Consider the following 55,921-nt stretch of genomic DNA (forward strand, 5'->3'; position numbering starts at 1 on the left):
CTCGGCGAACTTCTCTCTGCTTATGTCGCTTGGGTAGGGCTTTCTTTTCACCAAGCAATTGTCGGCTCTAAAAAGATCGTAAACAGGCTCTTACAGCTACTGGGGCGGTAACGTGGATGCACGCGTGCAGCCGCCGCGGCCGGACCTGGTCGCGAAGGCCGTCGCGCCGGACTACGCCCTGGGCAACCACGTGGCACCGTTGGGCATGGCGTTCGCCGGGGCCGGCGGCCCGGCCGCGCAACCCGTGGCTCCGCAACTCGCGCAAGGTGCCTTCGTCGGCCTGCACGGTTCGTGGAACCGCAAGCCGCGCAGCGGTTACAAGGTGGTATTCGTGCCGTTCACGAACGGCAAGCCCGACGGCATGCCCCTGGACGTCCTGACCGGCTTCGTGAGCGCCGACGGCGACGCCTGGGGCCGGCCCGTAGGCGTGGCACTCGATGCCCGGGGCGGCCTGCTCGTGGCCGACGACGTCGGCAATACCGTGTGGCGCGTGGCGGCCAGGCGGCCGTGACGGTCCTGAAGCGCTCTAGCTCCGCACCCGCAACGGCGGCAGCACCTGCGAGCGTTTCTTCTTGAAACGCCGCCCTTCCTCCATGAGCCAGTCCCGCACGCGCAGCATGACAGGCCCCGCCTGGGGTGAACTCACGAAGGAATAGCGTGCACGGGAAAGCATGCTCCACGAGCACAGCGGCAACAGCCTGCCTGCCGCCACGTCTTCGAGCACGAGCGCGGCACGGCCCATGGCGATGCCCTGGCCGGCAATGGCCGCTCCCACCGCCAGTTGGGAAAGGTTGAACTGGGGACCACCTCCCCAGTCCGGGCATGGCGCCCCCTGCGCTGCGAACCAGTGCTGCCACTCCTCGAAAGTCTCGGCCCCTTCCCAGGCACTTCCATCGTGCAACAGCCATTCCGGCCGCAGCCGGTTCGGCGCATCCCGCAGATCCGGGTGGGCCGCCACGAAGGCCGGACTGGCCACGGGGACCAGCCATTCATCGAGAAACCCGGTGGCCTCCAGGTCGGTGTACTCCCCCGGGTCGAAGCGGACCGCGGCCTCGACCCCATCGCGCACCATGCGGGTGCGGTCGAGGCGATGGAATTCGCCGAATACGCGCAGCCCCGCATCGGGATGCTGCCGGAAGAACCCGCCCAGGCGGGGCGTGAGCCACTGCATGGCGAAGGAGGGCGAACAACTCAGCGTGGCTGCCGCATGGACCGGGGCCGGGCGGCGCATCTGGGCCAGCGTGTTTTCGATGGCCTCGAAACTTTCGCGCAGCACCACGGCCAGCCATTTGCCTTCAGGAGTGGGCACCAGTAACCGCGGGGTGCGCAGGAACAACGGGCGGCCCAGCCAGTTCTCCAGTTGCTTCACCTGCTGGCTCACTGCGCCCTGGGTGATGCACAGCTCTGCGGCGGCTCGGGTGAAGCTGCCCTGCCGCGCGGCCGCATCGAAACAGCGCAACCAGGCCAGTACCGAATTGGAAAGGCGTGATTCCATTAATGAAACTAATGCTTCCGTCAATATAAATGCATTGCACAGCCTCGGATGCCCGCACAAGAATGCGTGCAACGCTTTCTTGACTCCTGCATGACCGAAACCCACCGTTCCGCACTGCCCGCCGCCACCGAAGCACGGGAAGCTGCCCTGCAGGCGCTGCGCCGGGCCGATCCCTGCATCTGGTTCAATCCGCAGCGCAGCGCGGACATTCCGGGCGCCATGCAGGCAGAGGATCGCCACATTAGTCTGCATGATACGCAGGCCGCGGCGGACCGGTTCCGGCGCTTCGCGGGCCTGCTGGCCCGCCTGTTTCCCGAACTGGAGGCGTCGGGCGGGGCCATCGAATCACCCGTGATCGAGGCCGGGGCCCTCGCGGATGCCATCCGATTGGAGCCCGGATGCGGCCGTTTGCGGATCAAGGCGGACCACGGCCTTCCCGTGGCAGGCTCGATCAAGGCGCGCGGCGGCATCCACGAGGTGCTGGAATTCGCGGAAAACCTGGCCCTGCGCGAAGGGCTGTTGACGCCCGGCCAGGACTGCCGGATGCTGGCCGGGCCCGCCGCCCGCGCAGTGTTCGGCCGCCACCAGGTGGCTGTGGGCTCCACTGGCAACCTGGGCCTGAGCATCGGCGTGGCGGCTTCTGCGCTGGGTTTCCGGGCGGCCGTGCACATGTCCGCCGACGCGAAGGAGTGGAAGAAGGAGCGCCTGCGCCGCCGGGGCGTCGAAGTGGTGGAGCACGCGGGCGACTACGAGCGCGCCGTGGCCGCGGGGCGCAGCCAGGCCCAGACCGACCCGTTCAGCCATTTCGTGGACGACGAGCGGTCGCTGTCGCTGCTGCTGGGGTACAGCGCCGCCGCGCTGCACCTGCGCGGCCAATTGGCGGAGCAGGGTATTGCGGTGGATGCAGGCCACCCGCTGTTCGTCTACCTGCCGTGCGGAGTGGGTGGGGCGCCGGCAGGCATCACCTTCGGGCTCCGCCAGTTGCTCGGGCCGCACGTGCACTGTTTTTTTGCCGAGCCGGTGCAGTCGCCGTGCTTTCTCGTGCAGATGGTCGCACCGCCCGGCGCCCACCCGTCGGTGTACGACCTGGGCCTCACCAACCGCACCGAGGCCGATGGCCTTGCGGTGCCGAGGGCGTCGTTGCTGGCAGCCGGGCTCATGCAGCCGCTCCTGTCGGGCATCTTCACCGTCCGCGACGACACCCTGTTCGAGCACCTGGTGCGGGTGCTGGATGCCACGGGCGAGCGCATCGAGCCCTCTGCCGCGGCGGGCTTCAGCGGACCGGGCTGGCTCGCGGGCTCGGATGCCGGGCGCCGCTGGCTGAGGGAACAGGGCCTGGACCGGCACCTGCCGCAGGCCACGCACCTCGTGTGGACCACGGGTGGGCTGTTCGTGCCCGAATCCGAGCACCGGCGCTTCGAAGCCCGCGGCCGGCTCCTGCTGAAGGCCACCGCCTGAGCCGCGCCGCCGCCGTCCCATCGATCTTCCATCCACTACCCGGAAAGACCACCATGAACCGCGCCAAAAGGATGCTGCTCTCCGCCATCGCCTGCTGCCTGGGCAGCGCCGCGCTGGCTCCCGCCTTCGCACAGGAGCCTTATCCGGCCAGGCCCGTCACCCTGGTGATCCCGTTCCCGCCCGGGGGCGCCACGGATGTGCTGGGCCGTGTCATCGGCAAGAAGCTGGGCGATGTGCTCGGCCAGAGCGTGGTGATCGACAACCGTGCGGGCGCCGGCACCGTGATCGGGGCGTCCTATGTCGCCAAGGCCGCACCGGACGGCTACACGCTGCTGATGAGTTCGGGCACCACCTTCACCGTCAATCCGGCCGTGCGCGCCAGGCTGCCCTACGATCCCGTGAAGAGCTTCGAGCCGATCGGCATCACCGGACGCACCGGGCTCATCCTGCTGGCCGGCAAGAGCGTGCCGGCCAACGACGTCAAGCAATTCGTGTCCCTGGTCAAGGCCGCGCCGGACAAATATTCCTATGGCTCTTTCGGCTCGGGCACCACATCGCAGTTCGCCGGCGAGGCCTTCTTCCATCTGGCGGGCTTGAAGATCCAGCACGTGCCGTACAAGGGCAGCGCGCCGGCCATGGTGGACCTCATGGGCGGCCAGATTCCCTTCACGGTCGATACGGTCTCGGCCGCGATCCCCCAGCTGAAGGAGGGAAAGATCAAGGCCATTGCCGTCACCTCGGCCAGGCGTTCCTCGCTGCTGCAGGATGTGCCCACGCTCACCGAGAGCGGCTACGCGATCGACATGGATACCTGGCTGGCGATGGTGGCGCCAGCAGGACTGCCGCCGGCCGTGAAGGCCCGGCTGGAGCGTGCGCTGGCCCAGGTGATGGAAGACCGCGAAACGCGTGAGAAACTGCTGGCCAACGGCTTCGAGCCATCCTATGGTTCGGCCAAGGCGCTGTCCTCGCTCATCGAGAAGGAACTACCCTTGATGCGTGCCGTGGCCCAGCGTGCCGGCATCACCGCCGACTGACCGGTTTCCTTCCGGTATCCCCGCTTCCAGGAGACAACGCCGCCCCGCCAGGACGGCGCACCACATGACACAGACCACCTCTTCCTCCGCTTCCCTGGTCGAGCTGACCGCCCCCGAACTGCGCCACCGGATCGCCCGCCGCGAGATATCGCCCGTGGAACTGCTCGAGGCCTGCATCGCGCGCATCGAGGCCATCAACCCCTATGTGAACGCCATCACCGCCACCTGCTACGACCGCGCCCGTGGCGAAGCGCGCGAGGCGGAGCGGGCCGTGCTGCGCGGCGATGCCCTCGGGCTGCTGCACGGCCTGCCGCTGGGCGTGAAGGATCTGGAGGCCACGCAGGGCCTGCTCACCACTTACGGCTCCCAGATCTACCGCGAGCACATCCCCGCGGAAGACAACGTGCTGGTCGCGCGCCTGCGCCGCGCAGGTGCGATCGTCACGGGCAAGACCAACATTCCCGAGATGGGTGCCGGTGCCAACTCCCGCAACACGGTGTGGGGCGCCACGGGCAATCCGTTCGATCCCCGCCTGAACGCGGGAGGCTCATCCGGCGGCTCGGCTGCGGCCCTGGCGTGCGACATGCTGCCGGTCTGCACCGGCTCCGACACCGGTGGCTCGCTGCGGATTCCCGCAGCCAAGTGCGGCGTGGTGGGATTCCGGCCTTCGCCCGGCGTGGTGCCGAGCTCCCGCAAGCTGCTGGGCTGGACGCCCATCTCCGTCGTGGGGCCCATGGGCCGCACGGTGGAAGAGGCCTGCCTTCAGCTCGCGGCCACGGCGGGCATGTCGGCGGGCGATCCGCTCAGCTACCCGCTGGATCCTGCCGCATTCCTGTCCCTGCCCGAGGTGGACCTGTCCACGCTGCGCGTCGGATACACGGAGGATTTCGGTACCTGCGCCGTGGACGATGGCATCCGCGCGACGTTCCGCGGCAAGATCGCCGCCATGCGGCACCTGTTCCGCAGCTGCGATCCCATCGCGCTGGACCTGGGGGATGTGCACCGCTGCTTCGACGTGCTGCGCGCCGAGGCGTTCGTGGCGGGCACGCGGGAAGCCTACGAGCGCGATCCCTCCAGCCTGGGGCCGAACACCCGTGCGAACTACGAGATGGGTGCGGCCATGACGCTCATCGACAGCGCCTGGGCACAGGCGGAGCAGACACGCATCCTCGCGCGGTTCCAGCAGGCGTTCGAATCGTTCGACGTGATCCTGGCCCCGACCACGCCGGTATCGCCGTTCCCCTGGACCGAGCTGTACGCCAGCCACATCAACGGCGAGCCGCAGGCCAACTACTACCGCTGGCTGGCCCTGACCTATGTCACCACGCTGACCACCCATCCCGCCCTCAGCCTGCCCTGCGGGCGGGACGGCCGCGACATGCCGTTCGGCCTGCAGGTGGTGGGCCGCTTCCGGGACGACCTGGGCACCCTGGCCACCGGCCGTGCGATGGAGCAGGCCTTCGCCGGTATCCGGGAGCTGCAGCGCCCGCGGCCGGCGCTGGAGCGGCTGGCTCCGGTCGAACCGGCGCTGAAGTCCCTGGTGACCATTGCGCCCGGTGCGCGCGACGCCCGCGGCGAACCGCGCCCGGACGGCGCGGGCAGCCAGGGGGCCGCCCAGGCCTCTGCGGTCTGACGGGCGCGGTCGATCGGCAGGAAAGGAATCGGCATGACTGAACTGGTGGATTTCCTCGTGGTGGGAGCCGGCATCGCCGGCGCCTCGGTCGGCTGGGAGCTCGCGCATGCGGCGCCGGGCGCCAGCGTGTGCGTGCTCGGACGCGAACCGCAGCCCGGCTACCACACCACGGGCCGCTCCGCGGCGCTCTTCATGGAAACCTACGGCACGCCGCAGATCCAGGCCCTCACCCGCGCCAGCAGGGCCTTCTACGACCATCCACCGGAGGGCTTCGCCGACGGCCCGATCCTCTCGCCCCGCGGCGTGGTGTACGTCGCGGACCCGGACCAGCTCGACCTGCTGGATGCCGCCCTGGCCGAGGCCCTCCAGCGTTCACCAAACGTGCAGCGCGCCACCCGCGAACAATTGCTGGAGTGGTTGCCGTGCCTGCGGCCCGGGGCGGTAGCGGCGGGCATGCGCGAACCCGGTGCGGCCGACATCGACGTCCATGCCTTGCACCAGGGCTATCTGCGTGGGCTGCGCCAGCGGGGTGGCCGCCTGCTGCCGGATGCCGGCGTCACGGCCATCGAAAGGGAGGACGGCGCCTGGCACGTGCGTCTCGCCTCGGGAGCCACGGTGCGGGCGCGCGCCGTCGTCAACGCGGCCGGTGCCTGGGCGGACGAGGTGGCTGCCATGGCCGGCGTACCCTCCGTCGGCCTGGAGCCGCGGCGGCGCACGGCCTTCACGTTCCCCGTGCCGGAGGACATGGACGCATCGGGCTGGCCCGCCGTGGTCGGCATCGACGAGAGTTTCTATTTCAAGCCGGACGCGGGACAGCTGCTGGGTTCTCCCGCCAATGCCGACGCCACGCACCCGCACGACGTGGTGCCCGAGGAGCTCGACGTGGCCACCGGCATCTGGAACATCGAGCAGATGACGACCTTCCAGATCCGCAGGCCCTCGCACACCTGGGCGGGGCTGCGGTCCTTCGTGGCGGATGGCGACATGGTCATCGGCTGGGACAACCACGTGCAGGGTTTTTTCTGGCTGGCAGGGCAGGGCGGCTACGGCATCCAGAGTGCCTCGGGCGTGGCATTGCTCGCGCGCAACCTGTTGCTGGCCGAGCCGCTGGCGCCCGCATTGTCGGCCCAGGGTGTGGACCCGGCAGCCCTGTCGCCGGCGCGGCTGCGCTGACGCGGGGGACTCAGAGGCCCGAAGGCACGGCGGTCAGGCGTAGGTATTGACCTGGGTTCCCAGGGAGCCGGAGGTGGCCAGCTGGGGCTGGGGCTGGGGCAGGGCTTCCAGCAGCTGGGCCGCGGACGACTTCTGGATGTCCATGGCCTTCTTCAGCACCGTGATGTTCACCGCGTCCGAGGTCTTCTGGCTGGCCATGGCGGTGGCGGTGTTGACGATAGATTGCGTGAGACCGACATCCATGGAAATCTCCTTGTGCAGCCTCCGCGTGGAGACCGATGGGCAAAAGATGCCTCGTTATCGGCCCGTCGGCGCAGTGGCTTGAGCACTGTTACACCTCGCCGGCACTTTGCCCGGGTAAACCCTTGGATCAGTCCAGTGCGCTGGAGCCGTAGGCATCGCAGGCGGAGAGGTCGGAATCGCTGCCCTTCGGCAATTGGCTGGCCGCATCCCGCAGGGCGGTCCGCAGCCCTTCCTCCAGCACCGGATGGTAGAACGGCATGCGCAGCATGTCGTGCACGGTGAGCTCCCTGTCCATGGCCAGTGCCAGCAGGTGGGCCATGTGTTCGCCCGCCGGAGCGCACATTTCCGCGCCCAGCAGCCGGCCGGTGTCCCGCTGGGCGTAGAGGCTCAGGCGCCCCTGGTTGCGCTGCGCCACCCGGGCGCGTCCCTGCCGCGAAAAATCGACGGTGCCGGTCACCGACTCGCCACGTTTCAGGTCCTTGTAGCGCCGGCCGATGGTTGCCGCGTTGGGCTCCGTGAACACGATGGACAGCGGCGTACGCCGGCGGAAGCCCCGCACCTCGGGCGCCAGCGCATTCAGCCCGGCGATGTGCCCGTCGTCCGCGGCCTCGTGCAGCAGCGGGCGGAAGTCGTTCGCATCGCCGGCCATGAACACGGGCAGGTCGCCGACCTGCACCGTGCGCCGGTCCACGGGCGGCATGCCGTGCTCGTCCAGTTCCAGGCCCAGCGAGTCCAGCCCCAGGTGCTCCACGTTCGGTCGCCGTCCCATGGCCGCGAGGACCTGGTCCACCACCACCGTGGCGCTGCCATCGGTGACCTCGATGCCGCCCGGCACCTCGCGCAGCTTCACCTCTTCGCCGATGTGCAGGACGAACTCCGACTTCAGCAACGCCAGCAGTGCGTCGTTCACGGCGGGGTCGGAGAGGCCGGCGATCTCCTTGCGGCTCGAGAACGCCGCCACCTCCACGCCCAGGCGGGCGAGCGCCTGCGCCATTTCCGCCCCCAGCGGGCCGAGGCCGACGACGGCGATGCGCGGCCCCAGGTCCCGCTGCTCGAACAGCGTATCGGTCGTCAGGATGCGGTTCCCGAAGGCCAGCCACTCCTCGGGCACGATGGGCCGGGATCCCGTCGCGACGATGATGCTGCGGGTGTCGTACACGCGGCCGTCCACCTCCACGCGGTGCGGGCCCATGAGCCGGGCGTGCCCGGCGATGCCCAGGGTGCCGATGTCGGATGCCTTGCGCGCACCCGCGACGAAATCATCGCGCAGCGCGCGCACGCGCTCCAGCACGGCCGGAAGGTCCACGCTCAGCGACTGCTGGCCGCGGATGCCGAACGCATCGAAACTGTGGCGGCGGTGGAAGGCGTCCGCGGCCTCGATGAGCATCTTCGACGGCATGCATCCCACGCGGGCGCAGGTGGTGCCCCACGGACCGTCGTTCACGATCAGCACCCGCTCCGTGCGCTTGCGCACTTCGCGCAGCGCGGCCAGGCCGGCGGAGCCCGCTCCGAGAATGATGACGTCCAGTGTGTCGCTCATGGGCCTAGATCTCCTGTTCTGGTGTGTGACTCGGCAGGAAAGTGTCGGCGCGCGTGCGCGTGGCGGCATGTAGGCGGAAAGGCTGTCTTGTCCTGCCCGTGCGGGCGCCGCGCCCGCGTTCTCAGGCAGCAGGCCAGCCGGCCCGCCCCTGGGCTGCGTCGTCGATGCGCTGCCGGAAGGCGGCGGCGCGCGGTGCGGGAATCGACAGGCGCAGCAGGACCAGGGAGCCGTGCTCCACGTCCTGCAGCCGGGCCCCCGCGGCCTCCACCTCGCGGCGCACGAGCCCTTCCAGCGCGTAGGGAACCAGGCAATGCAGCGTGGCCATGCGCTCCAGCGGCACCTTTTCCGCCGGGAACAGGGCCTGGGCCACGGTGTCCGCATACGCCCGCACGAGGCCGCCGGCGCCGAGCTTCACGCCCCCGAAGTAACGCACCACGGTGGCGAGCACGCCCTCCAGGTCGTGGTGCCGCAGCACCTCCAGCATGGGCCGGCCCGCCGTACCCCCCGGTTCTCCGTCGTCCACCGCGGCCGACTGGCCACCGGCCAGCAGGGCCCAGCAGACATGGGCCGCGCCAGGATGGTCGTGCCGCAGTCCGTCCACGATCTGCTGCGCGGCCGCCCGGTCGGCCACGGGCTGCACGCAGCCGATGAAGCGGCTCTTCTTGATGACGAGTTCGCTGTGCGAAGGCGCTCGGAGTGTTTGCGTCATAGGGGGCGCAAGTGTAGGCCGCCGACGGCCGGTGCACTCCTGGGGGATTGATGCACGTCAATGGCCTCCCGCGCGGCCTTTCCTACGATAGGCCATCGCCGCATCGCCGGCATTGACCGAAGGAGAAAACCGACATGGCAAGACATTGGAAAGCATTGACCCTGGTTCTGGCGCTGGGCGCCGGCGCATCCGCCCACGCGGCGGACTGCAGCGTGGAAATCGAGGGCAACGACGCCATGCAGTTCAACAAGACCACCATCGCCGTGCCCCAGAGCTGCAAGCAGTTCACGGTCAAGCTCAAACACGCTGGCAAGCTGCCGAAGACGGCCATGGGCCACAACTGGGTGCTCACCAAGGCCGCCGAAATGCAGGGCGCTTCGGCCGACGGCATGGCGGCCGGTGCCGAGAAGAACTTCGTCAAGGACGGCGACAAGCGCGTCCTGGCCCATACGAAAGTCATCGGCGGAGGCGAAAGCGACTCGGTGACGTTCCCGGTCTCCTCCCTCAAGGCCGGCGAATCGTATGCCTACTTCTGCTCGTTTCCCGGCCACTCGGCGCTCATGAAGGGCACGCTGGCACTTTCGAAGTAGAGCGCGCAGGCGCACCACGGCGGGGTCACGGATGCCCCCGCCGATGGCGGGATCAGTCCCGCGTCCATGTGGCACGGGCGCTACGGCGGGATGTTTTGTCATGGAGCAAGGGTGACGGCCTACAAAGAGCGGGTGCAGGCGCCACTACGCTTGTCCGGCTACCCCTCGCATGAAGACCACGCGGCGTGCTACGTCGCTCCAGGAAACCCGCCATGCTGTCCTTCAACCTGAGTTCGTTCACGCTGCCTCGACCGTTCTCCGCCCTGTCCCTCCTGGGCGATGCCTCGGGTGCCGCACGCGCCACTGCCGCCTTGGCCCTCCCTCGCACGCGGGAGGGCACCGCCCTGGTATCGGCCTATGAGGATCCGCCGGCCGTCCTCGACCAGCGGGTGCGCGCCGTCGGCGAGTGGTGAACAGGGAATGCCGCCGGGGCGCCGGCCCGCGGCGGAGTTCCCGTCCCGTCACCCCTGGAGGGCGGCGAACTGCATAGGCTGGGGCAGGGCCGGGTGCTGCGGCTGCAGCTTGAAGATCGATACGGCCTGCACGAGATCCTGGGCCTGCTGCTGCAGGCTCTTGGCTGCCGCCGAGCTTTGCTCGACCAGCGCGGCATTCTGCTGGGTGGCCTCGTCCATGTGGTTCACGGCGACGCCCACTTGCGACACGCCATGGCTCTGCTCGCTGCTGGCGGCACTGATCTCTCCGACGATGTCGCTCACCCGCTTGATCGACGCCACCACTTCTTCCATGGTCTGACCGGCCCGGTCCACCAGGGCCGTCCCCGCTTCCACCTGCGTCACGCTGTCGGTGATGAGGGTTTTGATTTCCCGGGCAGCCTGGGCGCTGCGCTGGGCGAGGCTGCGCACCTCGCTGGCGACCACGGCGAAGCCGCGTCCCTGCTCGCCCGCGCGGGCCGCTTCCACAGCCGCATTCAGCGCAAGGATATTGGTCTGGAAGGCGATGCCGTCGATGACGCCGATGATGTCGGAGATGCGGCGCGAGCTCTGGTTGATTTCCCGCATCGTGTTCACCACCTGGTTCACGGCGTCTCCGCCCTGCTGCGCCACCCCGGAGGCCCCCTGTGCCAGCTGGTTCGCCTGCTGGGCGTTGTCGGCGTTGTGGCGCACGGTGGAGCTGAGCTCATCCATGGTCGCGGACGTCTGCTGCAGCGCGCTGGCCTGCTGTTCGGTGCGCATGCTCAGGTCGCCGGCGCCGGTGGCGATCTCTGCCGAGCCGATCGCGATGGAGTCCGATGCGCTGCGCACCTGGGTGACGATGCGCGCCAGGCTGCTTTGCATGCTGGCGATGGAGGCCATCACGCTGCCCGCCGCCACGCCGCCAGCCGCGCCCAGCGGGGCGAGGTCGCCTTCGGCCACTCGCTGGGCGGCCCAGCCCAGTTCGGCCGGCTCCGCGCCCAGGGCACTCGACAGGCGGCGCGTAATGATCACGCCCGACACGATGGCCATGGCCACCGCGGCCAGGCAGGCGGCGAGCAGAATGTTCCGCTGCCGCACGAAGCTCTCGGCCGCGGCTGCTTCCGTCGCGTCCGCACGCTTTCCGGCGTCGGTCACGAAATCCCCGGTCTTGCCCGTGAGCTGGGCGAGCAGAGGCCGGCATTCGTTATTGATCTTGGTCACGGCGGCGTCTCGCTGTCCGGCCACTGCCATCTTCACGATGTCGCGGGCCACGGGGCCATACACCGACTCGATCTGCTCCAGCTCACCCAGCAATTGCTTGGTCGATCCCGGTGCAGAGCGATCCTGCTCGATCGCTTTCTTCAGCCCCGACAGGTTTTTCTGCACGTCTTCGTCGGCCTTGAGCACCAGGGCCAGTTCCTTGTCCGCTTCCTGGCGCTCGGTGACGAGCACCAGGTTGCGCACTGCGACCGCCCGGCGGTTCACCGCGCTGCGCAGACCGCTCGCAAGATCGGACTGTGCATTGATGCCTTGCACGTAGCCCGTGAACGTCTGGTTCGCATTGCCCAGCGAGTGGAGCGAAAGAACCGACACGATGAGCACCATCACCACCAGGGCTCCGAATGCGATGCTGAGCTGGTTTTTGACGGTCATTGTGACTTTGCGCATGGGGAGGCCTCCGTGGACAGGTGTCGCGCTCTCGCAGTGAATGAGCGCTGTAACGAATTATTGCTCAATTTAAGAAAAATGATTTTAATGATTTCAATTGGCATGTTAAAGAAAAAGTCTTTGCCATTTTTACGAGAGTAGGGCAGTGTCCGGATCACCCTGGAAACCACGTCGTGACCGTGGTGGCCTGCGCAGCCCTGGTCACTTCCAGAAGCGATCCCTCTAGAATCCAGGGCCCCGCCCCCACGCCATTCCAATGAACGCCCCTGTCGACGTTTCCTTTTTCGCGCGCGCTGCCAAGCCGCTGACGAGCTACCGCCCGTACTGGGCGAAGCGCTTCGGCACGGCCCCGTTCCTGCCCATGAGCCGCGAGGAGATGCAGCAACTGGGCTGGGACAGCTGCGACGTGATCCTGGTGACGGGCGACGCCTACGTCGATCACCCGAGCTTCGGCATGGCGGTGATCGGCCGCACGCTGGAGGCTCAGGGCTTTCGCGTCGGCATCATCGCCCAGCCTGACTGGCAGAGTGCCGAGTCCTTCAAGGCGCTGGGCCGTCCGAACCTGTTCTGGGGCGTGACGGCGGGGAACATGGATTCCATGATCAACCGGTACACGGCCGACCGGAAGATCCGCAGCGATGACGCGTACACCCCGGGCGATGTGGGCGGCAAGCGCCCCGACCGCGCTGCCATCGTCTACAGCCAGCGCTGCCGCGAGGCGTTCAAGGATGTGCCCATCATCCTGGGCGGCATCGAAGGCAGCCTGCGGCGCATCGCCCACTACGACTACTGGAGCGACAAGGTGCGCCGCTCCATTGTGGTCGATGCCAAATGCGACCTGCTGCTCTACGGCAACGCCGAACGTGCGCTGGTCGAGGTGGCCCACCGCCTTGCCGCGCGCGAGCCGGTCGAGCAGATCACCGACGTGCGCGGCACGGCCTTCGTGCGCCGGCCGGGCGACGAGACGGCCGCCGGCTGGTTCGAGATCGACTCCACCACCGTCGACGAGCCGGGCCGTGTCGAGGCCCACGTCAATCCCTACCTTACGACCAGCGAGCAGGCGGCCGCGCAGGGCAGCAGTTGCAGCAAGGAGGAGGGCGCTCCTGCAGTGCAGGATCCGAACCCCGCGGTGCAACCGATCCAGTTCGTCGCCAACCCGGCGCTCAAGGCCAGGCTGAAAGTGCCCCCGCGCGAGAAGAGCGTCATCCGGCTGCCCAGCTACGAACAGGTCAAGAGCGACCCGGTGCTGTATGCGCACGCCAACCGCGTGCTGCACCTGGAAACCAATCCCGGCAACGCCCGCGCGCTGGTGCAGGCGCACGGGGAGGGCGCCACGGCGCGCGACGTGTGGATCAACCCGCCGCCCATTCCGCTCACCACGGCCGAGATGGATCATGTCTTCGACCTGTCGTATGCCCGCGGCCCGCACCCCAGCTATGCCGACGAGAACGGAAGCCACGACGGTGCGACGAAGATCCCCGCGTGGGAGATGATCCGCTTCAGCGTGAACATCATGCGCGGCTGCTTCGGCGGCTGCACCTTCTGCTCGATCACCGAGCACGAAGGCCGCATCATCCAGAGCCGCAGCGAGGATTCGATCATCCAGGAGATCGAGGACATCCGCGACAAGGTCAAGGGCTTCACCGGCACCATCTCCGACCTGGGCGGTCCCACGGCCAACATGTACCGCCTGGGCTGCCGCAGCCCTGAGATCGAGGCGGCCTGCCGCAAGCCCAGCTGCGTCTATCCGGGCATCTGCCCGAACCTCACCACGGATCACGGCCCGCTCATCAGGATCTACCGCCGGGGCCGCGCGCTCAAGGGCATCAAGAAGATCCTCATCGGCTCGGGCCTGCGCTACGACCTGGCCGTGAAGTCGCCCGAGTACGTCCGGGAACTGGTGCAGCACCATGTGGGGGGCTACCTGAAGATCGCGCCGGAGCACACCGAGCAGGGCCCGCTCACCAAGATGATGAAGCCGGGCATCGGCAGCTACGACCGCTTCAAGCAGATGTTCGAGCAGTTCAGCGAAGAGGCGGGCAAGAAGCAGTTCCTGATCCCGTACTTCATCGCTGCGCATCCGGGTACCAGCGACGAGGACATGATGAACCTCGCCATCTGGCTCAAGAAGAACGGCTTCCGCGCAGACCAGGTGCAGACCTTCTACCCCAGCCCCATGGCCACGGCCACGGCCATGTACCACTCGGGCCGCAATACGCTGACGCGGGTGCGGCGCCAGATGCGCGATGCGGCTGAGGAGTCCGTGGACATCGTGCGGGGCGAGAAGCGCCGCCGCCTGCACAAGGCTTTCCTGCGCTACCACGATCCGAACAACTGGCCACTGCTGCGCGAGGCGCTCAAGGCCATGGGCCGCGCCGACCTGATCGGCAACGGCAAGCACCACCTGATCCCGACCTTCCAGCCGATGACGGATGGCAGCTACCAGAGCGCCCGGCGCAAGAACAGCACCACTGCATCGGCCAAGGGGCCGGCGCCCGGCAAACTGCTGACCCAGCACACCGGCCTGCCACCCCGGGCGGGTGTCCGCACGGTCCCGCGCGCCGGCGGCCCGTCGTCCGGCAAGCCCGCTGCAGGCCCCCGGCCGGGTGGTGTCGGGCGCAACAAGCCGCGCTGAAACGCCGAGCGCCCGCTCTCCGGCCGTGCGGCCGCGCCGCGCAGCCCGGCAGGTGCCGCAGCCGCGGCTGGAGGCCATCAGGGCACAGGCTGGGGTATGAGGTCTTCGATGATGAGGCGCCGGTAGAAAAAAGCGGCGCTCGCACCCAGCGGTTCCAGGGACGCCTGCAGCGATTCCGGGCTGTCGTCCTCGCGTGGGCGGATCAGCAGCCCGTGGTGGCCCTGCGCTGCCAGGTCGGCGATGCGGCGCACGATCACGCCTTCCGCACCCACGCTCGGGAGGGGGGAATCGGCGTTGCCCAGGGTGCGCACCACATGCTGGTGGATCACATCCGGCGGCGCATGCGACACATCGGCATAGCCCTGGTCTGCGAGGGCCTGTGCCGCGTCGCGCCCGGGTTCCTCGCCGGGAAAGAGGGCGAATACATAGCCCGTCGGATAGAACATGCCGGTGGGCGACGTCATGTCGGGATCGAGTGCGAACGGCTTCATGGGCTTACCTCTTGTGGCAACGGGTGCGCGCATGGGGTGCCGCGCGACTCCAGCGATTGGGCAATGCCGCGTTCCATTCGCCAGGTAGGGCAAGCCAGCGGCATGCTGTCGGACGGAGCCGATGCCACGCAGCGTGCGCCGTTCAGTCGATGGTATGCAGGGGGATGTCCTCCTGCCGGGCCCAGCGGTCCAGTTCCTCCCGGCGGCGATGGTGCAGGAAGCTGGCGATGGCTTCCCGGGTGGCTGCATCGCGCGGGTCGGCATCGCGCGGCAGCCCGACCGCCGCGCACAGCCGGGCCATGAAGTGCGGCTCCAGAGCCGCAAGCGCCACCCGTCCGTCCGCACACCCATAGACGCGATAGCCTGCATGGGCGCCGCCCACGTCGCCGGCCGGCAGGGCCAGCCCCCAGGTTCTTGGCATTGCCAGCCAATGGGCTGCCGTCGCGAGCGAGACCTCGTGTTCCGTTCCCCGTCCGGTGGAATGCCTGGCGAGCAACGCACGCAACACCGCCTCGGAGGCCAGCAGGGCGCCCGCCATGTCCGCATGCAGGCTGGCAGGCAGCAACTCTCCTTCGGGCAGAAGCCCCGCCTCCGCCTGGTAGGTGAGGTCGTGGCCGGGCGCTTCCGCGGCATCGCCCGGGCCGCCCACGATCCGGACCAGCGACAGCGCAGGATGGTGTTCCTGCAGTGTCGCCCAGTCCAGCCTGAGCCGTTGCAGCGCCGAGGGGCGGAACGAGGTGATCAGCACATCCGTGGCCGCCAGCTCCTGGTTCAGCATCGCCTGCCCGGCGGGGGCTTTCAGGTCGGCCTGAAGGATGCGAACGCCGGCATGCAACTCTGCATAGGCCTGCGGGCAATAGAGCGCCATGGGATCCGCGCTGGGCCGGCCTGCGGCGGCCGGCGGCTCGAGCTTCGTGCACAACGCTCCCTCGTCGCGGCACCGTGCCAGCGCCGCAGGTCCGGGAAGGTTCAGCGCGATGCTGAGGATGCGCGCACCGCCCAGCGCGCCGGTGGAGTGGGGTGGAAAGGCCATGCCCCAGTATCGCCCGGCCAGTGAAGGGAAGCATGCCGCGCCATGCGCCCCATGGAAAAAGCCGCCCGGAGGCGGCTTCCTGTCCATGCTGCCGCCTGCGGGCGGGCGCAGCCGGGTCAGATCACCTTGGCGATCGACTGGCAGACATAGTCGATGTTCTTGCTGTTGAGCGCGGCCACGCACATGCGGCCGGTATCGGTGCCATAGACCCCGAACTCGCTGCGCAGTCGCACCATCTGGTCCTTGGACAGGCCCGAATAGCTGAACATGCCGATCTGCTGCGTGATGAAGGACATATCCTGCTGCACGCCGGCGGCCTTGAGGCCGTCCACCAGCTTCTGGCGCATGGCCTTGATGCGCACGCGCATCTCGCCGAGCTCCTTCTCCCACAGGGCTCGCAGTTCGGGGTTGCCCAGCACTGCGGCCACCACCGCGCCGCCATGCGTGGGCGGGTTGGAATAGTTGGTGCGGATGACGATCTTGAGCTGGCTCAGCACGCGGGAGGCTTCCTCCTTGTCGGCGCACAGCACGGACAGACCGCCCACGCGCTCGCCGTACAGGCTGAAACTCTTGGAGAAGGAGGTGGAGACGAAGAAGCTCAGGCCGGCGGCCACGAACTTCTGGATGACCGCGCCGTCTTCGGCGATGCCGTGGCCGAAGCCCTGGTAGGCCATGTCGAGGAAGGCCGTCAGGCCCTGGGCCTTGACCGCGGCCACCACCTGGTCCCACTGCTCGGGCGTGATGTCGTAGCCGGTCGGGTTGTGGCAGCAGGCGTGCAGCACGACGATGGTGCCGGGGGCGGCGGCCTTCAGGCTGGCCAGCATGCCGTCGAAGTTCACGCCGCGCCTGGCCGCGTCGTAGTAGGCATAGGTGTCCACGGTGAAGCCGGCATTGGTGAACAGAGCGCGGTGGTTCTCCCAGCTCGGGTCGGAGATCAGCACCTTGGCGTCGGGGCTGACCTTCTTGAGGAAGTCGGCGCCGATCTTCAGGCCGCCGGTGCCGCCGATGGCCTGCACCGTGGCCACCCGGCCGGAGGTGACGGGCTCGCTGCGCTCTCCGAACACCAGCGACTTGACGGCATTGTCATAGGCGACGATGCCGTCGATGGGCAGGTAGCCGCGTGCCGAAGGCTTGTCCATCATGGCCTTTTCCGCGGCCTGGACGCATTGCAGCAGGGGCAGCTTGCCGTTGTCGTCGAAATACACGCCCACCCCCAGGTTGACCTTGTTGGGGTTGGTGTCAGCAGCGTACTGCTCGTTCAGACCCAGGATCGGGTCGCGCGGTGCCATTTCGACGGCGGTGAAGAGAGACATGGAGTTTCCTTGGGGTATCGACGAAGGATGTCGGAACGGGAGACCGGGCCTGTTGTACTCTGCCAGGTCGCCCCGATTTTAAGGGCTCCACCTTGAGCCAGCCCATGCCAAAACCCATCGAAACCATGCCGGAGACGCGCGGCGAAGGCACCCTCGTGCGCTTCCCCGATTCGCCCTTCGAGCTCTACCAGCCCTACCCGCCGGCAGGCGACCAGCCTACGGCCATCGAGCAACTGGTCGAGGGTGTGCGCGACGGCGAGGTCTTCCAGACCCTGCTGGGCGTCACCGGGTCCGGCAAGACGTTCACCATGGCCAACGTGATCGCCCGGCTGGGCCGGCCGGCGATCGTGTTCGCCCCCAACAAGACGCTCGCCGCCCAGCTCTACAGCGAATTCCGCGAGTTCTTCCCGAACAACGCTGTCGAGTACTTCGTAAGCTACTACGACTACTACCAGCCCGAGGCGTACGTTCCACAGCGCGATCTCTTCATCGAGAAGGACTCGGCCATCAACGAGCACATCGAACAGATGCGCCTGTCCGCCACCAAGAGCGTGCTCGAGCGGCGCGACGTGGTCATCGTGGCCACGGTGAGCGCCATTTATGGCATCGGCGCGCCGGAGGACTACACCAAGATGCGCTTCATCATGCGCGTAGGCGACGAGATCAGCCAGCGCGACGTGATCTCGCGCCTGATCCGTATGCAGTACACGCGCAACGAGCAGGATTTCGCGCGCGGCACCTTCCGCGTCCGTGGCGACACCATCGACGTGTTCCCCTCGGAGCACAGCGAACTGGCCATCCGCATCGAGCTGTTCGATGACGAGATCGAAACCCTGTCGCTGTTCGACCCGCTCACCGGCCGCGTGCGCCAGAAGATCCCGCGCTTCACCATCTATCCCAGCAGCCACTACGTCACTCCGCGCGACAAGGTGCTGGCGGCCGTCGATACCATCAAGCTGGAGCTGAACGAGCGGCTGTCCCAGTTCGTGGCCGAGGGCAAGCTCGTGGAGGCACAGCGCCTGGAGCAGCGCACCCGGTTCGACCTGGAGATGCTCAGCGAGGTTGGCCACTGCAAGGGCATCGAGAACTACACGCGCCACCTGTCCGGGGCCTCGCCCGGCGATCCTCCGGCCACGCTCACCGACTACCTGCCTCCCGACTCCCTCATGTTCCTGGACGAGAGCCACCAGATGATCGGGCAGCTCGCGGCGATGTTCAACGGTGACCGTGCGCGCAAGACCACCCTGGTCGAATACGGCTTCCGCCTGCCGTCCGCGCTCGACAACCGGCCGCTCAAGTTTGAGGAATTCGAGCGGCGCATGCGCCAGGTCGTCTTCGTGTCGGCCACGCCGGCCGACTACGAGAAGACCCATTCCGGCAAGGTGGTGGACCAGGTGGTACGCCCGACGGGTCTCGTGGACCCCATCGTGGAGGTCCGCCCCGCCACCCACCAGGTGGACGACGTGCTGCAGGAGATCCGCGTGCGCGTCGAGCGCAGCGAGCGGGTGCTGATCACCACGCTCACCAAGCGCATGGCCGAGCAGCTCACCGACTACCTGACCGACAACGGCGTGAAGGTGCGCTACCTCCACTCGGACATCGACACCGTCGAGCGCGTGGAAATCATTCGCGACCTGCGGCTGGGAGCCTTCGACGTGCTGGTGGGCATCAACCTGCTGCGCGAAGGGCTGGACATTCCCGAGGTGTCCCTGGTGGCCATTCTCGATGCGGACAAGGAAGGCTTCCTGCGTGCCGAGCGCAGCCTGATCCAGACCATCGGGCGCGCAGCCCGCAACCTGAATGGCCAGGCGATCCTCTACGCAGACCGGATTACCGAGTCCATGAAAAAAGCCATCGGCGAGACGGAACGGCGGCGCGCGAAACAGATCGCACACAACGAAGCCCAGGGAATCACGCCGCGGAGCATCGTCAAGCAGGTCCGCGACCTGATCGACGGGGTCTACAGCGAGAAGACGGGCAAGGAGGCCGAACGCCTGGAGCAGGAGAGCATGCGTCGGGCGCAGGTGGAGGACATGTCCGAGAAAGACGTCGCCCGCGAGATCAAGCGGCTGGAAAAGCAGATGCTGGACCATGCACGCAACCTGGAGTTCGAGCAGGCCGCCCGGGTGCGGGACCAGCTCAACCGGCTGAAGGCGCAGGCCTTCGGCGCCAGCGGTGCCGACCAGGCTGCCTGAGCAGGAGCCCGGATGGCCACCGGGAAAAGGTGACTGATGGGTTTTGTTACCCGACAAAAACAATAGGGATTTGTGCTATACTTGGGCGCAACACTCAAGAAAACAGCCCACGAAGAAGGGCTCCCATGCTCCCCGTCCACCGGGGCTTCGCGCGGGAGTGTAGGGGCGGAGACGAGCCGGCAACCTCTGCGGTCTGCCCACTGCCATCGGGTTCCGGCATTTCTACAACGGACAAGCTAGCAAAGGAGCTTGCGATGCGTCTCACTACCAAAGGCCGTTTCGCGGTCACCGCCATGATCGACCTGGCCCTCCGCCAGAACAATGGCCCCGTCACGCTGGCGGCCATCAGCCAGCGCCAGCAGATTTCGCTGTCGTACCTCGAGCAGCTCTTCGGCAAGCTGCGCCGCCATGAACTCGTCGAGTCCACCCGCGGACCGGGCGGTGGATACACCCTCGCCCGCAAGGCGGCCGACATCACCGTGGCCGACATCATCGTGTCGGTGGACGAGCCCATCGACGCCACGCAATGCGGTGGCAAGGAAAACTGCCTGGGCGATGCGGGCCGCTGCATGACGCACGAACTGTGGGCGTCCCTGAACCAGCGCATGGTCGAGTTCCTGGACTCCGTCACGTTGCAGAAGCTGGTGGACGACCAGATCGCCAAGGGCGTGCAGATCGAGGACAAGCCGGTGGTCCGCCGTGCCATCTCCACGACGCCGGTGGTCAAGCCCATCCGCGTGAACGCGCCCAACTCCGTGTTCGCCCTGGGCAACGCGTTCGCCAAATCCTGAACCCGACGGCCCGGGCGACCCCGGGGTTCGGGGCCGGCTCCGCCAGGGCCGATCCCGTCGACCACGATTCGCCAGCCAGACATTTACTGAGCCAGCCATGGACATGACACCGCATTTCCCCATCTACCTGGACTATGGAGCCACGACGCCGGTCGATCCGCGCGTGGTGGACGCCATGATTCCCTGGTTGCGCGAGCACTTCGGCAATCCGGCATCGCGCAGCCATGCGTGGGGCTGGGAAGCCGAGGAGGCCGTGGAAAAGGCGCGTGCCGACGTCGCTGCGCTCATCCATGCGGACCCGCGCGAGATCGTCTGGACCAGCGGCGCGACCGAGTCCAACAACCTCGCCATCAAGGGCGCGGGCCAGTTCTACAAGGGCAAGGGCAAGCACCTCATCACTGTGAAGACGGAGCACAAGGCCGTTCTCGACACGATGCGCGAGATGGAGCGCCAGGGCTTCGAGGTCACCTACCTGGACGTGCAGGAAAACGGCCTGCTCGACTTCGAGGTGCTGAAGGCGGCCATCCGCCCCGACACGATTCTGGTGAGCGTGATGTTCGTCAACAACGAGATCGGCGTCATCCAGGACATTCCCGCGATCGGCGCGCTGTGCCGTGAAAAGGGCGTGATCTTCCACGTCGATGCGGCCCAGGCCACCGGCAAGGTGGAGATCGACCTGCAGACCTTGCCTGTGGACCTCATGAGCCTGGCTTCGCACAAGACCTACGGCCCCAAGGGCATCGGTGCGCTCTATGTGCGCCGCAAGCCGCGGGTGCGCCTGGAGGCGCAGATGCACGGCGGCGGGCACGAGCGCGGCATGCGCTCCGGCACCCTGCCGACGCACCAGATCGTCGGCATGGGCGAAGCCTTCCGCATCGCCCGGGAAGAGATGGCGCAGGACCTCGCCAAGGTGCGGGTGCTGCAGAAGCGCCTGCTCGACGGCCTGACCGACATCGAGCAGGTGTTTGTCAACGGCGACCTCGATCGCCGCGTGCCGCACAACCTCAACATCAGCTTCAACTTCGTCGAAGGCGAATCGCTGATCATGGGCATCAAGGGGCTGGCGGTGTCTTCGGGCTCCGCATGCACCTCCGCGAGCCTGGAGCCCAGCTACGTGCTGCGCGCGCTGGGCCGCAGCGACGAACTGGCGCACAGCAGCCTGCGCATGACGATCGGCCGGTTCACGACCGAGGAGGAGATCGATTTCGCGGTGTCCTCCATCCGCCACAACGTCGCCAAGCTGCGCGAACTGAGCCCCCTGTGGGAAATGTACAAGGATGGCGTGGACATCAGCTCCATCCAATGGGCTGCCCACTGATCCCGGCAGCCGCGAAGAAGTGAAAGGCAGGTAGAAATCATGGCTTACTCCGACAAGGTCATCGACCATTACGAAAACCCCCGCAATGTGGGTTCGTTCGACAAGAGCGACGATTCCGTGGGCACCGGCATGGTGGGCGCTCCCGCCTGTGGCGACGTGATGAAGCTGCAGATCAAGGTGAACCCGGACACCGGCGTGATCGAGGACGCACGGTTCAAGACGTACGGCTGCGGTTCGGCCATCGCGTCCTCGTCCCTGGTCACCGAGTGGGTCAAGGGCAAGACGCTGGACGAAGCGGCGGCCCTCAAGAATGCCGAGATCGCCCAGGAACTGGCGCTGCCCCCGGTCAAGATCCATTGCTCCATCCTCGCCGAGGATGCGATCAAGGCGGCCGTTCAGGACTACAAGGCCAAGCACTCGGCCCTGGCGGGAGCCTGACCGGCCATGGCGATCACTCTCACGGAAGCCGCAGCGCGGCACGTCAGCCGGTACCTGTCCCGCAGGGGCAAGGGCCTGGGCGTGCGCCTGGGGGTGAAGACCACCGGTTGCTCCGGCCTCGCCTACAAGCTGGAGTATGTCGATGCGCCCGAGCCCGAGGACGTGATCTTCGAGGACCACGGCGTCAAGGTGCTGATCGACCCGAAGAGCCTGGCTTACATCGACGGCACGCAGCTGGATTTCGTGCGGGAAGGGTTGAACGAAGGTTTTCGCTTCAACAATCCCAACGAGCGCGACCGCTGCGGCTGCGGGGAAAGCTTCCGCGTCTGAACTGTCCGGCACTCCGGGCGTTTCTGCCGGCGTTGCCCGGCATGGACCACGACGAACCGCCATCGCAGGTGTGCTGGCGGTTTTTTTCTTGACATGAACCTGCAATCCGACGATTTCGAGCTTTTCGACCTGCCCAGGCGCTTCGCGCAGGAGCGCCCGGCGATCGATGCCCGCTGGAAAGCCCTGCAGCGGGAGGCCCATCCCGACCGTTTCGCGGCGCAGGGGGCTGCGGCCCAGCGGGTGGCGATGCAATGGTCCGTGCGCATCAACGAGGCCTACCAGCGCCTGAAGGATCCGGTCCGCCGGGCAGCCTATCTGTGCGAGCTCCATGGCGCGCCCATCCAGGCGGAAGACAACACGGCCATGCCGGCGGCATTCCTGATGCAGCAGATGGAGTGGCGCGAAGCACTCGACGAGGCCGCCGACGGTGCTGCCATCGACCGCCTGGCGTCGGAAGTGCGGCAGGTCCGTGGCGACGCGCTGGATCGCTGCGGCGATCTGATCGACGTGCGCCAGGACTATGCCGCCGCGGCGGGAGCGGTCAGAGGCCTTATGTTCATTGAGCGCTTTGCGCTCGACGTCGATCGCCGCCGGGAGCAACTGGAACAATAGTCTCCTTGCTCCTTTCGCAGGCCCGCGTGGCCTCGCGCGTTTCCCATTTCCCGGACCGGCCCGCACCGCGCGATACGCCTTTCTGTCCGGCTTGCCCGTTACCACCACCATGGCGCTTCTGCAGATTTCCGAACCCGGCCAGTCCCCGAATCCCCACCAGCGCCGCATCGCGGTCGGTATCGATCTCGGGACCACCCATTCCCTGGTCGCCGCCGTGCGCAACGGTGCCGCGGAGTGCCTGCCGGACCCCGAGGGCCGCCTGCTGCTGCCGTCGGTCGTGCGCTACCTGCCCCAGGGGCGCCGGCAGATCGGCTACGCCGCGATGGATTCCCGGTCGGAAGATGCCGCCAATACCCTGGCGTCGGTCAAGCGCTTCATGGGCCGGGGGCTCAAGGACATCGACCATCCCGAGCGCCTGCCCTACGCATTCGTTCCCGGCCATGAGGGCGACATGGTGGCGATCGACACCGTGGACGGGGTGAAATCTCCCGTCGAAGTGAGCGCGGAGATCCTGGCCGAACTGCGCCACCGCGCCGAAGACACCTTCGACGATGACCTGTACGGAGCGGTAATCACCGTGCCGGCCTATTTCGATGATGCACAGCGGCAGGCCACCAAGGATGCGGCCCGCCTGGCGGGCCTGAACCTGCTGCGGCTCATCAACGAGCCCACGGCCGCGGCCATCGCCTACGGCCTGGACAATGCCAGCGAAGGCGTCTACGCGGTCTATGACCTGGGCGGTGGAACGTTCGACATTTCCATCCTGCGCCTGACGCAGGGCGTGTTCGAGGTCATCGCCACCGGCGGCGATTCCGCGCTCGGCGGCGACGACTACGATGCAGCCCTGGCAGAGTGGGCTCTGCAGCGGCTGGGCATCCAGGCCGAAAGCGCGCAGGACAAGGCGGCTGCGCGCATCGCCGCGCGGGCCTGCAAGGAAGGGTTGACGGCCGCGCAGAGCGCGGTGTTCTCGGCGTGGATCGGCGGGAACGAAGTCCGTCTGGAAGTGCGCCGCGACGAATTGGATGCCCTCACATCGGCGCTGACGGAGCGCACGCTGGCTGCCGTCCGGCGCGCCCTGCGGGACGCCCGCCTGTCGCGGGAAGACATCCAGGGGGTGGTGATGGTCGGGGGCTCCACGCGCATGCCGCAGATCCAGGCCGCGGTGGCCGCGTTCTTCGGCACGGAGCCGTTGAACAACCTGAATCCGGACGAGGTGGTCGCCCTGGGCGCTGCCATCCAGGCCCACCAGTTGGCCGGCAACGACCCGGCGGGCGACATGCTGCTGCTGGACGTGATCCCGCTGTCGCTGGGCATCGAAACCATGGGAGGGCTCGTGGAGCGCATCATTTCGCGCAACGAGACCATCCCCACCGCCAAGGCCCAGGATTTCACCACCTACAAGGACGGCCAGACGGCCCTGGCCATTCACGTGGTGCAGGGCGAGCGGGACCTGGTCGCGGATTGCCGCAGCCTGGCGCGTTTCGAGCTGCGCGGCATTCCGCCCATGGCGGCAGGAGCGGCACGCATCCGCGTCACCTTCACGGTGGATGCCGATGGCCTGCTGGGCGTGAGCGCGCGCGAGCAGAGCACGGGCGTGGAGGCGCGGGTGGACGTGAAGCCGTCCTACGGCCTGTCCGACGACCAGATCGCGCGCATGCTGCAGGAAGGCTTCGCCACGGCGGGCGAGGACATGCGTGCCCGTGCGCTGGTCGAGGCCGGGGTGGAAGCGGACCGCATGATCATGGCGACCCGCACCGCCCTGGACGCCGATGGCGACATCCTGCCGCCGGCCGAGCGGCAGGCGATCGATGCGCTCGTGCAGGCGCTCGAAACGCTGCGCGGGCATGACGACGCTGCTGCCATCGACGCCGCCACCCAGGCCCTCGCCAAGGGCACGGAAGCCTTCGCCGCCCTGCGCATGAACCGGGGCATCCAGCAGGCGCTGGCCGGCAAGAGCGTCCAGAGCCTGTGATACCGCAACATTCTTCAAGCCAGTCCACGCCATGCCTGTCATCAAGATACTGCCCCATCCCGAATACTGTCCCGCCGGCACGGAGGTGAACGCACCCGCCGGAACGTCGATCTGCGAGGCCCTGCTGGACAATGGGATCAAGATCGAGCATGCCTGCGACATGAGCTGTGCCTGCACCACCTGCCACGTGATCGTGCGGCAGGGCTACGAGTCGCTCAACGAAGCCGAGGAAGAGGAAGAGGACCTGCTGGACCGCTCCTGGGGCCTGGAGCCGCAGTCGCGGCTTTCGTGCCAGGCCATCCTGGCGCAGAAGGACGTCACGGTGGAGATCCCGAAGTACACCATCAACCATGCCAAGGAGAACCACTGATGCAGGCCCATGTCGAATCCCGCACCGTCGGCGCCGCGGTAACCGCTGGAGCCCCGGCATGACGCGGCAGATCGTTCTCGATACCGAAACCACCGGCCTGTCGGCCGAGGGGGGCGATCGCATCATCGAACTGGGCTGCGTGGAATTGCTGAACCGCAAGCTCACGGGCAACAACCTGCACCTGTACTTCAACCCGGAGCGCGACAGCCACGAGGACGCGCTGAAGGTGCACGGCATCAGCAACGAATTCCTCAAGGACAAGCCCAAGTTCGCGGAAGTGGTGGACGAGATCCTGGAGTACCTCCAGGGCGCGGAAATCATCATCCACAACGCGGCCTTCGACGTGGGCTTCCTGAACAAGGAACTGGAACTGACGGGTCGTCCGGCGTTCACCAGCTACGTCGAGAGCGTGACGGACACGCTGGTGATGGCCAAGGAGATGTACCCGGGCAAGCGCAACTCGCTGGACGCGCTGTGCGACCGGCTCGGCGTGGACAACTCCGGCCGCACGCTGCACGGGGCGCTGCTGGATGCGGAACTGCTGGCCGATGTCTATATCAACCTGACGCGCGGCCAGGATGCGCTGCTCATCGCCGACGACGCGCAGGAGGGCGACGAGACTGCCATGCGCCTCGCGCCCGTGGATCTTTCGGCCTTCACGCTGCCGCTGCTCCTTGCCAGCGCGCAGGAACTGGCGGCGCATGACGAAGTGCTGGCCCAGATCGACAAGGCCAGCGGCGGCAAAACTATTTGGAAAATTTCCTCGGACAGCCAAAAAGCTATGCCATAATCATGGGCTGCCGCAACAACGGCAATTGGGGTGATTAGCTCAGCGGTAGAGCACTGCCTTCACACGGCAGGGGTCACATGTTCGATCCATGTATCACCCACCAGTTTCCATCCGGATGGACTGCCTCGCTGGCGGTTCTTCCGGAACGGGTGATTAGCTCAGCGGTAGAGCACTGCCTTCACACGGCAGGGGTCACATGTTCGATCCATGTATCACCCACCATTCCAGACCCCCTGCAGGCCTTGCCTCCAGGGGGTTTTGTTCATGGTGCGCGCCTCGCCGACAGGCGCGGTCCCTGGAGCAGTGGTGCTCGCGGGCTCCTCGGCCACAATCCGGCTTTCTTCCTGCTACGAGCAAGCCTGCCGTGATCGTCTACCACAACCCCTCGCACCGTCTCCACGCCCCGGTCCATGAGTTCTTCCGGGGCGAGCGTGTTGCCTGCTTCGAAAAGCCCGACCGCGCCGATTACGTGGAAGCCCGGCTGCGCCAGCAGGGTTATGCGCTGCGTGCTCCGGACACCGACAGCCAGGCCGTCCTGGCGCGTGTGCATGCGCCGCGGTACCTGCGCTTCCTGCAGGACGCGTGGCCGCAGTGGCTGTCGCTGGATGCGCGCAATGCCGGCGTGCAACCGTTCCCGTCCGTCTGGCCGGTGCGCACGCTGCGCGACGATGTCGAGCCCGAGAATTTCGTCGCGCGGCTGGGCCTGTATTCCATGGACAACGGCTCGCCCCTGTCCGAAGGCACCTGGGCTGCCGCCAAGGCAGGCGCGGATGCGGCCGCGAGCGCAGCGGCCGCGGTGGCGGCGGGGGCGCGCGCCGCATTCTGCTGCACCCGTCCGCCCGGCCACCATGCCGGGCCCGACTTCATGGGGGGATACTGCTTCCTCAACAACGCAGCCGTGGCGGCCCAGTGGCTGCTCGATGCCGGCACCGCCCACCGCGTGGCCGTGCTGGATGTGGACTACCACCATGGCAACGGGACCCAAAGCATCTTCTACGAGCGCTCCGACGTGATGTGCATCAGCATCCACGGGGATCCGCGCACCGAATATCCGTTCTACCTGGGGCATGCCGACGAAACCGGCTCCGGGCCTGGCGCAGGCTTCAACTTCAACCTTCCACTGCCGGCCGGAACCGCCTTTCCCGACTGGCTCGGCGCACTCGACCGGGCCTGTGCGCGCGTCGCTGAATGCGGTGCGCAGGCGCTGGTTGTGCCACTGGGCCTCGACACGTTCGAGGGCGATCCGATCTCGCGCTTTACGCTGTCGTCGCCGGATTTCATCGAGGTGGGCGCCAGGCTGGCAGGCCTGGGATTGCCGACGGTCTTCGTGCTCGAAGGCGGGTATGCGGCCGCGGAACTGGGCGTGAACGCGGTCAACGTGCTCCAGGGCTTCGAGCGCGTGGCGGACGGCGCCCAGGGAGTGCGGCCATGAGCGACACGATCGAATGCGTCGTGATCGGGGCGGGCGTGGTGGGTCTCGCGGTGGCCCGGGCGCTGGCGATGGAAGGGCGGGAAGTGCTCGTGCTGGAGGCCGCGTCGGCCATCGGCACCGGCACGAGCTCCCGCAACAGCGAGGTCATCCATGCGGGCATCTACTATCCGCAGGGCTCGCTCAAGGCACGGCTGTGCGTGCGGGGCAGGGAGCTTATGTATACATACTGCGCGCAGCGCGGAGTGCCCCATCGCCGGAGCGGCAAGCTCATCGTCGCCACGTCGCCCTCGCAACTCCCGTCGCTGGACGGAATCGCGGCGCGCGCTGGGGCCAACGGTGTGTCCGATCTGCAGCGCCTCGGCCGCGATGAGGCCGTGGCGCTCGAGCCGGCCCTCGAATGCGCCGGAGCGTTGCTGTCGCCGAGCACGGGCATCGTGGACAGCCATGCGCTCATGCTGGCGCTCCAGGGCGACCTGGAGCACGCCGGAGGCATCGTCGCGCTCAATGCCGCATTCGCCGCGGCGCAATGCGGGCCGGACGGCATCCTGCTGGAGGCTGCAGACGGCACGCAACTGCAGGCCCGCTGCGTCGTGAATGCGGCCGGACTGCATGCTCCGGAGGTCGCACGCCGTTTCGCGGGCATGCCGCATGCAATGGTGCCCCTGGCCCATTACGCCAAGGGAAGCTATTTCTCGCTCTCCGGCCGGGCACCGTTTTCTCGGCTGGTCTATCCCGTGCCGGAACCTGCGGGCCTCGGAGTGCACCTGACCCTCGACCTGGGAGGGCAGGCGAGGTTCGGTCCGGACGTGGAATGGGTCTCGGACAGCGACGATCTGGCGGTGGATCCTGCCCGGGGTGAAGCGTTCTATGCGGAGGTGCGGAAATACTGGCCTGGCCTGCGGGATGGGGCGCTCCAGCCCGCCTACGCGGGCATGCGTCCCAAAGTCCACGGGCCGCATGAGCCGGCGGCGGACTTCCTCATCCAGGGACCCGCGGTGCATGGCGTGCCCGGGCTGGTGCACCTGTTCGGAATCGAATCGCCCGGGCTCACCAGCTGCCTTGCGATAGCGGAATACGTCACGGCCGCTGCGCGTGGCTGATCGCTCTGCCGCGGGCGGCGGCTTCGTGCTTCATGGGGGCCGGTAATATGGGACATCCGCCTACAGCCGACCTGGGAGGGGCGGATTACCTTTGGGTTCTGCTATGAAAGGCTTGTTTATGACCTCTGCATCCGAAACCTTCTCCAATGCACAACAAGAACTGGAAAAGCTCGTCACCGATCTGCGCGGCCTGCTGTCCAACAAGGACCTGGACAGCGTTCCGGAAATCCGCCAGTTGCGCCGCCGGCTGGACGATGGCGTGAACACGGTGCGTGATTCTGCGGTCCGTGCGGCGCAGGAGGCCGCCAGCCAGGCGAAGGAAGCAGCCCGCGTGGCAGACCGCTACGCGCACGACGAGCCGTGGCGCGTTGCCACCGCCGCGCTGGCTGCAGGTGCCCTGGTCGGCTTCCTGCTCGCCCGGCGTTGAGCAGAGCCGGCGCCCGCCACGCCGGGCGTTGCCGTCTCCCCCGGCTGGGCGCATGCAGTGCCTGGCCTGTTCACTCCATTGAAAGGTCCTCATGAATTGGTTGGCGCTGCTGGGATTGGAAGGGTGGGTTGCGCGCATACGCGCAGCCACCATTGAAGGTGCCATCGCCGCCGAGGATCGTTGGGATCTGGCCCGCCTGGAATGGGCCGAGGAAAAGCGCCGGCTGGCATGGATCGTGGTGCTTGTTGTGGCCGCTGCCGGCCTCACCGTGATCGCTCTCATCCTGCTGTCCCTGGCCATCATGGTGCATTTCTGGGATTCGCCCGATCGCGCCATGGTCGCCTGGATCGTGGCCGGCACCTGGCTGGCGCTGTGGGCGGTCACGCTGGTCAGCCTCGTGGCCACCGCCAGGCAGGCCGGCAACGCTTTCGCGCTCACGCGCCGCGAGCTGCGCGAAGACTGGCGGCAGATCAAGGAAAGGCTGTAATCCGATGTCCGCACCGCAAGCTTCCACGGCCGCCGAGACCGACTTCCGGCCCGCGCTCGGCGACCTGCACGCCACCCCCGAACAACGCAAGATCCTCGAGCGCATCGCGCTGCAGCGCGAGCGCCTGCACAGTCGCCGCATCGCGCAGCGGCAGGCTGCCGACCTGCGTGCCCAGCAGGGTGCGGAAGGCGCCCCGCGCCCGCTGGATCCGGATGCCCCCCTGCTCGAGCGGGTGGTGTGGTTTGCACGGCATCACCCTATCGTGGTGGTGGCTGCTGCCGGAGCTGCGGCTGCCGTTGGCCCATCGCGGATCATCCGCTGGGCTGGCGTGGTGATGCCGATCATCATGAAAATGAAGCGCTGAACGGCCTTGCCAGGCATCCGCGCGGGCGGTTTGCCAGAGGGGCGGGAGTTGCCCGCAGAACCCTTCGGATGGCTCTCCGATGCGCTCAGGCCGCCCGGGGCAGGGCGCGCAGCGCCTTGGCGACCTGGGTTACCAAGGCCGGGCCTCGGTAGATCAATCCGGTATAGATCTGCACCACGTCGGCACCTGCGCGAATCTTCTCGACCGCGTCCTCTGCGCTGAGGATGCCGCCGACCCCGATGATGGGAAAGTCCTTGCCCAGGGCATGCCGCAACTGCCGGACAACGCGGTTGCTGGCTTCCCGGACGGGCGCGCCGCTGAGGCCCCCGGTTTCCTCCGCGTGGCGCAGGCCTTGCACCGCATCGCGCGAGATGGTGGTGTTGGTGGCGATGACGCCGTCCATGCCGTGGCGCCGCAGGGTGGATGCGATGACGGTGACCTGCTCCTCCGCCAGGTCGGGCGCGATCTTCACGAAGATGGGCACACGGCGCGGCTTCCCCGTGGCCTGTTCATGCTGCCGGGCCAGGGATTCCCGCCGCTCGGCGATGGCCCCCAGCAGTCCGTCGAGTGCTTCGTCGCTTTGCAGGGCGCGCAGGTTCTGTGTATTGGGGGAGCTGATGTTGACCGTGACATAGTCGGCATGCGGATACACGCCTTCCAGGCAGAGCAGATAGTCGCTTGTGGCCTGCTCGATCGGCGTGGTGGCGTTCTTGCCGATGTTGAGACCCAGGAGCATCGGGCGCGTGCCTGGACGGGTGTGGTGGTTCGACTGCCGCACGTTGTGCAGGAAGGCGTCCAGGCCTTCGTTGTTGAAGCCGAGGCGGTTGATGAGGGCGTTGGCTTCGGGCAGCCGGAACATGCGCGGCTTGGGGTTGCCGGGCTGTGCGCGCGGGGTGACGGTGCCCACTTCGACGAATCCGAATCCCATGGCGCCGAGTGCGTCGATGCAGCGCGCGTTCTTGTCCAGGCCCGCGGCCAGGCCCACGCGGTTGGGGAAGGTGAGGCCCGCGAGCTGGACTGGATCGGAGACCTGCTCGCCGCTCCATGCCCACTGCAGCGGCGTACGCTGGCCGCGCGCCAGCATGTCCATGGTGAGCTCGTGGGCGGCTTCGGCATCCATGCCGAAGAGGAAGGGGCGGGTGAGGGCGTAGGGGATCAGGGACATGGGGATAATTCGGGCTTCACTCCCATTCTCCCCCATGACCACTCCTGCATCCCTTTCCCAAGATGAACTCAAAGCCCTGGTGGGCCAGGCCGCGCTGAAGTACGTGGTACCCGGCGACATCGTCGGCGTCGGTACCGGCTCGACGGTGAACCAGTTCATCCAGGCGCTGGGTTCGATGAAGGACGCCATCCGGGGCGCGGTGTCGAGCTCCGAGGCCAGCACGCAACGGCTGCGTGCGCTGGGCATTCAGGTCTTCGACGCCAACGAGGTCGAATCCCTGTCGGTCTATATCGATGGCGCGGACGAGATCGATCCGCGCGGCCACATGGTCAAGGGCGGCGGCGCCGCGCTGACCCGCGAAAAGATCGTCGCGGCCCTGGCGCGGCAGTTCGTGTGCATCGCCGATGCGTCCAAGCTGGTGGAGACCCTGGGCCGGTTTCCGCTTCCGGTGGAAGTGATTCCCATGGCGGCGCAGCAGATCGCGCGTCGGTTCGCCGGGCGGGGGGGACAGGCTTTACTGCGCCGTGTGGCGAACGGCCAGCCGCTGGTCACCGACAACCAGCAGCACATCCTCGACGTGACGGGGCTGTCGATCCAGGATCCGCTGGCCTTCGAGTCGGAAGTCAGCCAGTGGCCCGGAGTGGTGACCGTGGGCGTCTTCGCCCACCAGAAGGCCGACGTGGCGCTGATCGGAGCGCCTGAGGGCGTCCGGACCCTCACTTACTGAGGAGGCAGCCGGCACGCTCGGCCTACGGCGGTTGCGTGCCGCCAGCGATGCGCGCCAGAACTAGAACTGGATGCCGGCCGGGTTCGCGGGAGAAGGCGTGGGCGGCGCAGCTGGCCGCTGCACCGGAGCGGGCGCCGCCGCAGGCGGTGCTGCGGGGGCTGGCGTGGCGGGTTTGGCGGTGACCAGGGGCGCTGCAGGCGGACGCCGGTAGTTCGGTGGCAGCTGCGATTGCCTGGGGTACCCCGCGGCATCGAGGTACTGAGTCCATTCCGTGTCCGAGAAGCCGCTCAGCTGCTGCGACCCGATCGTGGCGGAGGGCAGGCTGGTGGCGCCGCTCAGGCGCTGCAGGGCCTCGGCGTCCTCATTGGTATTCACGGTGCGCTCGGTGAAGGGCACGCCGCGGCCCGCCAGCAGGTTGCGTGCACTGGTGCAGGGCGCGCAGTCATTGCCGGTGTAGAGCGTGACGGGAAAGCGGGAAGCGACCTGCTGCAATTCATAGGGCAGGCCGCCGGAGGGGTTTCCGGCAGGCCTGCCATTCACTGTCGCCGGCCCCGTCTGCGCATCCGGCGCCCGGTCGGAGAACGTCACCTTGCCGTCCGGGCCGACGATGCGGTAGACGTTCTGGGCAGACGCGGGCAGGGCGGCAGCCGCGCTGGCCAGGCACAGCGCAGCCAGGCGGGCTGCGGGGGGCAGGGATGGCATGGGAACGTGTCTCCTTGGGGCGCAGACGTTGTGGGGGGCGTCAGGCGGGCTGGGCCATGCCCTGGTGGCGCAGCAGGGCATCCAGGGAAGGAGCCCGTCCCCGGAAGGCCTTGAAGGACTCCATGGCCGGGCGGCTTCCGCCGACTTCCAGGATGGCCTGGCGGTAGCGGGCACCGGTTTCCGTGCTCGGCAGGCCGTCGGCGCCGGCGGTTTCCTCGAAGGCGGCATAGGCGTCCGCGCTGAGCACTTCCGCCCACTTGTAGCTGTAGTAGCCGGCCGCGTAGCCGCCCGCGAAGATGTGGCTGAAGGTGTGCGCACTGCGGCTGAAGGTCGGCGGCTGCAGCACGGCGACTTCCTTGCGCACCCGGTCGAGCAGGGGCATGAAATCCTGCGAGGGATCGTGCTCGGTGTGCAGCAGCATGTCGAATAGAGCGAACTCGATCTGCCGCAGCGTGGCCATGCCGCTCTGGAAGTTCTTGGCGGCCAGCATCTTGTCGAAGAGTTCGCGGGGCAGCGGGGCGCCGGTATCCACGTGGGCGGTCATGTGCCGCAGCACATCCCACTCCCAGCAGAAGTTCTCCATGAACTGGCTGGGCAGCTCCACCGCGTCCCACTCGACGCCGCTGATGCCGGAGACGTCGCGCTCGTTCACCTGCGTGAGCATGTGGTGGAGTCCGTGGCCGAATTCGTGGAAGAGAGTGATCACGTCGTCGTGCGTGAGCAGCGGCGGCTTGCCTTCCACGCCCGCGGCGAAGTTGCACACCAGGTGGGCGACGGGCGTCTGCAGCCGGCCGGTGTCCGGGCGCAGCCAGCGCGTGCGCACGCCGTCCATCCAGGCGCCGCCGCGCTTGCCGGTGCGGGCCGGCTGGTCCAGGTAGAACTGGCCGACGAGTTCGGTCCCGCGCTCGATGCGGTAGAACTCCACGGCGCGATTCCAGACGGGCGCGGTGTCGCGCCGGATGGCCACGTCGAAGAGCGTCTCGACGATCTTGAAAAGGCCGGCCAGCACCTTCGGCGCTGTGAAGTACTGCTTTACCTCCTGCTCGCTGAAGGCGTAGCGCGCTTCCTTGAGTTTCTCGGAAATGTAGGGCCAGTCCCAGGACTGCGGATCGGCGATGCCCAGGTGCTTCGCGGCGAAATCGCGCAGGTCGGCGACGTCCCTTTCCGCGTAGGGCCGCGCGCGCCGGGCGAGGTCGCGCAGGAAATCGATGACTTCCCGGGGCGAGTCCGCCATCTTGGCGACCACGGACACCTCGCCGAAATTCGCGTAGCCCAGCAGCCGTGCCTCTTCCTGGCGCAGGGCGAGGATCTCGCGGATCAGCGCGGAGTTGTCGAAACGGCTGGCATCGCCCTCGGCCTGGTCGGACGCGCGGGTGACGTAGGCGCGGTACAGCGTTTCGCGCAATGCGCTGCTTTCGGCGAACTGCATCACGGGCAGGTAGCAGGGCATCTTGAGGGTGAGCTTGCAGCCTTCCCTGCCGTCCGCCTGGGCGGCCGCGAGCGCGGCCTGGCGCACATCCTCCGGCAGTCCGGCGAGTTCGTCCTCGCGGGCGTAGTAGGCGAAGGCATCGGTGGCATCCAGGGCGTTCTCGCTGAACTTCTGCGACAGCTCCGCCTGCCGCTCCTGGATCTGCGCGAAGCGCCCCTTGGCTTCGCCCTGCAGCTCGGCGCCGGAGAGCACGAAATTGCGCACCGCGTTCTTCCAGGCCTGGCGCTGTTCCGGATTGAGCGTGGCCGGGTCGATGGCCTTGTACTTCGCGTAGAGGCGCTCGTCGGCCCCCAGGCGCGTCCAGAACTCGGTCACCCGCGGCAGGACCTCGTTGTAGGCCGCGCGCAACTCGGGCGTGTCGGCGACGCTGTTCAGGTGGCTGACATCACCCCATGCGCGGCCCAGTTCCTCGATCGCGACGTCCAGCACGCGCGAGATGGCGTCCCAGGTGGCGGGGAAGTCCGGGGCCGTGACGGTGTCCAGGGAAGTGTTCGCGCGCGAGAGCAGGGCGTCCATCGCGGGAGCCACGTCGGCGGGCGCGATGCGATCGAACAGCGGGAGGTCTTGGAAGTCGAGGAGTGGATTGCTCATGCGCGTTCAGATGGCGGCGGTGACGATGGGTTCAAGCGGCGTGCGCAATCTCTTCGATAGCCTGGCTCGATGGTGCCGGTCAGCCGGCTGCGCGTTCTGCCGCCTCGAGGGTATTCATGAGCAGCATCGTAATGGTCATGGGACCGACCCCGCCGGGAACGGGGGTGATGTGGCCCGCGACCTCGCGCACGCCCTCGAAGTCCACGTCGCCGCAGAGCTTGCCTTCGTCGTTGCGGTTCATGCCCACATCGATGACGACGGCGCCAGGCTTGACCATGTCGGCCGTCAGCACGTTGCGCCGGCCCACGGCGGCGACGATCACGTCGGCCTGCAGCGTCTGGGCCTTGAGGTCGGTGGTGCGGGAGTGGCACATGGTGACGGTGGCGTCCCGGGCCAGCAGCATCAGCGCCATGGGCTTGCCCACGATGTTGCTGCGGCCGATCACCACGGCGTGCTTGCCGCGCAGGTCGTAGCCGATGTGTTCCAGCATCTTCATGCAGCCATAGGGCGTGCAGGGCCAGAAGCCGGGCATGCCGGTCATCAGGGCGCCGGCGCTGGCGATGTGGAAGCCGTCCACGTCCTTGGCGGGCGAGATGGCCTCGATGACCTTCTGCGCGTCGATGTGGGCAGGCAGGGGCAGCTGCACCAGGATGCCGTGGATGGCCGGGTCGTTGTTCAGCGCGTCCACGCGGGCCAGCAGTTCGGCCTCGGTCATCGCGGCGTCGTACTTCTCGAGTACCGAGTGCAGGCCGCTTTCCTCGCAGGCCCTGACCTTGTTGCGCACATACACCTGGCTGGCGGGGTTGTCGCCCACCAGCACGACGGCCAGGCCCGGTGTGGTGCCGCGTTCCTTGAGCAGCGCGGCGCGGCGGGCCACGTCGGCGCGGAGTTGTCGGGAAAGGGCGTTGCCGTCGATCAGTTGGGCGGTCATGGCGGGAAGGGAGCTTCGGTGCGTTCGGTGCGAAAAAGGCCGCCGGCCCCGGCGGTCTGCCGGTTGCGGGGCGGCCGGTGCGGAGGCGGTCAGGCCTTGGGAGCGTTCTGGCCCAGGGCGATCTTGAGCAGGTCGGCCACGGTATTGGCGTTCAGCTTTTCCATGATGTTGGCGCGGTGCGCTTCCACGGTCTTGATGCTGATGCCCAGGTCGTCGGCGATCTGCTTGTTGAGGCGGCCGGCGACGATGCGCTCGAGCACCTGCGCTTCGCGCCCGGTGAGCTTGGAGAGCAGGGCGTCGCGGCTGGCGGCCTGCTGGTGGCCGGCGAAGGACTCGCGGGCCCGGTCGAGCATGCGGTCCACGAGGCTGACGAGTTCGTCCTCGTTGAAGGGCTTCTGGATGAAGTCGAGCGCACCCTTCTTCATGGTGTTGACGGCCATGGGCACGTCGCCATGGCCGGTGATGAAGACGATGGGCAGGGGGGACTTGCGTTCGAGCAGGCGGTCCTGCAGTTCGAGCCCGGTCATGCCGCCCATGCGGATGTCGACGATCAGGCAGGCCACTTCGCGCGGGTCGTAGCGCGACAGGAAGGATTCGGCGGAGTCGAAGCAGCGGACGCGGTAGTCCTTGCCCTCCAGCAGCCATTGCAGCGAGTCGCGCACGGCCTCGTCGTCATCCACGACGTAGACAGTGCCTTTTTTGGGAGTCAAACTCATGCGGGAGTCCTTGGGGTAGATGCTTTTGCTACAGAATTCGTAGTGTCATCCGCAGGCTGGGCCAGCGGAAGCCAGAAGGAGAAGCGGCAGCCGGTGACCTCCGGTCCATTGTAGATGTTCTCTGCCTGCATCCGGCCCTGGTGCGATTCGACGATGCTGCGGCACAGGTTCAGACCGATGCCCATGCCTTCCTGCTTGGTGGAGAAGAAGGCCTCGAACAGGTGTTCGAGCACCTCCGGGGCCAGGCCCTTGCCCGTGTCCTGCACCGCGAATTCGATGCCGTCCTGGCTTTCCAGCGGGCGCGGCACCACGCGCAGTTCCACGCTGCGGCGGGCCGGCGGGCGCCCGGCCTGCTGGATGGATTCCGCGCCGTTCTTCATGAGGTTGATGAGCACCTGCTCGATCAGGATGGTGTCGGCCATTACGGGCGGCAGGCGCGCGGCGACGTAGTGGGTCAGCCGCACGTTGTGCCGGCGCAGTTCCATGTCCGCGAGCTCCACCGCCTCGCTGACCATGTGCTGCACGTCGGCGAGGGTGCGGTTGGGCTCGCTTTTCTTCACGAACGCCCGGATGCGCTGGATGATCTGGCCCGCGCGCTGTGCCTGGTGCGCGGTCTTCTCCAGTGCGGAGAGCAGGGCGTCCTCCGTGATCTGCTGGCTCTTGATGCGCGAGACCATGCCGCTGCAGTAATTGCTGATGGCGGTGAGCGGCTGGTTCAGTTCGTGCGCCACGCTGGAGGCCATCTCGCCCATGGTGATCAGGCGGCTCACGGACTGCGCGCGCTCGGCCTGGCGCGCGGCCTGTTCCTCGGCCTGGCGGCGCGGGGTGATGTCGGTGGCGATCACCATCTGCGCCAGGCGGCCGTCCACCCAGTTCAGGTAACGGGAGCGCACTTCCAGCCATTTGCCGAGGTCGGGCAGGTAGATCTCGGCGTTTTCCGAGCGCGCGTCGGTGAGCGTGTCGGTGGGCAAGCCCATGAGGGCATCCTCGTCGTCCATGCTGCCTGCGCTGGAACTGCCGGCCGGCAGGACGCCCGCTTGGGCGACAAGCTGCAGGTGCCCGCCGGTCTGCGAGCCGAACCACTGGCGGTACAGCTTGTTCGCGAAGAGCAGTTCCTCGCTGCCCAGGGGGGCGACGGAGACGGAGGCGTCCAGCGATTCCAGCACGATGGTGAAGCGTTCATGGGACGCCGTAAGCTGTTCCCGCACGCGGTTGGGCTCGGTGATGTCGGTCATCGAGGTCATCCAGCCCGTCTGCTGGCCGTGCGCGTCGATGAGCGGCGACACGTACAGGCGCGCGTCGAACAGGGTGCCGTTCTTGCGCTTCACCCGCACCTGGAAGCCCCCGACCGTCTGCTTGCCGCTGAGTTCGTCGCGCAGTTTCGAGTGCAGTACCTCGTGGTCGGCCTCCGGCCAGTAGGTGTAGGGCGGGGACTGGCCGATCAGGTCCTCCGCGTTCCAGCCGGTCATCTGGCAGAAAGCGGCGTTCACGTAGGTCATGCGGCCGTTCATGTCGAGCGCGCGCATGCCGGTGACCATGGAGTTTTCCATGGCGCGGCGGAAGTTGGTCTCGGCCACGAGTGCTTCCTGCGTGCGCAGTCGCCGGCGCGTATGGCGCCAGTTGGCGATCAGCATCCAGGCCGTCATGGCGCTCAGCGTGCCGACGAGCCAGAAGAGACCGCTGCCCACCACCCCCAGGGAAGTGCGGTAGGCCTGGGCGCGCAGCACGAGGCCGTTGCCCACGGGAGAGACGAACACTTCATATTGGTTGGCGCGGGTGGCCCAGGGCTGCCAGGGCGAAGCGCGTCCGCGCGGCGGCAGGGGCGTGCCTGCCAGCAACTGGTCGCGGCCGTCGAGCATCGTGACCGCGTAGCGCGCGAGCACTTCGGTGGGCGTGCCGTAGCGCAGCAGGCTGTCCACGGAGTATTCGGCCAGCACCACGCCCGTGAACTTGCCTTGCGCCACCAGAGGCACCTGCAGTTGCAGCAGGGGCGCCGCCTCGCCGCGGCCCGGGTCGGCCATGGGCTGTGCATACACGGGTTGCTGCAGATCGCGTGCGATGCCGAAGGTGTCGGCCGTGTCGCCATTGCGCAGCACTTCGCCTGCCACGCGCAACTGGCTGCTGGGCAGCGTGGGCGCCGCATGGCTGGCGCGGATGCGGCGGCGGTCGTCTATCCAGGTGATGGCCTGCAGCTCGGGGTACTGGCTGATCAGGCCTTCCGCGCGCGATACGAAATCGGTGCGCTCGAGGTCCTGATTGGAGAGGTCGCGCGCGATGCGCATGATCTGTTCCTGGCGCTCCAGCAGGCGCAGGCGCACGCGCTGCTGCGCGTATTCGACGTCGCGGCGCAGCGCTTCCTGTTCGCGTTCGCCTTCCTCCGCGCGAAGGTACCAAAAGGCCGCCACGATCGCGGCAAGGAACATGAGCACGGCGGCCAGCGGCGCCAGGGCCGCCAGGCGGTCCTGGCGGGTGGGAGAGAGGCTGCGCCACCAGGTGCGCCACCAGCGGGCCGGCGCGGTGACCACGAAAGGCTCTGCCGGGGCAGGGGGCGCGGGGGAGGTGCGGTCCATGCCCGCGAGTGTAGGGGAGTAGCCCGGCCCACCCGTCCGTGCGAATGTGCGGTTGCAGCAATTTTTCATATTATGGTTCGATGCGGCGCCATTCGAAATTCAGGAAAAGTATGCGAAACTTCCAAGGATTTACCCCCAACGCCAGCGACTCATAAAGGAGACAGGCATGACTGCTCAGACCGACCCTCAGGCCGGAAAAACCGCGACGTCCACCCCCGACACCGACCAACAGGAAACCCGCGAGTGGATGGACGCACTGTCTGCCGTGATCGACCGCGAAGGCGCTGAGCGGGCCCACTTCCTGCTCGAGCAATTGCTCGAACACGCGCGCCAGAGCAGCATCGACATGCCGTTCTCCGCCAACACCGGCTACGTGAACACGATCGAGCCCAGCCAGGAGGCACACTGCCCCGGCAACCTCGAGATTGAAGCCCGCCTGCGCGCCTACATGCGCTGGAACGCCATGGCGATGGTGGTCAAGGCCAACCGCCACCACCCGCCCGAAGGCGGCGACCTGGGCGGCCACATCGGCTCCTTCGCCTCGCTGGCCAACATGTTCGGCGCGGGCTTCAACCATTTCTGGCATGCAGAGAGCGAGAACCACGGCGGCGACCTGCTGTACATCCAGGGCCACGTCTCGCCCGGCATCTACGCACGCGCCTACCTGGAAGGCCGCCTGACCGAGGAGCAACTGCTGAACTTCCGCCAGGAAGTGGACGGCAGGGGCCTGTCCAGCTATCCGCACCCCAAGCTGATGCCGGAGTTCTGGCAGTTCCCCACGGTCTCGATGGGCCTGGGCCCGCTGATGGCCATCTACCAGGCCCGCTTCCTGAAGTACCTGCAGGCCCGCGGCATCGCCAACACCGAGAACCGCAAGGTCTGGGTGTTCTGCGGCGACGGCGAGATGGACGAAGTGGAGTCGCTGGGCGCCATCGGCCTGGCCGCGCGCGAGAACCTCGACAACCTGATCTTCGTCATCAACTGCAACCTGCAGCGCCTGGACGGCCCGGTGCGCGGCAACGGCAAGATCATCCAGGAGCTGGAAGGCGAATTCCGCGGCTCCGGCTGGAACGTGGTCAAGCTGCTGTGGGGCAAGGGCTGGGACGACCTGCTGGCCCGCGACAAGGACGGCGCGCTGCGCAAGATCATGATGGAGTGCAACGACGGGGACTACCAGTCGTTCAAGGCCAATGACGGCGCCTACGTGCGCAAGAACTTCTTCGGCCGCGATCCGCGCACGCTGAAGATGGTCGAGCACATGAGCGACGACGAGATCTGGAACCTGCGCCGCGGCGGCCACGACGCGCAGAAGGTCTATGCGGCGTTCAAGGCGGCCAACGAGCACCAGGGCCAGCCCACCGTGCTGCTGGTGAAGACCGTCAAGGGCTTCGGCATGGGCAAGATCGGCGAGGGCAAGAACACGGTCCACCAGACCAAAAAGCTCGGTGACGAGGACATCAAGGCCTTCCGCGACCGCTTCAACATCCCGATTCCCGACAGCCAGATCGCCGACCTGCCGTTCTACAAGCCGGCTGACGACACCCCGGAAATGAAGTACCTGCACGAGCGCCGCAAGGCCCTCGGCGGCTACCTGCCGCACCGCCGCACGAAGGCCGACGAGAGCTTCACCGTGCCGTCGCTGGAGACCTTCAAGGCCGTGCTCGATGCCACGCCCGAAGGCCGCGAGATCTCGACCACGCAGGCGTACGTGCGCTTCCTCACGCAGCTGCTGCGCGACCAGGCCATCGGCCCGCGCGTGGTGCCCATCCTGGTGGATGAGGCGCGCACCTTCGGCATGGAAGGCCTGTTCCGCCAGATCGGCATCTACAACCCGCATGGACAGCAGTACACCCCGGTGGACAAGGACCAGGTGATGTACTACCGCGAGGACAAGGCCGGCCAGATCCTGCAGGAAGGCATCAACGAGGCCGGCGGCATGAGCAGCTGGATCGCGGCCGCCACGTCGTACAGCACGAACAACCGGATCATGATCCCGTTCTACGTGTACTACTCGATGTTCGGCTTCCAGCGCATCGGCGACCTGGCCTGGGCGGCCGGCGACATGCAGGCGCGGGGCTTCCTGCTGGGCGGCACGTCGGGCCGCACCACGCTGAACGGCGAAGGCCTGCAGCACGAGGACGGCCACAGCCACATCCTGGCCAACACCATTCCCAACTGCATCAGCTACGACCCGACCTTCGCGCACGAGGTCGCCGTCATCATGCACGACGGCCTGAAGCGCATGGTCGAGCGCCAGGAGAACGTCTTCTATTACCTGACGCTGCTCAACGAGAACTACGCCATGCCCGGCCTGCAGCCCGGCACGGAGGAGCAGATCATCAAGGGCATGTACCTCAGCCGGCAGGCGCCGGCCCTCAAGAAGGGCGCGCCCGCGGTGCAGCTGCTGGGCAGCGGCACGATCCTGCGCGAGTCGTTCGTCGCCCAGGAACTGCTGGAGAAGGACTGGGGCGTGGCCGCATCCGTGTGGAGCTGCCCGAGCTTCAACGAGCTGACGCGCGACGGCCAGGAGGCGGAGCGCTGGAACCTGCTGCACCCCACGGAAACGCCGCGCACCTCGTTCGTGGAGGAACAGCTCGGCAAGACCGAGGGACCGGTGATCGCGTCCACCGACTACATGAAGGCGTACGCCGAGCAGATCCGTCCGTTCGTGCCCAAGGGCCGGACGTACAAGGTGCTGGGCACCGACGGCTTCGGCCGCAGCGACTTCCGGCGCAAGCTGCGCGAGCACTTCGAGGTGGACCGCCACTACATCGTCGTGGCCGCGCTCAAGGCCCTGGCCGAGGACGGCAAGCTGCCCGCCGCCAGGGTGGCCGAGGCCATCCAGAAGTACGGCATCCAGGCCGACAAGGTCAACCCGCTGCACGCCTGACCCCGCCGGAGACGTACTTTGAACCCCCACGCTCACATTCATTCGCTGCCCCCCGAGGGGGCGCATGCCTCCTTTGAGGCGGCTCGGCAGGAGACATAAATGGCACTGATTGACATCAAGGTCCCGGACATCGGGGATTTCGACGCCGTCGGCGTGATCGAACTGCTGGTGAAGCCCGGCGACACGGTGAAGGCCGAGCAGTCGCTCATCACCGTGGAGTCCGACAAGGCTTCCATGGAGATCCCTTCCAGCCACGCCGGCGTGGTGAAGGAGGTCAAGGTCAAGATCGGCGACCAGGTGAGCGAAGGCTCCGTGATCGTCGTGGTCGAGGCCGAAGGGGAGGGCGCTCAGCCCGCCGCGGCACCCGCAGCGAAGGCGGAAGCCCCCGCGCCGGCTGCGGCATCCACTCCGGCGCCGGCACCTGCGGCCGCCGCTCCCGCACCGGCCGCGTCGGGCCCGATCGACGTGAAGGTGCCGGACATCGGCGACTTCAAGGACGTGGCGGTGATCGAGCTGCTCGTGAAGCCCGGCGATACGGTCAAGGAAGAGCAGTCGCTTTTCACCGTCGAATCCGACAAGGCCTCCATGGAGATTCCGTCGCCAGCCGCCGGCGTGGTGAAGGAACTGAAGATCAAGATCGGCGACAAGGTGAACGTGGGCGACCTCGTGGCCGTGCTGGAAGGCGCGGTCGGTGCCCCGTCGGCTGCACCCGCCGCAGCACCTGTGGATCGCCCGGCTCCCCAGTCCGAACCCGACACGCGCACTCCCCGACAACTGCCGGCCGAGGAAGCCGCACCGCAGGCGGGGGTCGCCACTGCGTCTGCTCCGGCACCCGAGCCGCATGCCCCGGGCGCCGCGCCCGTCGGCCTGCCGCATGCATCGCCCTCGGTGCGCAAGTTCGCCCGCGAACTGGGCGTGCCGCTGGAAGAGGTCAAGGGCTCCGGCCCCAAGGGCCGCATCACGCAGGAAGACGTGCAGGCCTTCACGAAGCAGGTGATGGCGGGCGGCGTGCAGACCAGGGCCCAGGCGGCCAAGGCACCTGCCGGCAGCGGCTCCGGCGCGGGCATGGACCTGCTGCCGTGGCCGAAGGTGGACTTCGCCAAGTTCGGCGGCGTGGAGCGCAAGGACCTCTCGCGCATCAAGAAGATCAGCGGTGCGAATCTGCACCGCAACTGGGTGATGATCCCCCACGTCACCAACAACGACGAGGCCGACATCACCGAGCTGGAAGCCTTCCGCGTTTCCACCAACAAGGAGAACGAGAAGTCCGGCGTGAAGGTGACGATGCTCGCCTTCGTGATCAAGGCCGTGGTGGCCGCGCTCAGGAAGTTCCCCGAGTTCAACACCAGCCTGGACGGCGACACGCTCGTCTACAAGCAGTACTTCCACATCGGCTTCGCGGCGGACACGCCCAACGGCCTCGTGGTGCCGGTGCTGAAGGATGCCGACAAGAAGGGCATCCTGCAGATCAGCCAGGAAATGGGCGAACTCGCCAAGAAGGCCCGCGACGGCAAGCTCGGCGCGGCCGACATGCAAGGCGGCTGCTTCTCGATCTCGTCGCTCGGCGGCATCGGCGGCACGCACTTCACGCCCATCATCAACGCCCCCGAAGTGGCCATCTTGGGCCTCTCGAAGGGCCAGATGAAGCCGGTGTGGGACGGCAAGCAGTTCGTGCCGCGCCTGGTGCTGCCGCTGTCGCTGTCGTACGACCACCGCGTGATCGACGGTGCCAGCGCCGCGCGCTTCAACGCCTACCTGGGCCACGTGCTGGCGGACTACCGCCGCATCCTGCTGTGAAAGGAAACCCGACATGGCAGTGATCGACATCAAGGTGCCCGACATCGGTGATTTTTCCGAAGTGGGCGTGATCGAAGTGCTGGTGAAAGCGGGCGACACCATCAAGGTGGAACAGAGCCTCATCACCGTCGAATCCGACAAGGCATCGATGGAAATCCCGTCGAGCCATGCCGGCGTCGTCAAGGAATTGAAGGTGAAGGTCGGCGACAAGGTGGCCGAAGGCTCGGTGGTGCTGACGCTGGAAGCCGCCGATGCGGCGGCAGCTCCGGCACCCGCATCCGCACCTGCGGCGCCTGCGCAGGCTCCCGCGCCGGCCCCCAAGGCCGCAACTGCACCGGCTCCGGCCGCGGCGAGCTTCGGCGGCAATGCCGACCTCGAGTGCGACGTGCTCGTGCTGGGCGGTGGTCCTGGCGGCTACAGCGCGGCCTTCCGCGCGGCCGACCTGGGCCTGAAGGTCGTCATCGTCGAGCGCTACGCCACCCTCGGCGGCGTGTGCCTGAACGTGGGCTGCATCCCGTCCAAGGCGCTGCTGCACGTGGCGGCCGTCATCGACGAAGCCAGCCACCTGAAGGCGGCCGGCATCGACTTCGGCACGCCCCAGGTCAATGTGGACATGCTGCGCGGCCACAAGGAAAAGGTCATCGGCAAGCTGACCGGCGGCCTGGCCGCCATGGCCAAGATGCGCAAGGTGACCACTGTGCGTGGCGTGGGCCGGTTCGTGGGCGCCAACCACCTCGAGGTGGAAGAGACCACCGGCGTCAAGGGCCAGGAGAAGACGGGCAGCAAGAAGGTCGTGGCCTTCAAGCGCGCGATCATCGCCGCCGGCTCGCAGGCTGTGCACCTGCCGTTCATGCCCCAGGACCCGCGCGTGGTCGATTCGACCGGCGCGCTGGAGCTGAAGGAAGTGCCGAAGCGCATGCTGATCCTCGGCGGCGGCATCATCGGCCTGGAAATGGGCACCGTCTATTCCACCCTGGGTGCCCGCCTGGACGTGGTCGAGATGATGGACGGCCTGATGCAGGGCGCGGATCGCGACCTGGTCAAGGTGTGGCAGAAGATGAATGCCCACCGTTTCGACAACATCATGCTCAAGACCAAGACGGTGGGGGCCGAAGCCACGCCCGAAGGCATCAAGGTCACGTTCGCCGCCGCGGAAGAGGGCGGCAAGGCACCCGAGCCGCAGGTCTATGACCTGGTGCTGCAGGCCGTGGGCCGCACGCCCAACGGCAAGAAGATCGGCGCGGACAAGGCCGGCGTGGCCGTGACCGACCGCGGCTTCATCGACGTGGACGTGCAGATGCGCACCAACGTGCCGCACATCTTCGCCATCGGCGACATCGTGGGCCAGCCCATGCTGGCGCACAAGGCGGTGCACGAGGCGCACGTGGCGGCCGAAGTGATCGCGGGCGAACTCACGGGCGACAAGGCGCTGGCCTCGGCCGCGTTCAACGCCCGCGTGATTCCGAGCGTGGCCTACACCGACCCCGAAGTGGCCTGGGTGGGCCTGACCGAGGACCAGGCCAAGGCCCAGGGCATCAAGGTGAAGAAGGGCCTGTTCCCCTGGACGGCCTCCGGCCGCGCCATCGCCAACGGCCGCGACGAGGGCTACACCAAGCTGCTGTTCGACGACTCGCCCGAGGCCCATGGCCACGGCAGGATCCTGGGCGGCGGCATCGTGGGCACCCATGCCGGCGACATGATCGGCGAGATCGCCCTGGCGATCGAGATGGGCGCGGATGCCGTGGACATCGGCAAGACCATCCACCCGCACCCGACGCTGGGCGAGAGCATCGGCATGGCGGCGGAGATCGCGCACGGTTCCTGCACGGACGTTCCGCCGCAGAAGAAGTGAGTTGTTCCGCCGCTGGTGCGGCGGCCGCCCTTCGGCCACAAGACAGGCAGCTTCGGCTGCCTTTTTTGTTTCCACCGGGCAGCGGTATCGGAATGCGATGGGCGCAGCTGCGCCGGCGTCCTCCACTGCGGAACGTCCGCACCGCAATGGCCGCGTGGCCCTGGACGGCGCCTATCATCCCCGAGAGCCGCCTCGCCAGGACACCGATAGCGCGGCCTGCCGGCCAACAGAGGGTCGGCGAGGGCCGGCACCCAAAAGGAGACACAACCCCCATGCGCATCCGATACGCTTTTCCCGCTGCACTGCTGGCCCTGTCCGGCACCGCCTTTGCCGCCTGGCCGGATCGGCCCATCACCATGGTCGTTCCCTTTCCCCCCGGCCAGGCCACGGACATCTTCGCGCGGGCCCTGGCTGAGAAGCTCGGCGCCCGCCTGGGCCAGCCGCTGGTGGTGGACAACAAGGCGGGGGCCGGCAGCAACATCGGCACCGAGCAGGTGGTGCGTTCCAAACCGGATGGCTACACGCTGGTCATGGCGGGCAGTGCCATGGCGGTGAACCAGACGCTCTACCGCAAGGTGAATTTCGACCCGCGCAAGGATCTGCAGGGCATCAGCCTGGTGGCCAAGGTGCCGCTGGTGTTCCTGGCGAACCCGGCTTCGGGTATTCGCAGCATGCAGGACCTGGTGGCCCGCGCGCGGGCCGAGCCCGGCAAGCTGAGCTATGCGAGCGCCGGCATCGGCGGAACGCAGCACCTGAGCGCCGAGATGGTGAAGGCGCGCGCCCGCATCGAGATCGAACACATCCCGTACAAGGGCAGCGGTCCCGCGCAGGCCGACTTCCTGGGCGGGCAGGTGCCGCTGATGGTGGATTCGGTCACGGCGGGCCTGGCGAACATCCAGGCAGGCAAGGCCGTGCCGTTGGGCGTGACCTCCGCCACGCGCTCCAGCCAGTTGCCCCAGGTGCCCGCGATCGCCGAGAGCGGCCTGCCGGAGTTCAAGGGCTTCGAGGCCGTGGGCTGGCTGGGGCTGATGGCTCCCAAGGGCACGCCCCGGCCCGTCGTGGACCGTCTGAACCGCGAGGTGGTGGACATCCTGAACAGCCCGGACATGCAGAAATTCATCCGCGACCGCGGCTCCGAGCCCGCACCCACGACGCCCGAGGCGATGGACCAGTTCGTCGCCAGCGAGATCGTGGAGTGGGGCAGGGCGGTGAAGCAGTCCGGCGCCTCGGTGGATTGACGCCACCTGCAAGGCACGGGGGAACGCCGTCGGCGGCCTCGTCAAGGAGCCGCGGTGCCGGGTGCTTTCGGCATGTGCGCCTGCAGCTCGCACAGGGCGCTGGAGAGCCGCTGCGACCGTGCCGCGGCTGCCGGGCTCTCCGCCTGTGCGGCCTCGATGTCCGCCTCGATGGCGGCCTGCGCGTGCTGCGCGAACGCATGCCATGCGGGCGGATCCAGCAACTGGTGCGCAGCCTGCAGCAGATCGATGCCGGGAGCATAGGCGGCCGCCAGCTTGCGTACGGAGTTCAGCGCAAACGGGGGGCACGCCAGGGCCTGGACGGCCACCGAGCGTGCGGCTGAACGTGGCGAGTGCCCCTTGTCGCCATGGCGCCAAGCCTGCGCTGCGGTCCATGCCGCGAAGAGATAGATCATCGCTGCGGCAGCCAGTTGCACGGCTTCGCCAGGCCACACGAACAGCGCTGCCGGCAGCAGCAGGAACAGCGACGCGCCCAGCCCGTAGAGCGGCAGCGCGAAATGGCGAAAGCTGTCGGCATGGGCCTGGAGGCGCCGAACCGCGGCGGCGTCGCCCGGCAACCGGACCTGGTCGGGTTGCCAGCGCAGCAGGTACACGGGTTGGTGCGGCGACAGCAGCGCAGGCCAGGCCAGGTAGGCCCAGCGGACTTCGAAGCCCTGGGTGGCCAGCATGGCGTGCCAGCGCGTGCGGCCTGGGCGGCGGACCAGCCCGGCGCCCTCGGCCAGGGGCACGCAGGCGTCGTACGCATAGAACGCGCAGATGGCCAGCATGACCTGCGCCTCGGGGCTGATCAACGGGAACACGGCAGACTTTCGGGCATCGGTGCTGCGGATGGGGCTGCAATAAGCGGCAACGGGGCGCAGGGGCCGCCCCTTGCGCCCTCAGGCGTCCTTCTTGCGGCCGAAGAGCTTGCCGATGCCCGCCAGCAGGCCGGCAGCCCCGGCCAGCAGCAGCTTCCAGAACCCGGCGATGAAGCCGCCGATCACGGCCCACAGCCCCTTTTTCGTGGCGACCGCGGCGGCACCTCCCAGTACCAGGGCGCCCAGCCCGATCTGGGCGATCTTGTCGCCGTTCCTGAATTCGGCATAGGACTGGCCGCTGTTGTACTTGAAGCCGGTGAGCACCTGCTTGAATTCCTCGGTGTCCTGGGCGAGGGCGTCGGGATCGGACACGAGGACGGCGCTCATCACCCCCGTGCGCCCGAGGATGCGCGAGGTGTAGTTGATGGCTTTGTGGCCGCTCTCGTCGCGCAGGCGCAGGCCCCATTCCAGCCGCTTGCTCTGCGTGTCGTAATGCGGCTCGACCTGCCAGCCCTCCGTGTAGAGGGCCTCCATGCCCAGCTTCTTGCGCTGCTTGTTGCTCTGCACATCCGATGCCTTCATGGATGACAGCAGTTCCGCGGCATTGATCTTCTCGTCGTCCTTGACGTAGCCGGTATCGTCGAAGGAGAACACGGCGAACCATTTCAGCGTGCCGGGCGCGATCAGGTAGTGGTCGGGCGAGGGCGGGTTCCCATAGAGTTCCAGCAGCTTGGCCGTGTCCTGCTCGCCCAGGAACCGGTAGCCGCCAGGAATCCGGATCGTGGCCTGGCTGCCGATATCCCCCTGCCCCTGGTCGATCCAGTGGAGCGCTTTCACTTTTGCCTCGATCTGCGCCTGCCGGTCCGGTTCCGCTCCTTGCGCCCATGCGCCGATGGACAACCCCATACCCACGATGGCCGCGGCCAACTGCTTTCTCATGCTCTTTCCTGTTATGTATTGATTTTGGATGCGGGCGGGCCATGCCTGGCCCGCGCCGCCAGCACTGTATCCGGTATGGCACGGCCGATTGCAGCGCTGTGTATCTCACGGGCCGCCGCAGCAGGGCGCTTGCCGGACGCCGCGCCGCAGCGATATGAAAATGGTAGCGGTCCATCCAGGCACAATCGACGTCCCAGCCACTCCTGAGCCAGAACGCGCCGCGCTTTCCGCGTGCGGCGAACCACGCTCCCCGCCTCCAATGCAAGCCCTGCTGCATGCCATCGCCCACATGGCTCCCGGCCCGGATGCCCGGCGCATCTTCCACGGCCGGGGCGGCCTGCACCCGGGCTGCGAGCACTGGTCGCTGGATGCGTATCCACCCGCCTTCGTGCTCACCAGCTTCCTGCCGATGCAGGAGGATGCCCTGGACGCCATCGGCGCGGCGCTGCAGGCCCGCTGGGCGGAGATCGCTCCCGGCCAGCTGCTGTGCTGGGTGTTCCAGTGCCGCCATCCCGGGGAGACCGGGACGCGGCTGATGGCCGGCGAGGTGCCGGATCCGCATGCGGTCACGGAGCAGGGCGCGCGCTACCGGGTGCATGTGCTGCGGGGACAGAACCATGGCCTCTTCCTCGACATGGCCGAGGGCCGCCGCTGGGTGCGCGAACACGTGGCGGCGCGCCGGGCCGCTGGCGGGCGCGGGCCGCGGGTGCTGAACCTTTTCGCCTACACCTGCGCTTTCTCCGTCGCGGCTTTGCAGGGCGGGGCGGCGCAGGTGGTCAATGTGGACATGGGGCAGGGCGCGATCTCCATCGGGCAGCAGAACCACCGGCTCAACGGGCTGGAGCAGGGCGCGAGCTTCCTGGCGCACGACGTGTTCACCAGCTGGGGCAAGATCGGCCGCGGCGGGCCCTATGACCTGGTCATCGCCGATCCGCCGAGCTACCAGAAGGGCAGCTTCGTCGCGACGAAGGACTACGCGCGGCTCATGCGGCGGCTGCCCGGGCTGCTCGCGCCCGGAGGGCATGCACTGCTGTGCCTGAACGCGCCCGAGCTGGGCACGGAGTTCCTGCTCGGGCAGATGCGCGAGCAGGCGCCGGAGCTGCGCTGGGTGGAGCGGGTCGCGAATCCGGCGGTGTTCGCGGACGTGGATGCCGAGCGGTCCCTCAAGGTGATGGTGTTCGCGCTGGATTGATCCTGCGCCGTGCGGATGCCGGAGACGCGCATGTTGCCTCCGGGAACCAGCCCGGCAGGAAGGACTCCCATTCGCAGGATGGTGGGTGCCGCTTTCGCGGACCCGGTACCATCGCGCCCGCGGAATGTGCATCGGCAGCGTTGCCGTGCACGCGCTTCCGCCGGGCCCGTCTGCCGCGATGCCGCGCCAGGCCGGCCCAACGCCCGCCCGCTGCGCCAATGGGTATTTACCTCCTGACCGTGTGATTGCTTCCCTGCTCGCTTCCCTGCGCTCCTGGCTGTCCAGCGGGCCGTTGTCCTCGCTGGCCCGCCACGCTGGCGCCGCTCTGCGCTGGTTCCTTGCCCGGCGGCCGGCCCGGATGCTGCTGTGGGCGCTGGCCGCCGTGCCGGTGGCGCTGGTGGTCTACACGCTGCTGCTCTGGCCCTTCACGCCCGCGATCAGCGATATCCGCAAGGCCAAGACCGAGCAGCCGGCCCAGCTCGTGTCGGCCGACGGCCGCCTGCTGGCCGAGTACCGCTGGGTGAACCGGGAATGGGTGGCGCTGGAGGACATCGCACCATCGGTGGTGGACGCGCTGATCGCCACCGAGGACCACCGCTTCTACGACCACTTCGGTCTGGACTGGCGGCGCACGGGGTCGGCCCTGATCCGCACACTGGGGGGCGACAAGCAGGGCGGATCGACCATCACGCAGCAGCTCGCGCGCAATCTCTACCCCGAGGACGTGGGTCGCGCCCCCACTCTGACGCGCAAGCTCAAGGAAGCGATCACGGCGCTCAAGATCGAGGCCCTGTATTCCAAGGACGAGATCCTGGAGACTTATCTCAACACGGTGCCCTTCCTCTACAACGCCTATGGCATCGAGATGGCGGCGCGCACCTATTTCGACAAGTCGGCCGACAAGCTCACGGTGCTGGAAAGCGCGACGCTCATCGGCATGCTCAAGGGCACGAGCTACTACAACCCGGTGCTCAATCCGGAGCGGGCCCAGGCGCGGCGCAACGTGGTGCTGGCGCAGATGGAAAAGCGCGGCAAGCTGTCGTCCAGGGATTTCGAGACCCTGTCGAAACGGCCCCTGCGCATCCGGTTCGAGCGCCAGCTGGAGGCCGCGGGCCCCGCGCCGCACCTGGCCCAGCAGCTGCGCAAGCAGCTCATCGACTGGGCCGACCGCAACGGATACAGCCTGTACGCCGACGGCCTGGTGATCCGCACGACCATCGATTTCCGCTTGCAGACCCTGGCCAACCAGGCGGTGGCCCGGCAGGGCCGGCAACTGCAGTCGGTGGCCGACGGGGCGTGGGGGCCGCGGGCCTGGAATGCCAAGGGTTCCCTGGTGCAGGCCTTCGTGCGGGAGTCGCCCCAGTACGCCGCTGCCGTGGCGAAGGGCTCGTCCGAGGACGACGCACTCAAGTCCCTGCTGGCGGATGCGGACTTCATGCGCAAGCTGCGCCAGGAAAAAACCCGTGTGCAGGCGGGCTTCCTGGCGATGGATCCGCGCACCGGCCAGATCCGCGCGTGGGTGGGCAGCCGCGATTTCGCGCAGGATCCGTTCGACCATGTGCAGGCGGCGCGCCGGCAGCCGGGCTCCACCTTCAAGCCCTTCGTCTATGGCGCCGCCTTCGCCAGGGGGGCCCTGCCCACCGATACGCTCATCGACCAGGCCGTGGAGATCCCGCTGGGCGGCGGCCGCATGTGGCGCCCCACCGACGAGGGCGCCGCACCGAGCGGCGAGCCGATGACGCTGAGCGACGGGCTGGCCTATTCCAAGAACACGATCACCGCGCAGCTGATGCAGCAGGTAGGTCCGGAGCGCGTGGCGGCGCTGGCGCGCGCCATGGGCGTGCGGGAGTCCCCGCTGGATGCCGTGCCGTCCCTGGCGCTGGGCACGAGCCCTGTCACGCTCAAGGAGATGGTGGCGGCATACGGGACCATCGCCGAAGCGGGGCGCTACACCGCGCCCACGGTCATCACGCGCATCGAGGACAAGGACGGCAAGGTGCTGGAAGACTTCAGCCCGGCGGCCCCGGAGCGCGTAGTGGGTCAGGGCCCCGCGCAGGTGCTGCGCAATGCGCTGCGCGCCGTGGTGGACAAGGGCACGGGCGCTGCCATCCGGTCGCGCTACGGCATCACCGCGGATGTGGCCGGCAAGACCGGCACCACGCAGGACGCCGCGGATGGATGGTTCCTGCTCATGCATCCGCAACTGGTGGCGGGAGCCTGGGCCGGCTTCAACGACGGCCGCGTGACGCTGCGCAGCGACTACTGGGGGCAGGGCGCGCACAGCGCGCTGCCGATGGTGGGCGACGTCTTCCAGCAAGCCTTGCGCTCGCGCGTGATCGACGCCGGGGAGAAATTCATCGACCAGGAAGAAAGCAGTTGGGTCGGCCAGGCGGTGGATGGCGTGCGGCAGTGGGCGCTCTCCGTCTATGACCTGTTCGGGCGGCGCACCGATGGGCAGGCCGGGGGCGCGGGTACCGAGCCGCCGGCGAGGGCGCCTGCGCCGTCGTCCAGCGCGCCTGCCAGCGCACCCGCGGATACACGGCCCGAGATCACCGAGGCGCCGTTGACGCCGCTGCAGGATGCGACGCCCAGCGCGCCGTATGTTCCCCCCGCCGAGGTGGACCTGCCGCCGGAAAGCGGGAATGCCGGGGCGCCCGCAGCCACCTTCGGTGGCCCCCGCCCGCTTCCCCCCGTGACGACCGACCCGCCGGACGCCACCGTACCGGGCACGGCGCCCGGCGCGGCACCTTCCGGTGCGGCGAGCGGAGCTGCGGGAAGTGGCGGCGCCACGGGCGTGGAAGTGGTCCCCGTCCAGCGCGGTACCGTCGTGCCGGGAGGCGGCCAGCAGCCGTTCTTCGTCGAATCGCGGCCCTGAGGGCTGAAAGGCCCAACGGTTCCGCTGGGTGGATGGGGGCCACCGGGACGGCACGGGCATGCTTCCTGCGTGCCCGGCGCGGTATGCTGGCGCGGCCATGTCCGCGCAGTGTCCCTGCGGATCTTTCTTCTTCCAACGAACCACCGAAGGCCTTTTGCATGAAGCGCATGTCCGCCTCCACCCTCATCGCCACCGCGGCCCTGACTGCGGCCGCATGCATCCAGGCGGCCCACGCAGGCCCACGCCTCGACCGGATCATGGACACCAAGGTCCTGCGCGTCGGCACGCCCGGCGATTACCGGCCTTTCGCCATCAAGGCCGATGGCGGCGGCTATGCCGGCCATGACATCGACGTGGTGGAGACCATGGCGAAGGAGCTGGGCGTGAAGATCGACTACGTGCCCACCACCTGGCCCAATCTGATGAAGGATATCCAGGCCGACAAATTCGACGTGGCCGTGGGCGGGATCACGCGCAACGTCACGCGCATCCGCCAGATCGAAATGCTGCCGGGCTACGCGCCGTTCGGCAAGGTGGCGCTGGTGCGTGCTGCCGACAAGGACAGGTTCCGAACCCTGGCCGATCTGAACCGGCCGGGTGTTCGCGTCATCAAGAACCCGGGCGGCACCAACGAGACCTTCGTGCTGGAGAGTCTCAAGGCGGCCGAGGTCAGCACGCACGACAGGAACGCCGAGATCCCCGCGCTCATCGCCGAGGGCAAGGGCGACGTGATGATCACCGAAACGTACGAGGCCCTGTACTACGCCAAGGCCGATCCGCGCCTGTATGCGGCTTTCGTCGCCGCGCCGCTGACGCCGCAGAACACCCTGGGATTCATGCTGCCCAAGGACGACGCGGATTACTCGCGCGTGATGGAGTTCGTCTGGGGCCTGATGGATGCCCGCGGCCAGCTCAGGCAGGCGGCCGACAAGTGGCTCAAGTGAGCTTCGGGCCGCTGTGCCCGACAGGCGCCGCCTGACGGCCGAAGTAGGCTGCCGGCGTGCGGCCCCGTTCGCGCTTGAAGAGTGCAATGAAGGCGCTCACGCTGTCGTAGCCCAACTCCAGCGCCACTCGCGTCACAGGCTGGCCGTCGGCCAGCCACTCTAGCGATCGCAGCAGCCGCACGCGCTGGGTCCAGGCCGTGAAGCGCAGGCTGGTTTCGGCCACGAAGCGCCTGCTGAGGCTGCGGCTCGACAGTCCGGCCCAGTCGGCCCATGCCTGCAGGCTCCAGCGCCGCGCCGGGTCCGCCAGCAGCGCGCCCGCGATGCGCAGCAGGCGCGCATCGTTCGCCATTGGCAGGCCTGGCGGCCTCGGCACCATGTGGTGCAACTCATCGAGGATGACGGCCGCCAGCCGATCCTGTGCCGGATCTGCTGGGCAGACTCGCGGAGCACGGCAAAAACCCAAGCTGGGCGTGGTCGTCGCGATCGACGAGACGTTGTTCCACTGCGGCAAGGCCATCCACCGGGCGCAGTTGTGGGCGTCGGAGTTCCATCTGGACTGGCGCAACCTGCCCACGTCCGGACGGATGAAGGCCGCGGTGCTGGGATGGAGCGAGGCCCAGGCATCGGAGGCGGACACGCATCACGCGCACGCCGTGCGCCATGGCCTGTACTGACCTTTCGGGCGCAGCCGCTCAGCCCGCCGCCCACTGCGCCGTGCGCAGGGCCAGTGCCGGGGCATCGGGCCGCGCGGCCGGGTTGTCGTGCAGGCAGTCCCGGGCCAGGGAGGGTGCTTCGCCGTCGGGCAATGCTCCATCGGCATGGGTGCACAGCTCGGCCAGCAGCACGCCAAAGGCACGCACGTCCATGCGGCGCAGCGCGTCGCCCAACGCCCCGGGTGGTGCGAACGCGGCGGCGCCGAAGTCGCCCAGCAGACCGGTCGCCCGGCCGGTGGGAGCATCCGGGCGCCACAGCAGGTTGTGCGCATACAGGTCGCCATGCACCAGCCCGCGGCCATGCAGGTGCGCGAGCGCCGAGGCCACATCCGCCGCGATGCGCAGTGCCACGCAGGCCTGCAGCCGCAGGCCGGGTGGATAGATGTCGCGTGTGCAGCTCTCGAAGCTGGGCGGGCCGGCGAGCGTGCGGTAGTCCGCGGAGATGCGCTCCATCACCAGGCTCTGTGCGCCGTTCGGGTCCCCATCGAGCCGCCCCAGCACCGGGATCAGCCGCGGATGCCGCCCGGCGGCCAGGCTAGCCGCCATCTCGGTCAGTGGCCAGCCATCGCTCGTAACCTCGCCCTTGAAAAGCTTGACGGCCACCTCCCGCATGCCGGTGGCGCTCTTCAGCCTGCCCGCCATGATGCGGCCGGAGGCGCCTTCTCCCAGCAGCTCACCCAGCTGCAGGCGGCTCCAGTCCACATGGCCGGCAGCCTGGCTGCCGCGCGCGAGTTCCTCGGCGGCTTCGTTGAACACATTGCCGCCGATGGCCAGCCAGGCGAGCCGGGGCAGGCCGGCCAGCCAGTCCGGCAGAGTTTCGATGCGGTTGGCGGCGATGCGCAGCAACTCCAGCGACCCACACTGCCGCAGCGTATCGGGCAGGGTGCGCAGCAGGTTGCCGGCCAGCATCAGCTTCTGCAGCCGGGGCCGCTGCCCCAGGGCGTCGGGCAGCTCCGTAATGGCGTTGTCCGTCAGGATCAGCCAGCGCAGCCGTTCAGGCAGCGCCCGCGCCGGCACATGGGCGATGCGGTTGGCTTTGAAGCCCACCATCTCCAACTGCGGGCAGGTGCCCAGGGCGGCGGGCAGTTCGGTGAAGCGGTTGGACGAAGCGAAGAACACCTTCAGCCGGTGCAGCCGATGCAGGTCATCGGGCAGCGCCGAAAGGCGGTTGCCGGAGAGGTCCAGCACCTCCAGCGTATCGGCCAGGTCGAAGACCTCGCGCGGAAAGTGATCCAGGTCGGCGGCGATGCGCAGCGCGCGCGCACCCGCGAGGTCGCCAGCGCGCAGGCGCTGCAGGTCATCGGTCATGGTGTCCGGGAAACCGGGCTGCGGGGCGCCGGGTCAGTCAATCGATATCGACACAGTGCATGCCGAAAGCACCGGAGCGGCGGTCGGCGAAGTATTTCTCGAGCGTGACCTTGACCGTGCGGAAAGCGATCTCGTCCCACGGGATCTCGTCTTCCGCGAAGAGCCGGGCCTCGATGGTCTCGTACCCGGGGGCGAACTGGTCGCTGTCCAGGCGGGCGAGGTAGAACAGGTGCACCTGCCCCACGCGCGGCACGTTGAGTACCGAGAAGAGCGGGCCCATGGTGATCTGCGCGCCGGCTTCCTCGTCGGTTTCGCGGGCCGCGCCTTCGGCGGTGGTCTCGTTCAGCTCCATGAAGCCGGCCGGCAGCGTCCACTTGCCCCAGCGGGGCTCGATGTTGCGCTTGCACAGCAGC

49 protein-coding genes, 2 tRNA genes and 1 pseudogene (1 of these 52 cut by a window edge) are annotated in these 55,921 nt (G+C 67.9%); 33 read left to right on the forward strand and 19 right to left on the reverse strand.

Annotated features, from left to right (window positions below):
• Positions 1-91 precede the first annotated feature (91 nt).
• A pseudogene (locus BLR05_RS18405) lies at positions 92-511 on the forward strand (sorbosone dehydrogenase family protein); the annotation flags it as partial.
• Between the two features lie 15 nt (positions 512-526).
• Here the strand turns inward: BLR05_RS18405 and BLR05_RS18410 are convergent.
• Entirely contained in the window at positions 527-1,495 is a 969-nt protein-coding gene (locus BLR05_RS18410; protein WP_092837063.1) for a LysR family transcriptional regulator, read from the reverse strand.
• Between the two features lie 90 nt (positions 1,496-1,585).
• On the opposite strand from BLR05_RS18410, the gene dsdA reads away from it, so the two are divergent.
• The 4 genes from dsdA to BLR05_RS18430 all read left to right on the forward strand — a co-directional run bounded on the left by dsdA (position 1,586) and on the right by BLR05_RS18430 (position 6,793).
• Positions 1,586-2,953, forward strand: coding sequence for a D-serine ammonia-lyase (gene dsdA, locus BLR05_RS18415; RefSeq protein WP_225978885.1), 1,368 nt, complete (start codon positions 1,586-1,588; stop codon positions 2,951-2,953).
• Between the two features lie 53 nt (positions 2,954-3,006).
• On the forward strand, positions 3,007-3,987 hold the full coding sequence (locus tag BLR05_RS18420) for a Bug family tripartite tricarboxylate transporter substrate binding protein (RefSeq protein ID WP_092837066.1): 981 nt from the start codon (positions 3,007-3,009) through the stop codon (positions 3,985-3,987).
• 64 nt (positions 3,988-4,051) lie between these two features.
• Positions 4,052-5,620 carry an amidase gene (locus tag BLR05_RS18425; protein ID WP_092837069.1) on the forward strand — a complete coding sequence of 523 codons (1,569 nt, stop codon included), beginning with the start codon at positions 4,052-4,054 and terminating at the stop codon, positions 5,618-5,620.
• A 33-nt stretch (positions 5,621-5,653) separates the two neighbouring features.
• A complete protein-coding gene (locus tag BLR05_RS18430) occupies positions 5,654-6,793 on the forward strand; it encodes an NAD(P)/FAD-dependent oxidoreductase (protein WP_092837072.1) in 1,140 nt (379 codons plus the stop codon).
• Between the two features lie 33 nt (positions 6,794-6,826).
• Here the strand turns inward: BLR05_RS18430 and BLR05_RS18435 are convergent, their stop codons facing one another.
• The 3 genes from BLR05_RS18435 to BLR05_RS18445 form a co-directional block, all read right to left on the reverse strand.
• Entirely contained in the window at positions 6,827-7,036 is a 210-nt protein-coding gene (locus tag BLR05_RS18435) for a YjfB family protein (RefSeq protein ID WP_092837075.1), read from the reverse strand.
• 127 nt (positions 7,037-7,163) lie between these two features.
• Entirely contained in the window at positions 7,164-8,576 is a 1,413-nt protein-coding gene (locus tag BLR05_RS18440) for a dihydrolipoyl dehydrogenase (RefSeq protein ID WP_092837078.1), read from the reverse strand.
• Positions 8,577-8,697: 121 nt separating this feature from the next.
• Positions 8,698-9,285, reverse strand: a complete 588-nt coding sequence (locus BLR05_RS18445) for an IMPACT family protein (protein WP_092837081.1) — start codon at positions 9,283-9,285, stop codon at positions 8,698-8,700.
• Positions 9,286-9,419: 134 nt separating this feature from the next.
• Between BLR05_RS18445 and azu the strand changes: the two genes are divergently transcribed.
• Both azu and BLR05_RS18455 read left to right on the forward strand, forming a co-directional pair.
• Positions 9,420-9,875 carry an azurin gene (gene azu / locus BLR05_RS18450; RefSeq protein WP_092837084.1) on the forward strand — a complete coding sequence of 152 codons (456 nt, stop codon included), beginning with the start codon at positions 9,420-9,422 and terminating at the stop codon, positions 9,873-9,875.
• 212 nt (positions 9,876-10,087) lie between these two features.
• Positions 10,088-10,288 carry a hypothetical protein gene (locus tag BLR05_RS18455; RefSeq protein ID WP_092837087.1) on the forward strand — a complete coding sequence of 67 codons (201 nt, stop codon included), beginning with the start codon at positions 10,088-10,090 and terminating at the stop codon, positions 10,286-10,288.
• 48 nt (positions 10,289-10,336) lie between these two features.
• Here the strand turns inward: BLR05_RS18455 and BLR05_RS18460 are convergent, their stop codons facing one another.
• The gene (locus tag BLR05_RS18460; RefSeq protein ID WP_092837090.1) at positions 10,337-11,956 is read right to left on the reverse strand and encodes a methyl-accepting chemotaxis protein; all 1,620 of its coding nucleotides are present in this window, start codon (positions 11,954-11,956) and stop codon (positions 10,337-10,339) included.
• A 256-nt stretch (positions 11,957-12,212) separates the two neighbouring features.
• Between BLR05_RS18460 and BLR05_RS18465 the strand changes: the two genes are divergently transcribed.
• Positions 12,213-14,591, forward strand: coding sequence for a YgiQ family radical SAM protein (locus tag BLR05_RS18465; protein WP_092837093.1), 2,379 nt, complete (start codon positions 12,213-12,215; stop codon positions 14,589-14,591).
• Between the two features lie 77 nt (positions 14,592-14,668).
• On the opposite strand, the gene BLR05_RS18470 is transcribed toward BLR05_RS18465, so the two are convergent.
• The 3 genes from BLR05_RS18470 to BLR05_RS18480 all read right to left on the reverse strand — a co-directional run bounded on the left by BLR05_RS18470 (position 14,669) and on the right by BLR05_RS18480 (position 17,428).
• Positions 14,669-15,082 carry a hypothetical protein gene (locus BLR05_RS18470; RefSeq protein ID WP_092837096.1) on the reverse strand — a complete coding sequence of 138 codons (414 nt, stop codon included), beginning with the start codon at positions 15,080-15,082 and terminating at the stop codon, positions 14,669-14,671.
• Between the two features lie 142 nt (positions 15,083-15,224).
• Complete coding sequence (locus BLR05_RS18475; RefSeq protein WP_092837099.1) at positions 15,225-16,115, reverse strand: CoA transferase; 891 nt, start codon at positions 16,113-16,115, stop codon at positions 15,225-15,227.
• 116 nt (positions 16,116-16,231) lie between these two features.
• Positions 16,232-17,428: an amino acid aminotransferase gene (locus BLR05_RS18480; RefSeq protein ID WP_092837102.1), complete on the reverse strand. Its 1,197-nt coding sequence runs from the start codon at positions 17,426-17,428 to the stop codon at positions 16,232-16,234.
• Between the two features lie 104 nt (positions 17,429-17,532).
• On the opposite strand from BLR05_RS18480, the gene uvrB reads away from it, so the two are divergent.
• The 16 genes from uvrB to BLR05_RS18560 all read left to right on the forward strand — a co-directional run bounded on the left by uvrB (position 17,533) and on the right by BLR05_RS18560 (position 30,054).
• Positions 17,533-19,623 (forward strand): excinuclease ABC subunit UvrB, encoded by a 2,091-nt coding sequence (gene uvrB / locus BLR05_RS18485; RefSeq protein ID WP_092837105.1) that lies wholly within the window; start codon positions 17,533-17,535, stop codon positions 19,621-19,623.
• A gap of 254 nt (positions 19,624-19,877) precedes the next feature.
• A complete protein-coding gene (iscR, locus tag BLR05_RS18490) occupies positions 19,878-20,414 on the forward strand; it encodes a Fe-S cluster assembly transcriptional regulator IscR (RefSeq protein WP_092837108.1) in 537 nt (178 codons plus the stop codon).
• Positions 20,415-20,511: 97 nt separating this feature from the next.
• On the forward strand, positions 20,512-21,732 hold the full coding sequence (locus BLR05_RS18495) for an IscS subfamily cysteine desulfurase (RefSeq protein WP_092837111.1): 1,221 nt from the start codon (positions 20,512-20,514) through the stop codon (positions 21,730-21,732).
• Positions 21,733-21,771: 39 nt separating this feature from the next.
• Positions 21,772-22,170, forward strand: a complete 399-nt coding sequence (iscU, locus tag BLR05_RS18500) for a Fe-S cluster assembly scaffold IscU (protein ID WP_092837115.1) — start codon at positions 21,772-21,774, stop codon at positions 22,168-22,170.
• A 6-nt stretch (positions 22,171-22,176) separates the two neighbouring features.
• Positions 22,177-22,500 carry an iron-sulfur cluster assembly protein IscA gene (iscA, locus tag BLR05_RS18505; RefSeq protein ID WP_092837117.1) on the forward strand — a complete coding sequence of 108 codons (324 nt, stop codon included), beginning with the start codon at positions 22,177-22,179 and terminating at the stop codon, positions 22,498-22,500.
• Positions 22,501-22,593: 93 nt separating this feature from the next.
• Complete coding sequence (hscB, locus tag BLR05_RS18510) at positions 22,594-23,112, forward strand: Fe-S protein assembly co-chaperone HscB (protein WP_092837120.1); 519 nt, start codon at positions 22,594-22,596, stop codon at positions 23,110-23,112.
• 109 nt (positions 23,113-23,221) lie between these two features.
• Positions 23,222-25,084 (forward strand): Fe-S protein assembly chaperone HscA, encoded by a 1,863-nt coding sequence (gene hscA / locus BLR05_RS18515; protein WP_092837123.1) that lies wholly within the window; start codon positions 23,222-23,224, stop codon positions 25,082-25,084.
• Positions 25,085-25,115: 31 nt separating this feature from the next.
• Positions 25,116-25,454 carry an ISC system 2Fe-2S type ferredoxin gene (gene fdx, locus BLR05_RS18520; protein ID WP_092837126.1) on the forward strand — a complete coding sequence of 113 codons (339 nt, stop codon included), beginning with the start codon at positions 25,116-25,118 and terminating at the stop codon, positions 25,452-25,454.
• A gap of 58 nt (positions 25,455-25,512) precedes the next feature.
• Positions 25,513-26,244, forward strand: coding sequence for a DNA polymerase III subunit epsilon (gene dnaQ / locus BLR05_RS18525; RefSeq protein WP_092837129.1), 732 nt, complete (start codon positions 25,513-25,515; stop codon positions 26,242-26,244).
• 28 nt (positions 26,245-26,272) lie between these two features.
• Positions 26,273-26,347: transfer RNA gene (locus BLR05_RS18530), tRNA-Val, on the forward strand.
• Between the two features lie 44 nt (positions 26,348-26,391).
• A tRNA-Val gene (locus tag BLR05_RS18535) sits at positions 26,392-26,466 on the forward strand.
• Positions 26,467-26,608: 142 nt separating this feature from the next.
• Complete coding sequence (locus BLR05_RS18540; RefSeq protein WP_092837132.1) at positions 26,609-27,676, forward strand: histone deacetylase family protein; 1,068 nt, start codon at positions 26,609-26,611, stop codon at positions 27,674-27,676.
• On the forward strand, positions 27,673-28,776 hold the full coding sequence (locus BLR05_RS18545) for an NAD(P)/FAD-dependent oxidoreductase (RefSeq protein ID WP_092837136.1): 1,104 nt from the start codon (positions 27,673-27,675) through the stop codon (positions 28,774-28,776). The genes BLR05_RS18540 and BLR05_RS18545 overlap by 4 nt, the downstream gene beginning before the upstream one ends.
• A 118-nt stretch (positions 28,777-28,894) precedes the next feature.
• A complete protein-coding gene (locus BLR05_RS18550) occupies positions 28,895-29,203 on the forward strand; it encodes an ElaB/YgaM/YqjD family protein (RefSeq protein ID WP_013595169.1) in 309 nt (102 codons plus the stop codon).
• A 91-nt stretch (positions 29,204-29,294) separates the two neighbouring features.
• Entirely contained in the window at positions 29,295-29,690 is a 396-nt protein-coding gene (locus tag BLR05_RS18555; protein WP_092837139.1) for a phage holin family protein, read from the forward strand.
• Positions 29,691-29,694: 4 nt separating this feature from the next.
• A complete protein-coding gene (locus tag BLR05_RS18560) occupies positions 29,695-30,054 on the forward strand; it encodes a hypothetical protein (protein ID WP_092837142.1) in 360 nt (119 codons plus the stop codon).
• 85 nt (positions 30,055-30,139) lie between these two features.
• On the opposite strand, the gene BLR05_RS18565 is transcribed toward BLR05_RS18560, so the two are convergent.
• Entirely contained in the window at positions 30,140-31,219 is a 1,080-nt protein-coding gene (locus tag BLR05_RS18565; protein ID WP_092837145.1) for a quinone-dependent dihydroorotate dehydrogenase, read from the reverse strand.
• A 34-nt stretch (positions 31,220-31,253) separates the two neighbouring features.
• Between BLR05_RS18565 and rpiA the strand changes: the two genes are divergently transcribed.
• On the forward strand, positions 31,254-31,946 hold the full coding sequence (gene rpiA / locus BLR05_RS18570) for a ribose-5-phosphate isomerase RpiA (protein ID WP_092837148.1): 693 nt from the start codon (positions 31,254-31,256) through the stop codon (positions 31,944-31,946).
• 60 nt (positions 31,947-32,006) lie between these two features.
• Here rpiA and BLR05_RS18575 read toward each other — a convergent pair whose 3' ends face one another.
• The 5 genes from BLR05_RS18575 to BLR05_RS18595 form a co-directional block, all read right to left on the reverse strand.
• Positions 32,007-32,648, reverse strand: a complete 642-nt coding sequence (locus BLR05_RS18575) for a glutaredoxin family protein (RefSeq protein WP_092837151.1) — start codon at positions 32,646-32,648, stop codon at positions 32,007-32,009.
• A gap of 40 nt (positions 32,649-32,688) precedes the next feature.
• Positions 32,689-34,728: a M3 family metallopeptidase gene (locus BLR05_RS18580; protein WP_092837154.1), complete on the reverse strand. Its 2,040-nt coding sequence runs from the start codon at positions 34,726-34,728 to the stop codon at positions 32,689-32,691.
• 79 nt (positions 34,729-34,807) lie between these two features.
• Complete coding sequence (gene folD, locus BLR05_RS18585; protein ID WP_092837157.1) at positions 34,808-35,659, reverse strand: bifunctional methylenetetrahydrofolate dehydrogenase/methenyltetrahydrofolate cyclohydrolase FolD; 852 nt, start codon at positions 35,657-35,659, stop codon at positions 34,808-34,810.
• Positions 35,660-35,748: 89 nt separating this feature from the next.
• Positions 35,749-36,375: a response regulator transcription factor gene (locus BLR05_RS18590; RefSeq protein ID WP_092837160.1), complete on the reverse strand. Its 627-nt coding sequence runs from the start codon at positions 36,373-36,375 to the stop codon at positions 35,749-35,751.
• The gene (locus tag BLR05_RS18595) at positions 36,372-38,945 is read right to left on the reverse strand and encodes a PAS domain S-box protein (protein WP_092837163.1); all 2,574 of its coding nucleotides are present in this window, start codon (positions 38,943-38,945) and stop codon (positions 36,372-36,374) included. Before BLR05_RS18595 ends, BLR05_RS18590 begins: the two co-directional genes overlap by 4 nt.
• A 166-nt stretch (positions 38,946-39,111) precedes the next feature.
• On the opposite strand from BLR05_RS18595, the gene aceE reads away from it, so the two are divergent.
• From aceE to BLR05_RS18615, 4 genes are all read left to right on the forward strand, one after another.
• Complete coding sequence (gene aceE / locus BLR05_RS18600) at positions 39,112-41,835, forward strand: pyruvate dehydrogenase (acetyl-transferring), homodimeric type (RefSeq protein WP_092837166.1); 2,724 nt, start codon at positions 39,112-39,114, stop codon at positions 41,833-41,835.
• A 99-nt stretch (positions 41,836-41,934) separates the two neighbouring features.
• Positions 41,935-43,632, forward strand: a complete 1,698-nt coding sequence (gene aceF / locus BLR05_RS18605) for a dihydrolipoyllysine-residue acetyltransferase (RefSeq protein WP_092837170.1) — start codon at positions 41,935-41,937, stop codon at positions 43,630-43,632.
• Positions 43,633-43,645: 13 nt separating this feature from the next.
• Entirely contained in the window at positions 43,646-45,484 is a 1,839-nt protein-coding gene (lpdA, locus tag BLR05_RS18610; protein ID WP_092837173.1) for a dihydrolipoyl dehydrogenase, read from the forward strand.
• Between the two features lie 272 nt (positions 45,485-45,756).
• Entirely contained in the window at positions 45,757-46,722 is a 966-nt protein-coding gene (locus tag BLR05_RS18615; protein ID WP_092837176.1) for a tripartite tricarboxylate transporter substrate binding protein, read from the forward strand.
• Between the two features lie 41 nt (positions 46,723-46,763).
• Here BLR05_RS18615 and BLR05_RS18620 read toward each other — a convergent pair whose 3' ends face one another.
• Both BLR05_RS18620 and BLR05_RS18625 read right to left on the reverse strand, forming a co-directional pair.
• Complete coding sequence (locus BLR05_RS18620) at positions 46,764-47,540, reverse strand: hypothetical protein (RefSeq protein ID WP_092837179.1); 777 nt, start codon at positions 47,538-47,540, stop codon at positions 46,764-46,766.
• A gap of 78 nt (positions 47,541-47,618) precedes the next feature.
• A complete protein-coding gene (locus tag BLR05_RS18625; protein ID WP_092837182.1) occupies positions 47,619-48,476 on the reverse strand; it encodes a DUF2167 domain-containing protein in 858 nt (285 codons plus the stop codon).
• Positions 48,477-48,735: 259 nt separating this feature from the next.
• On the opposite strand from BLR05_RS18625, the gene BLR05_RS18630 reads away from it, so the two are divergent.
• From BLR05_RS18630 to BLR05_RS18640, 3 genes are all read left to right on the forward strand, one after another.
• Positions 48,736-49,668, forward strand: a complete 933-nt coding sequence (locus BLR05_RS18630) for a class I SAM-dependent methyltransferase (RefSeq protein ID WP_092837185.1) — start codon at positions 48,736-48,738, stop codon at positions 49,666-49,668.
• 358 nt (positions 49,669-50,026) lie between these two features.
• Entirely contained in the window at positions 50,027-52,543 is a 2,517-nt protein-coding gene (locus tag BLR05_RS18635) for a penicillin-binding protein 1A (protein WP_092837188.1), read from the forward strand.
• A gap of 158 nt (positions 52,544-52,701) precedes the next feature.
• Complete coding sequence (locus BLR05_RS18640) at positions 52,702-53,487, forward strand: transporter substrate-binding domain-containing protein (protein WP_092837190.1); 786 nt, start codon at positions 52,702-52,704, stop codon at positions 53,485-53,487.
• Here the strand turns inward: BLR05_RS18640 and BLR05_RS18645 are convergent.
• Positions 53,480-53,836 carry a helix-turn-helix transcriptional regulator gene (locus BLR05_RS18645; RefSeq protein ID WP_225978884.1) on the reverse strand — a complete coding sequence of 119 codons (357 nt, stop codon included), beginning with the start codon at positions 53,834-53,836 and terminating at the stop codon, positions 53,480-53,482. The genes BLR05_RS18640 and BLR05_RS18645 overlap by 8 nt on opposite strands.
• Before the next feature lie 121 nt (positions 53,837-53,957).
• Here BLR05_RS18645 and BLR05_RS18650 point away from each other — a divergent pair, with 121 nt between their 5' ends.
• Complete coding sequence (locus BLR05_RS18650; protein WP_225978883.1) at positions 53,958-54,161, forward strand: hypothetical protein; 204 nt, start codon at positions 53,958-53,960, stop codon at positions 54,159-54,161.
• Positions 54,162-54,179: 18 nt separating this feature from the next.
• Here the strand turns inward: BLR05_RS18650 and BLR05_RS18655 are convergent, their stop codons facing one another.
• Positions 54,180-55,508 carry a leucine-rich repeat-containing protein kinase family protein gene (locus tag BLR05_RS18655; RefSeq protein ID WP_092837193.1) on the reverse strand — a complete coding sequence of 443 codons (1,329 nt, stop codon included), beginning with the start codon at positions 55,506-55,508 and terminating at the stop codon, positions 54,180-54,182.
• A 37-nt stretch (positions 55,509-55,545) separates the two neighbouring features.
• On the reverse strand, positions 55,546-55,921 hold the 3' portion of the coding sequence (locus tag BLR05_RS18660) for an NUDIX hydrolase (RefSeq protein ID WP_092837196.1). It continues 173 nt past the right edge of the window; the window shows 376 of its 549 coding nt (coding positions 174-549); its start codon lies off the right edge, out of view; it ends in the stop codon at positions 55,546-55,548.

The organism is Paracidovorax cattleyae (genome assembly GCF_900104515.1).
Classification (GTDB): domain Bacteria; phylum Pseudomonadota; class Gammaproteobacteria; order Burkholderiales; family Burkholderiaceae_C; genus Paracidovorax; species Paracidovorax cattleyae.

What these genes read in the sequence shown, in the direction of transcription:
- lpdA (WP_092837173.1), top strand. Translation starts at nt 43,646, where the DNA reads ATGGCAGTGATCGACATCAAGGTGCCCGACATCGGTGATTTTTCCGAA.
- iscA (WP_092837117.1), top strand. Translation starts at nt 22,177, where the DNA reads ATGGCGATCACTCTCACGGAAGCCGCAGCGCGGCACGTCAGCCGGTAC.
- BLR05_RS18495 (WP_092837111.1), top strand. Translation starts at nt 20,512, where the DNA reads ATGGACATGACACCGCATTTCCCCATCTACCTGGACTATGGAGCCACG.
- rpiA (WP_092837148.1), top strand. Translation starts at nt 31,254, where the DNA reads ATGACCACTCCTGCATCCCTTTCCCAAGATGAACTCAAAGCCCTGGTG.
- iscR (WP_092837108.1), top strand. Translation starts at nt 19,878, where the DNA reads ATGCGTCTCACTACCAAAGGCCGTTTCGCGGTCACCGCCATGATCGAC.
- fdx (WP_092837126.1), top strand. Translation starts at nt 25,116, where the DNA reads ATGCCTGTCATCAAGATACTGCCCCATCCCGAATACTGTCCCGCCGGC.
- azu (WP_092837084.1), top strand. Translation starts at nt 9,420, where the DNA reads ATGGCAAGACATTGGAAAGCATTGACCCTGGTTCTGGCGCTGGGCGCC.
- aceF (WP_092837170.1), top strand. Translation starts at nt 41,935, where the DNA reads ATGGCACTGATTGACATCAAGGTCCCGGACATCGGGGATTTCGACGCC.
- hscB (WP_092837120.1), top strand. Translation starts at nt 22,594, where the DNA reads ATGAACCTGCAATCCGACGATTTCGAGCTTTTCGACCTGCCCAGGCGC.
- BLR05_RS18410 (WP_092837063.1), bottom strand. Translation starts at nt 1,495, where the DNA reads ATGGAATCACGCCTTTCCAATTCGGTACTGGCCTGGTTGCGCTGTTTC.
- uvrB (WP_092837105.1), top strand. Translation starts at nt 17,533, where the DNA reads ATGCCAAAACCCATCGAAACCATGCCGGAGACGCGCGGCGAAGGCACC.
- BLR05_RS18625 (WP_092837182.1), bottom strand. Translation starts at nt 48,476, where the DNA reads ATGAGAAAGCAGTTGGCCGCGGCCATCGTGGGTATGGGGTTGTCCATC.
- dsdA (WP_225978885.1), top strand. Translation starts at nt 1,586, where the DNA reads ATGACCGAAACCCACCGTTCCGCACTGCCCGCCGCCACCGAAGCACGG.
- BLR05_RS18420 (WP_092837066.1), top strand. Translation starts at nt 3,007, where the DNA reads ATGAACCGCGCCAAAAGGATGCTGCTCTCCGCCATCGCCTGCTGCCTG.
- BLR05_RS18645 (WP_225978884.1), bottom strand. Translation starts at nt 53,836, where the DNA reads ATGGCGAACGATGCGCGCCTGCTGCGCATCGCGGGCGCGCTGCTGGCG.
- BLR05_RS18630 (WP_092837185.1), top strand. Translation starts at nt 48,736, where the DNA reads ATGCAAGCCCTGCTGCATGCCATCGCCCACATGGCTCCCGGCCCGGAT.
- BLR05_RS18565 (WP_092837145.1), bottom strand. Translation starts at nt 31,219, where the DNA reads ATGTCCCTGATCCCCTACGCCCTCACCCGCCCCTTCCTCTTCGGCATG.
- BLR05_RS18475 (WP_092837099.1), bottom strand. Translation starts at nt 16,115, where the DNA reads ATGGCCTTTCCACCCCACTCCACCGGCGCGCTGGGCGGTGCGCGCATC.
- BLR05_RS18550 (WP_013595169.1), top strand. Translation starts at nt 28,895, where the DNA reads ATGACCTCTGCATCCGAAACCTTCTCCAATGCACAACAAGAACTGGAA.
- BLR05_RS18615 (WP_092837176.1), top strand. Translation starts at nt 45,757, where the DNA reads ATGCGCATCCGATACGCTTTTCCCGCTGCACTGCTGGCCCTGTCCGGC.
- BLR05_RS18430 (WP_092837072.1), top strand. Translation starts at nt 5,654, where the DNA reads ATGACTGAACTGGTGGATTTCCTCGTGGTGGGAGCCGGCATCGCCGGC.
- BLR05_RS18480 (WP_092837102.1), bottom strand. Translation starts at nt 17,428, where the DNA reads ATGTCTCTCTTCACCGCCGTCGAAATGGCACCGCGCGACCCGATCCTG.
- aceE (WP_092837166.1), top strand. Translation starts at nt 39,112, where the DNA reads ATGACTGCTCAGACCGACCCTCAGGCCGGAAAAACCGCGACGTCCACC.
- BLR05_RS18580 (WP_092837154.1), bottom strand. Translation starts at nt 34,728, where the DNA reads ATGAGCAATCCACTCCTCGACTTCCAAGACCTCCCGCTGTTCGATCGC.
- BLR05_RS18575 (WP_092837151.1), bottom strand. Translation starts at nt 32,648, where the DNA reads ATGCCATCCCTGCCCCCCGCAGCCCGCCTGGCTGCGCTGTGCCTGGCC.
- dnaQ (WP_092837129.1), top strand. Translation starts at nt 25,513, where the DNA reads ATGACGCGGCAGATCGTTCTCGATACCGAAACCACCGGCCTGTCGGCC.
- BLR05_RS18655 (WP_092837193.1), bottom strand. Translation starts at nt 55,508, where the DNA reads ATGACCGATGACCTGCAGCGCCTGCGCGCTGGCGACCTCGCGGGTGCG.
- BLR05_RS18440 (WP_092837078.1), bottom strand. Translation starts at nt 8,576, where the DNA reads ATGAGCGACACACTGGACGTCATCATTCTCGGAGCGGGCTCCGCCGGC.
- BLR05_RS18595 (WP_092837163.1), bottom strand. Translation starts at nt 38,945, where the DNA reads ATGGACCGCACCTCCCCCGCGCCCCCTGCCCCGGCAGAGCCTTTCGTG.
- BLR05_RS18435 (WP_092837075.1), bottom strand. Translation starts at nt 7,036, where the DNA reads ATGGATGTCGGTCTCACGCAATCTATCGTCAACACCGCCACCGCCATG.
- folD (WP_092837157.1), bottom strand. Translation starts at nt 35,659, where the DNA reads ATGACCGCCCAACTGATCGACGGCAACGCCCTTTCCCGACAACTCCGC.
- iscU (WP_092837115.1), top strand. Translation starts at nt 21,772, where the DNA reads ATGGCTTACTCCGACAAGGTCATCGACCATTACGAAAACCCCCGCAAT.
- BLR05_RS18465 (WP_092837093.1), top strand. Translation starts at nt 12,213, where the DNA reads ATGAACGCCCCTGTCGACGTTTCCTTTTTCGCGCGCGCTGCCAAGCCG.
- BLR05_RS18555 (WP_092837139.1), top strand. Translation starts at nt 29,295, where the DNA reads ATGAATTGGTTGGCGCTGCTGGGATTGGAAGGGTGGGTTGCGCGCATA.
- BLR05_RS18455 (WP_092837087.1), top strand. Translation starts at nt 10,088, where the DNA reads ATGCTGTCCTTCAACCTGAGTTCGTTCACGCTGCCTCGACCGTTCTCC.
- BLR05_RS18460 (WP_092837090.1), bottom strand. Translation starts at nt 11,956, where the DNA reads ATGCGCAAAGTCACAATGACCGTCAAAAACCAGCTCAGCATCGCATTC.
- BLR05_RS18635 (WP_092837188.1), top strand. Translation starts at nt 50,027, where the DNA reads ATGCTGCTGTGGGCGCTGGCCGCCGTGCCGGTGGCGCTGGTGGTCTAC.
- BLR05_RS18470 (WP_092837096.1), bottom strand. Translation starts at nt 15,082, where the DNA reads ATGAAGCCGTTCGCACTCGATCCCGACATGACGTCGCCCACCGGCATG.
- BLR05_RS18445 (WP_092837081.1), bottom strand. Translation starts at nt 9,285, where the DNA reads ATGACGCAAACACTCCGAGCGCCTTCGCACAGCGAACTCGTCATCAAG.
- BLR05_RS18640 (WP_092837190.1), top strand. Translation starts at nt 52,702, where the DNA reads ATGAAGCGCATGTCCGCCTCCACCCTCATCGCCACCGCGGCCCTGACT.
- hscA (WP_092837123.1), top strand. Translation starts at nt 23,222, where the DNA reads ATGGCGCTTCTGCAGATTTCCGAACCCGGCCAGTCCCCGAATCCCCAC.
- BLR05_RS18545 (WP_092837136.1), top strand. Translation starts at nt 27,673, where the DNA reads ATGAGCGACACGATCGAATGCGTCGTGATCGGGGCGGGCGTGGTGGGT.
- BLR05_RS18590 (WP_092837160.1), bottom strand. Translation starts at nt 36,375, where the DNA reads ATGAGTTTGACTCCCAAAAAAGGCACTGTCTACGTCGTGGATGACGAC.
- BLR05_RS18425 (WP_092837069.1), top strand. Translation starts at nt 4,052, where the DNA reads ATGACACAGACCACCTCTTCCTCCGCTTCCCTGGTCGAGCTGACCGCC.
- BLR05_RS18560 (WP_092837142.1), top strand. Translation starts at nt 29,695, where the DNA reads ATGTCCGCACCGCAAGCTTCCACGGCCGCCGAGACCGACTTCCGGCCC.